The organism is Aliidiomarina sp. (assembly GCF_047920995.1).
Lineage (GTDB): Bacteria > Pseudomonadota > Gammaproteobacteria > Enterobacterales > Alteromonadaceae > Aliidiomarina.
This window is the reverse complement of the sequence record NZ_JBLRWZ010000020.1, coordinates 1-51,026: the sequence shown is the minus strand read 5'-3', so window position 1 is coordinate 51,026 and position 51,026 is coordinate 1. Positions and strand designations below refer to the sequence as shown.

46 protein-coding genes and 4 tRNA genes are annotated in these 51,026 nt (G+C 46.4%); 15 read left to right on the top strand and 35 right to left on the bottom strand.

Annotation, left to right across the window (positions count from 1 at the left end):
* The 7 genes from infB to ACNA7P_RS07095 all read left to right on the top strand — a co-directional run.
* Positions 1–2,095: translation initiation factor IF-2 (gene infB, locus ACNA7P_RS07125; protein ID WP_416257931.1), on the top strand; the 2,095-nt coding region annotated here is incomplete at its 5' end.
* A 50-nt stretch (positions 2,096–2,145) separates the two neighbouring features.
* On the top strand, positions 2,146–2,526 hold the full coding sequence (gene rbfA / locus ACNA7P_RS07120) for a 30S ribosome-binding factor RbfA (protein ID WP_416257930.1): 381 nt from the start codon (positions 2,146–2,148) through the stop codon (positions 2,524–2,526).
* 17 nt (positions 2,527–2,543) lie between these two features.
* On the top strand, positions 2,544–3,515 hold the full coding sequence (gene truB, locus ACNA7P_RS07115; RefSeq protein ID WP_416257929.1) for a tRNA pseudouridine(55) synthase TruB: 972 nt from the start codon (positions 2,544–2,546) through the stop codon (positions 3,513–3,515).
* A 98-nt stretch (positions 3,516–3,613) separates the two neighbouring features.
* Positions 3,614–3,883 (top strand): 30S ribosomal protein S15, encoded by a 270-nt coding sequence (gene rpsO, locus ACNA7P_RS07110; RefSeq protein ID WP_416257928.1) that lies wholly within the window; start codon positions 3,614–3,616, stop codon positions 3,881–3,883.
* Positions 3,884–4,031: 148 nt separating this feature from the next.
* Positions 4,032–6,149, top strand: coding sequence for a polyribonucleotide nucleotidyltransferase (gene pnp, locus ACNA7P_RS07105; RefSeq protein ID WP_416257927.1), 2,118 nt, complete (start codon positions 4,032–4,034; stop codon positions 6,147–6,149).
* Between the two features lie 167 nt (positions 6,150–6,316).
* Complete coding sequence (nlpI, locus tag ACNA7P_RS07100) at positions 6,317–7,231, top strand: lipoprotein NlpI (protein WP_416257926.1); 915 nt, start codon at positions 6,317–6,319, stop codon at positions 7,229–7,231.
* A gap of 42 nt (positions 7,232–7,273) precedes the next feature.
* The gene (locus ACNA7P_RS07095) at positions 7,274–8,194 is read left to right on the top strand and encodes a hypothetical protein (RefSeq protein ID WP_416257925.1); all 921 of its coding nucleotides are present in this window, start codon (positions 7,274–7,276) and stop codon (positions 8,192–8,194) included.
* Between the two features lie 71 nt (positions 8,195–8,265).
* On the opposite strand, the gene ACNA7P_RS07090 is transcribed toward ACNA7P_RS07095, so the two are convergent.
* The 23 genes from ACNA7P_RS07090 to ACNA7P_RS06980 form a co-directional block, all read right to left on the bottom strand.
* The gene (locus tag ACNA7P_RS07090; RefSeq protein WP_416257924.1) at positions 8,266–10,689 is read right to left on the bottom strand and encodes a S9 family peptidase; all 2,424 of its coding nucleotides are present in this window, start codon (positions 10,687–10,689) and stop codon (positions 8,266–8,268) included.
* Between the two features lie 159 nt (positions 10,690–10,848).
* Entirely contained in the window at positions 10,849–11,832 is a 984-nt protein-coding gene (gene lipA, locus ACNA7P_RS07085; protein WP_416257923.1) for a lipoyl synthase, read from the bottom strand.
* The gene (gene lipB, locus ACNA7P_RS07080; RefSeq protein ID WP_416257922.1) at positions 11,825–12,478 is read right to left on the bottom strand and encodes a lipoyl(octanoyl) transferase LipB; all 654 of its coding nucleotides are present in this window, start codon (positions 12,476–12,478) and stop codon (positions 11,825–11,827) included. Before lipB ends, lipA begins: the two co-directional genes overlap by 8 nt.
* Positions 12,479–12,509: 31 nt before the next feature.
* Positions 12,510–12,773 (bottom strand): DUF493 family protein YbeD, encoded by a 264-nt coding sequence (ybeD, locus tag ACNA7P_RS07075; protein ID WP_416257921.1) that lies wholly within the window; start codon positions 12,771–12,773, stop codon positions 12,510–12,512.
* An 11-nt stretch (positions 12,774–12,784) separates the two neighbouring features.
* On the bottom strand, positions 12,785–13,627 hold the full coding sequence (locus tag ACNA7P_RS07070; protein WP_416257920.1) for a D-amino acid aminotransferase: 843 nt from the start codon (positions 13,625–13,627) through the stop codon (positions 12,785–12,787).
* Positions 13,624–14,790 (bottom strand): serine hydrolase, encoded by a 1,167-nt coding sequence (locus ACNA7P_RS07065; protein ID WP_416257919.1) that lies wholly within the window; start codon positions 14,788–14,790, stop codon positions 13,624–13,626. Before ACNA7P_RS07065 ends, ACNA7P_RS07070 begins: the two co-directional genes overlap by 4 nt.
* Positions 14,791–14,903: 113 nt before the next feature.
* Complete coding sequence (locus ACNA7P_RS07060; protein ID WP_416257918.1) at positions 14,904–15,755, bottom strand: septal ring lytic transglycosylase RlpA family protein; 852 nt, start codon at positions 15,753–15,755, stop codon at positions 14,904–14,906.
* A 77-nt stretch (positions 15,756–15,832) separates the two neighbouring features.
* Complete coding sequence (mltB, locus tag ACNA7P_RS07055) at positions 15,833–16,822, bottom strand: lytic murein transglycosylase B (protein ID WP_416257917.1); 990 nt, start codon at positions 16,820–16,822, stop codon at positions 15,833–15,835.
* Positions 16,823–16,859: 37 nt separating this feature from the next.
* On the bottom strand, positions 16,860–17,981 hold the full coding sequence (rodA, locus tag ACNA7P_RS07050) for a rod shape-determining protein RodA (RefSeq protein WP_416257916.1): 1,122 nt from the start codon (positions 17,979–17,981) through the stop codon (positions 16,860–16,862).
* Complete coding sequence (mrdA, locus tag ACNA7P_RS07045; protein ID WP_416257915.1) at positions 17,968–19,881, bottom strand: penicillin-binding protein 2; 1,914 nt, start codon at positions 19,879–19,881, stop codon at positions 17,968–17,970. The genes rodA and mrdA overlap by 14 nt, the downstream gene beginning before the upstream one ends.
* Before the next feature lie 5 nt (positions 19,882–19,886).
* Positions 19,887–20,357 carry a 23S rRNA (pseudouridine(1915)-N(3))-methyltransferase RlmH gene (rlmH, locus tag ACNA7P_RS07040; RefSeq protein ID WP_416257914.1) on the bottom strand — a complete coding sequence of 157 codons (471 nt, stop codon included), beginning with the start codon at positions 20,355–20,357 and terminating at the stop codon, positions 19,887–19,889.
* Positions 20,358–20,366: 9 nt separating this feature from the next.
* Positions 20,367–20,684 (bottom strand): ribosome silencing factor, encoded by a 318-nt coding sequence (rsfS, locus tag ACNA7P_RS07035; protein ID WP_416257913.1) that lies wholly within the window; start codon positions 20,682–20,684, stop codon positions 20,367–20,369.
* 72 nt (positions 20,685–20,756) lie between these two features.
* A complete protein-coding gene (nadD, locus tag ACNA7P_RS07030; RefSeq protein ID WP_416257912.1) occupies positions 20,757–21,398 on the bottom strand; it encodes a nicotinate-nucleotide adenylyltransferase in 642 nt (213 codons plus the stop codon).
* Between the two features lie 3 nt (positions 21,399–21,401).
* A complete protein-coding gene (gene holA / locus ACNA7P_RS07025; RefSeq protein ID WP_416257911.1) occupies positions 21,402–22,520 on the bottom strand; it encodes a DNA polymerase III subunit delta in 1,119 nt (372 codons plus the stop codon).
* A gap of 9 nt (positions 22,521–22,529) precedes the next feature.
* Entirely contained in the window at positions 22,530–23,072 is a 543-nt protein-coding gene (gene lptE, locus ACNA7P_RS07020; RefSeq protein WP_416257910.1) for an LPS assembly lipoprotein LptE, read from the bottom strand.
* The gene (leuS, locus tag ACNA7P_RS07015; protein WP_416257932.1) at positions 23,035–25,614 is read right to left on the bottom strand and encodes a leucine--tRNA ligase; all 2,580 of its coding nucleotides are present in this window, start codon (positions 25,612–25,614) and stop codon (positions 23,035–23,037) included. The genes lptE and leuS overlap by 38 nt, the downstream gene beginning before the upstream one ends.
* Positions 25,615–25,708: 94 nt before the next feature.
* Positions 25,709–25,918 (bottom strand): hypothetical protein, encoded by a 210-nt coding sequence (locus tag ACNA7P_RS07010; protein WP_416257909.1) that lies wholly within the window; start codon positions 25,916–25,918, stop codon positions 25,709–25,711.
* A gap of 78 nt (positions 25,919–25,996) precedes the next feature.
* Positions 25,997–27,577: an apolipoprotein N-acyltransferase gene (gene lnt, locus ACNA7P_RS07005; protein ID WP_416257908.1), complete on the bottom strand. Its 1,581-nt coding sequence runs from the start codon at positions 27,575–27,577 to the stop codon at positions 25,997–25,999.
* Between the two features lie 44 nt (positions 27,578–27,621).
* Positions 27,622–28,482 carry a CNNM family magnesium/cobalt transport protein CorC gene (gene corC / locus ACNA7P_RS07000; RefSeq protein ID WP_416257907.1) on the bottom strand — a complete coding sequence of 287 codons (861 nt, stop codon included), beginning with the start codon at positions 28,480–28,482 and terminating at the stop codon, positions 27,622–27,624.
* 6 nt (positions 28,483–28,488) lie between these two features.
* Positions 28,489–29,022 carry an rRNA maturation RNase YbeY gene (gene ybeY, locus ACNA7P_RS06995; protein ID WP_416257906.1) on the bottom strand — a complete coding sequence of 178 codons (534 nt, stop codon included), beginning with the start codon at positions 29,020–29,022 and terminating at the stop codon, positions 28,489–28,491.
* A 1-nt stretch (position 29,023) separates the two neighbouring features.
* A complete protein-coding gene (locus ACNA7P_RS06990) occupies positions 29,024–30,100 on the bottom strand; it encodes a PhoH family protein (protein ID WP_416257905.1) in 1,077 nt (358 codons plus the stop codon).
* A gap of 123 nt (positions 30,101–30,223) precedes the next feature.
* Positions 30,224–31,663, bottom strand: coding sequence for a tRNA (N6-isopentenyl adenosine(37)-C2)-methylthiotransferase MiaB (gene miaB / locus ACNA7P_RS06985; RefSeq protein WP_416257904.1), 1,440 nt, complete (start codon positions 31,661–31,663; stop codon positions 30,224–30,226).
* 123 nt (positions 31,664–31,786) lie between these two features.
* Complete coding sequence (locus tag ACNA7P_RS06980) at positions 31,787–32,626, bottom strand: DMT family transporter (RefSeq protein ID WP_416257903.1); 840 nt, start codon at positions 32,624–32,626, stop codon at positions 31,787–31,789.
* Positions 32,627–32,835: 209 nt separating this feature from the next.
* Between ACNA7P_RS06980 and ACNA7P_RS06975 the strand changes: the two genes are divergently transcribed.
* Positions 32,836–34,032 carry an FAD-dependent oxidoreductase gene (locus ACNA7P_RS06975; RefSeq protein ID WP_416257902.1) on the top strand — a complete coding sequence of 399 codons (1,197 nt, stop codon included), beginning with the start codon at positions 32,836–32,838 and terminating at the stop codon, positions 34,030–34,032.
* 96 nt (positions 34,033–34,128) lie between these two features.
* Here ACNA7P_RS06975 and ACNA7P_RS06970 read toward each other — a convergent pair.
* From ACNA7P_RS06970 to ACNA7P_RS06915, 12 genes are all read right to left on the bottom strand, one after another.
* Positions 34,129–34,215 (bottom strand) — tRNA-Leu (locus ACNA7P_RS06970).
* A gap of 25 nt (positions 34,216–34,240) precedes the next feature.
* Positions 34,241–34,315: transfer RNA gene (locus tag ACNA7P_RS06965), tRNA-Gln, on the bottom strand.
* A gap of 32 nt (positions 34,316–34,347) precedes the next feature.
* Positions 34,348–34,432 (bottom strand) — tRNA-Leu (locus ACNA7P_RS06960).
* 15 nt (positions 34,433–34,447) lie between these two features.
* A tRNA-Met gene (locus ACNA7P_RS06955) sits at positions 34,448–34,524 on the bottom strand.
* A gap of 200 nt (positions 34,525–34,724) precedes the next feature.
* Complete coding sequence (locus ACNA7P_RS06950; protein WP_416257901.1) at positions 34,725–35,393, bottom strand: SDR family oxidoreductase; 669 nt, start codon at positions 35,391–35,393, stop codon at positions 34,725–34,727.
* Positions 35,390–36,775, bottom strand: a complete 1,386-nt coding sequence (locus ACNA7P_RS06945; protein ID WP_416257900.1) for a class II fumarate hydratase — start codon at positions 36,773–36,775, stop codon at positions 35,390–35,392. Before ACNA7P_RS06945 ends, ACNA7P_RS06950 begins: the two co-directional genes overlap by 4 nt.
* 190 nt (positions 36,776–36,965) lie before the next feature.
* Complete coding sequence (gene ychF / locus ACNA7P_RS06940) at positions 36,966–38,057, bottom strand: redox-regulated ATPase YchF (protein ID WP_416257899.1); 1,092 nt, start codon at positions 38,055–38,057, stop codon at positions 36,966–36,968.
* A 15-nt stretch (positions 38,058–38,072) separates the two neighbouring features.
* Positions 38,073–38,663 (bottom strand): aminoacyl-tRNA hydrolase, encoded by a 591-nt coding sequence (pth, locus tag ACNA7P_RS06935; RefSeq protein WP_416257898.1) that lies wholly within the window; start codon positions 38,661–38,663, stop codon positions 38,073–38,075.
* Positions 38,664–38,681: 18 nt separating this feature from the next.
* Positions 38,682–39,332 carry a 50S ribosomal protein L25/general stress protein Ctc gene (locus ACNA7P_RS06930; protein ID WP_416257897.1) on the bottom strand — a complete coding sequence of 217 codons (651 nt, stop codon included), beginning with the start codon at positions 39,330–39,332 and terminating at the stop codon, positions 38,682–38,684.
* Between the two features lie 173 nt (positions 39,333–39,505).
* Positions 39,506–40,453, bottom strand: a complete 948-nt coding sequence (locus tag ACNA7P_RS06925) for a ribose-phosphate pyrophosphokinase (protein WP_416257896.1) — start codon at positions 40,451–40,453, stop codon at positions 39,506–39,508.
* A gap of 71 nt (positions 40,454–40,524) precedes the next feature.
* Entirely contained in the window at positions 40,525–41,475 is a 951-nt protein-coding gene (ispE, locus tag ACNA7P_RS06920) for a 4-(cytidine 5'-diphospho)-2-C-methyl-D-erythritol kinase (protein WP_416257895.1), read from the bottom strand.
* A 1-nt stretch (position 41,476) separates the two neighbouring features.
* A complete protein-coding gene (locus tag ACNA7P_RS06915; protein WP_416257894.1) occupies positions 41,477–42,172 on the bottom strand; it encodes a lipoprotein insertase outer membrane protein LolB in 696 nt (231 codons plus the stop codon).
* Between the two features lie 257 nt (positions 42,173–42,429).
* Between ACNA7P_RS06915 and hemA the strand changes: the two genes are divergently transcribed.
* From hemA to ACNA7P_RS06880, 7 genes are all read left to right on the top strand, one after another.
* The gene (gene hemA / locus ACNA7P_RS06910) at positions 42,430–43,689 is read left to right on the top strand and encodes a glutamyl-tRNA reductase (RefSeq protein WP_416257893.1); all 1,260 of its coding nucleotides are present in this window, start codon (positions 42,430–42,432) and stop codon (positions 43,687–43,689) included.
* A gap of 3 nt (positions 43,690–43,692) precedes the next feature.
* Positions 43,693–44,787: a peptide chain release factor 1 gene (prfA, locus tag ACNA7P_RS06905; protein ID WP_416257892.1), complete on the top strand. Its 1,095-nt coding sequence runs from the start codon at positions 43,693–43,695 to the stop codon at positions 44,785–44,787.
* The gene (gene prmC / locus ACNA7P_RS06900) at positions 44,784–45,626 is read left to right on the top strand and encodes a peptide chain release factor N(5)-glutamine methyltransferase (protein WP_416257891.1); all 843 of its coding nucleotides are present in this window, start codon (positions 44,784–44,786) and stop codon (positions 45,624–45,626) included. Before prfA ends, prmC begins: the two co-directional genes overlap by 4 nt.
* Before the next feature lie 87 nt (positions 45,627–45,713).
* Positions 45,714–47,216 (top strand): DUF3369 domain-containing protein, encoded by a 1,503-nt coding sequence (locus ACNA7P_RS06895; protein ID WP_416257890.1) that lies wholly within the window; start codon positions 45,714–45,716, stop codon positions 47,214–47,216.
* Positions 47,217–47,268: 52 nt separating this feature from the next.
* Complete coding sequence (gene kdsA / locus ACNA7P_RS06890; RefSeq protein WP_416257889.1) at positions 47,269–48,135, top strand: 3-deoxy-8-phosphooctulonate synthase; 867 nt, start codon at positions 47,269–47,271, stop codon at positions 48,133–48,135.
* Between the two features lie 34 nt (positions 48,136–48,169).
* On the top strand, positions 48,170–48,814 hold the full coding sequence (locus tag ACNA7P_RS06885) for a TetR/AcrR family transcriptional regulator (protein WP_416257888.1): 645 nt from the start codon (positions 48,170–48,172) through the stop codon (positions 48,812–48,814).
* Between the two features lie 65 nt (positions 48,815–48,879).
* Positions 48,880–51,026: acyl-CoA dehydrogenase (locus ACNA7P_RS06880; RefSeq protein WP_416257887.1), on the top strand; the 2,147-nt coding region annotated here is incomplete at its 3' end.

Here is a 51,026-nt window from a genome sequence, read left to right as displayed (position 1 = left end):
AGCGGAAACTGCGAAGAAGGTTGAAGAAGAAGCGAAGTTGCAGGCTGCGGAAGCTCGCCGTTTAGCGGAAGAGAACCAAGCGCGTTGGGAAGAAGAAGAAGCCCGCCGCAAGAAAGCTGAACTGGAAGATGTTCACTTTACTACCTCTACCACAGCGAAGTTTGCTGAAGAACAGCAAGACACTGAAGAAGAACGCCGTGGCCGCCGTACAGCGAAGAAAACTAAGCGTCGTGGCAAAGACGATGATAAAGATGATTCATCTCGTCGTGAACGCCGCCGTAAGGGCAGCAAGAAAGGCCCATCGAGCATGCAGCATGGCTTTAACAAGCCAGCAGCGCCTGTTGAGCGTATCGTGCGGATACCAGAAACGATTACCGTTGCTGAGCTATCAAGCCGGATGGCTGTAAAAGCTTCTGAAGTTATCAAAACCATGATGAAAATGGGTGAAATGGTAACCATCAACCAGGTACTTGACCAGGAAACTGCATCATTAGTGGTTGAAGAAATGGGCCATAAATTCACGATGGTTTCGGATAACGAACTTGAACAATCCGTATTAGGCGATCGTAGCGATGATGGTGAATTACAACCACGCGCACCGGTAGTTACTGTTATGGGTCACGTTGACCACGGTAAAACGTCGCTGCTTGATTATATTCGCAAAGCGAAAGTTGCTGATGGCGAAGCAGGTGGTATTACTCAGCATATTGGTGCGTATCACGTAGATACTGGCCATGGCATGATTACTTTCTTAGATACGCCAGGCCACGCTGCGTTTACCTCAATGCGGGCACGTGGTGCTAGCGCAACTGATGTGGTTATCTTAGTAGTAGCTGCAGATGATGGTGTAATGCCACAAACAATTGAAGCCGTTCAGCATGCGAAAGCAGCAAACGTGCCGATGATTGTTGCAGTGAATAAAATTGATAAGCCGGAAGCGGATCCTGATCGAGTTAAATCTGAACTTTCTCAACACGATGTTCTTTCTGAAGAATGGGGTGGTGATACACAGTTTGTACATGTATCAGCGAAAAGCGGTGAAAACATTGATTCGCTGCTAGAAGCAATCCTATTGCAAGCTGAATTACTTGATTTAAAAGCGCATGTTGATGGGATGGCCGCAGGCCTCGTAATTGAATCACGCCTAGATAAAGGCCGTGGCCCAGTTGCAACCGTTTTGGTACAAAGCGGTACCTTGAATCGTGGTGATATCGTGTTGTGTGGCTTAGAGTACGGACGTATTCGGGCGATGCGCAATGAATTAGGCCAAGAAGTTGATCAAGCAGGCCCTTCAATCCCAGTGGAAATACTTGGTTTATCCGGTGTTCCGCAGGCGGGTGATGAAGTTGCTGTAGTAAAAGATGAGCGTAAGGCCCGTGAAGTATCGAACTACCGCCAGGGCAAATATCGTGATGTGAAGCTGGCACGCCAGCAGAAAGCGAAGCTAGAAAACATGTTTAACAGCATGGAAGAAGGCGACGTATCGGATATGAACCTAGTGATTAAAGCTGATGTTCAGGGTTCTCTTGAAGCCATTAGTGAATCACTAAATAAACTATCTACCGATGAAGTAAAAGTGAATATTATTGGTAGCGGTGTTGGTGGTATTACAGAAACAGATATCAGCTTAGCTGGCGCATCGAACGCCATTGTAATTGGTTTTAATGTTCGAGCCGACGCCACAGCACGAAGAATTTCTGAGAACGAAAACATTGAGCTACGTTATTACAGCGTTATCTATGATGTAATCGATGAAGTTCGCCAAGCAATGACCGGTATGCTGGCTCCAGAGTTTAAGCAGCAGATTATTGGTTTAGCCGAAGTTCGTGATGTATTTAAATCACCGAAAATTGGCGCAATTGCAGGGTGTATGGTTACAGAGGGTATCGTGAAACGATCAGCGCCTATTCGTGTATTACGCGATAATGTTGTAATTTACGAAGGTGAGCTTGAATCTCTGCGTCGCTTTAAAGACGACGTGCAAGAAGTTCGCAATGGCATGGAATGTGGTATCGGTGTGAAAAACTACAACGATGTGCGTCCAGGAGACCAAATCGAAGTATTTGAAACCATTCAAGTTGAGCGTACTCTTTAAGTTAAATGTGAATCTCCCCAGCGCAAGCTGGGGAGTTTTCAGGAGTTTCAATGAAGAAAGAATATAATCGTACGGATCGCTTTTCGCAGCAAATGCAGCGTGAAATCGCCATGATTTTGCAACGCGAAATCAAAGACCCACGCGTGGTTATGCCAACCGTGAACGATGTGGAAGTATCCCGCGATCTTGCTTATGCAAAAGTGTTTGTTACCTTTTTGCAAGACGAAGAAGAGCAAGTGAAGGTAGCAGTACAAGTGTTGAACGATGCTTCAGGCTATATTCGCTCCTTATTGGGTAAGCGTATTAAATCGCGTATTACGCCCAACCTACGATTTGTTCACGATTACAGTTTATCGGAAGGTATTCGCATGGCGAAGCTAGTTCGAGAAGCGCGTGAGCAAGATGATAAGAAAAATAATCAAGACGATTAAATTTTTTAGGTGATTACGTGGCGCGGAAAACACGCGGCAGAGCAATTGATGGTGTAATTCTCGTTGATAAGCCTAGTGGTGAATCATCAAACCGCGTTCTGCAACAAGTGAAACGAATTTTTTATGCCCAGAAAGCCGGCCATACCGGCGCTCTGGACCCTCTTGCTACTGGCATGCTTCCTGTATGTTTAGGCGAATCAACTAAGTTTGCGCAGTTTTTGCTCGATGCGGATAAATCGTATCGTGTTGTTGCCGAGCTTGGTATTCGCACCAATACCAGCGACGCCGATGGCGAGGTAGTGGAAGAAAAACCAGTAACGATAAGTGCAGATGATGTAAATGCAGCTCTGAGTCAGTTTCGCGGTGCTATCAAGCAAGTTCCCTCTATGTTTTCAGCATTAAAGCATGCCGGGAAACCCTTGTATGATTACGCGCGCCGCGGCATTACCATTGAGCGAGAAGCACGGCCGGTTACTATTTATGAACTTACCGTAGTAGCTATCGATTTGCCGTTGGTTACACTAGATGTGCATTGTAGTAAAGGTACCTACATTCGCTCATTAGTAGATGACCTTGGCCAAGTATTGGGCTGTGGAGCCTACGTAAAGAGTTTGCATCGCACCGCGGTTGGCGAATATCCAGCAACAGAAATGCACAGCTTAGAATCGTTACAGGAATTGGTAACATCGCGAGTTACCCCAGAAGATTTCTCTTATCAAGAGCTTGATGCGCTATTGTTACCTATTGATGCGCCCGTTACTCAATTACCGCAAATTCTTGTTAGCCAAGCTATTGGCCATGGCTTTCTGCATGGTCAGCCGATACCGGCAGGCGCAACACCTGTGCATGCAGATAACCGTGAAGATTCGCAAGCCCCACTAGCGCGAATCCGTATTGCGGATAGCCAACAATTTGTTGGTGTAGGTGAACGCCGAGAGAATGGCGAATATTGGCCGAAAAGGGTGCTTACGCTCCCTAACGCGCAGTAATTAATCTTGTTTTTAAGAAGTTAAGTGCGTATAATCCGCGCTTCCCGTTGGGGCTGAATTAGTGATCGGCTCCGGCATCATTAAATTGGAGATATACAATGTCACTAAGTGCAGATGTAAAAGCTCAGATCGTAAAAGATTTCGCACGTGCAGAAGGCGATACAGGTTCACCTGAAGTTCAGGTAGCTTTATTAACCGCGCAAATTAACCATTTGCAAGGTCACTTCAAAAAGCACATTCACGACCATCACTCGCGTCGTGGTTTGTTGCGTATGGTAAGCCAACGTCGTAAATTGTTGGATTACCTTAAGCGTAAAAATGATGAGCGTTATTTAGAGCTTATCAAGCGTTTAGAATTGCGTCGTTAATAACACGCAAGCAAAGGGGCCACTAGGCCCCTTTGTTGTTTCTCAGAAGTGAAAAAATTCGGTATAATCAATCTCGAAAATTAGTAAGTAAGAGCAGGGCCCAGAAAAAGACAGGGCGAATTTAAGTAAGTTAAAGGAAAAACAAAACGTGAATCCAATTATTAAGCAATTTCAGTATGGCCAACACACCGTTACTTTAGAAACTGGTGCAATTGCACGCCAAGCAACCGGCGCAGTAATGGCTACTATGGATGACACAACAGTACTCGTGACCGTAGTGGGCAAAAGAGAAGCCCGTCCAGATGTTGATTTCTTCCCATTGACCGTAAATTACCAAGAGCGTACATACGCTGCGGGTAAAATTCCTGGTGGCTTCTTCAAACGTGAAGGCCGCCCATCAGAAGGCGAAACATTAATCTGCCGCTTAATCGATCGGCCGATTCGCCCGCTATTCCCAGAAGGGTTCTACAACGAAGTACAAATCATTGCTACCGTTGTATCGTTAAACCCAGATGTAAACCCGGATATCGTTGCCTTAATTGGTACCTCTGCAGCACTAGCTGTTTCAGGTATTCCGTTTAATGGCCCTATCGGTGCAGCACGCGTGGGTGTGATTAACAACGAATATGTATTGAACCCAACTAAAACCGAACTCGAAAGTTCAGATTTGGATTTGGTTGTTGCTGGTACTGAAGCTGCTGTATTAATGGTGGAATCAGAAGCTAACCTACTCAGTGAAGATGTAATGCTTGGTGCCGTGATGTATGGTCATGAGCAAATGCAGTCAGTGATTGGTGCGGTTAACGAATTCGCAGCGGAAGTGAATACGCCGAAATGGGATTGGGTGCCTGCACCTAAGAACGAACCGCTTATTGCTGAAATCAAAGAATTAGCCGAAGCAAAAATTGGTGAAGCCTACCGCATTACCGATAAAGCTGAACGTAAGGGTGCATTAAATCTAGCGCTAAGTGAAGTGGTTGCTGCATTACAAGAAAAACATGATGCGGTGAACGAAAAAGAAGTGCGTGATATTTTTCATGATTTAGAATCACATGTTGTGCGCAGTCGCATCACCGCCGGTGAGCCACGTATTGATGGCCGTGAACCGGATATGATTCGTGCTATTAGTGTTGGTACGGGCATTTTACCGCGTGTACATGGTTCTTCATTGTTTACTCGTGGTGAAACCCAAGCCATTGTAGCGGCAACTTTAGGTACTGAGCGCGATGCTCAGAACATTGATGAAATCATGGGTGCTCGCACCGATCGTTTCATGTTGCACTACAACTTTCCTCCGTACTGCGTAGGTGAAACTGGGTTTGTTGGTACGCCGAAGCGTCGTGAGATTGGCCACGGCCGTTTAGCGAAACGGGGTGTAATGGCAGTAATGCCAAATGCTGATGAATTCCCGTATACCGTGCGTGTGGTATCAGAAATTACTGAATCAAATGGCTCAAGCTCAATGGCTTCGGTTTGTGGTACTTCATTAGCCTTGATGGATGCTGGTGTACCGATTAAAGCCTCTGTTGCTGGTATTGCTATGGGATTGGTGAAAGAGGGCGATAAATTCGTAGTTCTTTCGGATATTTTAGGTGATGAAGATCACCTTGGTGATATGGATTTCAAAGTAGCAGGTAGCAAAGATGGCGTTACCGCATTACAAATGGATATCAAGATTGAAGGTATCACCAAAGACATTATGGAGCAGGCGTTGGCACAAGCTCGCGCGGCTCGCTTACACATTTTGTCGGTAATGGATGAAGCGATTAGCTCAGCACGTGATGACGTATCTGATTTTGCGCCACGCTTCCATATCATGAAGATTAATACTGATAAAATTCGTGATGTAATCGGTAAAGGCGGCGCCGTTATCCGTGAGCTTACTGAATCTACTGGTACTACTATTGAAATTGATGATGATGGCACAATTCGAATCGCTGCAACCGACGATGCTTCGGCACAAGCTGCTGTAAAACGTATTGAAGCCTTAACTGCAGAAGTTGAAGTAGGCCGTATTTACGAAGGTAAAGTAGCGCGTATCGTAGATTTCGGTGCGTTCGTTACCATTCTTCCTGGTAAAGATGGCTTGGTACACATTTCACAAATCAGCGACAAGCGCGTTGAAGATGTGAATGAGTACTTAACTGTTGGCCAATCAGTGCCAGTGAAAGTATTGGAAATCGATCGCCAAGGCCGTGTGCGTTTAAGTATGAAAGAAGCACAACCGGCTGAAGAAGCTGCAAGCAATGAAAGTAATGGCGAGTAATTTTACCTAAACTTTTCATTGTTGCATTTTAAAAGCCGCGGAATTCAAGTTCCGCGGCTTTTTTGTAACGAATATCTGTGGTGTAATGAATACCAGATAAATTATTGATTTTTTAATGGCATATGGCTGAGGTAAACACTGTGAATCGATTCTTGTTCGGTATAGTTATGAGTATAGGGCTAGTTACCGGGTGTAGCTCTTTACCAAGTGAAACCGGAAGCGACGAACCCGGTGTTACTCAACCTCGTGATCAACAAATGCTTGGAGCCAACGAAACGAATGATCCGCAACTGTTTTTAGTTGAACCTTTGCCCGCAGACCCAAATTTAGAAATTGAATTATTGCAGCTTACCGAAATTCTTTTCAGTACAGATTTAGATGATGATCAAAAGGCGCAGGTATTGCAGCGCCGCTCAGTGGTATACGATTTTCTTGGCTTAAAAACCTTAGCGTTGGTAGATGTAAATCAGGCATTAGAGTTAAAGCCAGATCTAGTAGAGGGCTACCATTCACAGGGTATTTATTATGCTGAGCGTGGTGAGTATGCTGGCGCATTTGAAGCTTTCGATAGCGTGATCGAGCTAAAGCCAAATCACGATTATGTATATTTAAATCGCGGGTTAGCAGCATATTACAATGGCCAATACAGCCTAGCGATGAGTGATTTTGCCGACCACTACTTTCAAGATACCAGCGATCCCTTTCGGGTGATGTGGTATTACTTTGCCGCCAAAGAAGTAGATTCAGGGCGGGCAGAAGAGCAAATTCGTGAGCAGTGGCAGGATGCTGATGGTGATCATTGGGGACAAGCGATTTTGGCGTTTTTGGTGGGTGAAAAATCGAGTGAAGATTTAATTCACACCGCATTTGCAGGAAGCGAAGATCAGCAGCAATTAAATTATCGATTATGTGAAGCCTACTTCTATATGGGTAAAGTAGCAGCAATGAACAGCCAAAATTACGCTGCATTGAATTACTTTAAACTTACCTTATCAACCAATGTGTATGCATACCTTGAACACCGCTATGCGCGCTCAGAGATTTTGCGCTTGCGCGAAGCAATTCGTGCCGAAGAAGGTTAATGCGCGCTAGATTAGTGTGCGTATAAGGCTACTTGCATCGTTATGAAGAGAGTAAATCGTTCACTAACGTTTGTGTTGCTATTGGCGGTAGGGTGTATCGCGAGTGCCGGTAGATATGGTTATCTGCAAGCAGAAAGGCAAGCCTCGGTTAAGCAACAGATCAGGGTAGTTGCCAATGCTATACAAACCTCTAGCTATACGCCAATAATTTCCCTTTCCCCAGCAACGCAGTTACCTCAGTGCGTTGTAAAACTTCGTTTTCACGGCACCCAGGCGAGCTTGGAGCGTGCGCAATACTGGCTGCAGTTTATTGAACAGGATTTGCAGCTGGTAGACATGAGTACAGCATTGGTTTGTGGAGAGTTCACTACGCAATTCATTGGGATGGATGGGTGCAGTGAAGATAACGGCCGTGCATGGTGCCCACTTGCCCCTGTGTATGCGCAGCGAGATGCAGCAGGTTCAGCAATAGTGGATATTGTGATTACCCCAAGTGGCTTAGCTAACACTCGCAATGGTGTGGTGTTTTTACATGAGCAGGCAAGTGCATTGGTGCTTCGGCATGAGTTGGGGCACGCACTAGGATTTGCCGATGAATATAGCATGCTCCCAGAGTTAGCCACTCAGTTTTGTGCTGGTGAGTTTGATTTTCGGCCCTTGAATATGGTGATTACGCAGAATGATTGGGTTACCAATGCGGAATATAAAAAGCTTACCCGCCAATTACCTTGGCAACGCTACATTGAGCAAGAACTAGGAGTGTTGGAGCCAAGTGGTATTTGGCGGCTTGGTTCGCAGAATAAAGAAAAAGTAGGTTTATTTGCCGCAGAAACCTGCGCAGGTACGGGATATTATGCGTGGAAGCCGCTAGCGCAAAAAACCTTTATGCAACAGCATGAAATAGGTGAAGTACCTGAGCTGTATTTACAGCTTATTCAGCAGAGCTTAGCAGGAAGTTTATAGCAGGCTTATAGAAAATATGTAGCGCCCATACAACAGTAATGCTGCACGGGCGGCTACAGAATAGGCATCAGTTACTCAGCACTGGTATCCGCATTCTTTACGAACTCATCTAACCATTCCACAGTTTCGTGGAGCATGTGTAACACAGATTCACGGGCACGGTAGCCGTGTGATTCCAGTGGCAACATAACCAAGCGAATAACACCACCATTGCCTTTCACTGCTTGATATAACCGTTCACTTTGCATTGGGAAAGTGCCCGAGTTGTTATCGTCTGTGCCGTGAATGAGCAGTAACGGTGTTTTTATTTGGTGAGCTGAAAAGAACGGCGACATGCGCTGATACAATTCTGGATCATCCCAAATAGTGCGCTCTTCCCGTTGGAAGCCAAACGGGGTTAACGAACGGTTATATGCGCCGCTGCGCGCGATACCAGCTTTAAATAGATCAGAATGCGCCAACACATTAGCCGTCATGAATGCGCCGTAAGAGTGGCCACCAAGAGCAAAGCGCTCACGATCACTCACACCAAGCTCAACGCCGAAATTAATTACCGCTTCACTGTTCAGCACTAGCTGCTCAATAAAGGTATCGTTTGGCAGCTGATCTCCTTCACCAACGATAGGCATAGTGGCACTATCGAATACTGCATAACCTTGAGTGGCTAAGAATTGCGGGTTCCAATAACTAATCCGGTTAAAGCGGTACGGTGAGCCACTTACTTGCGCTGCAGCCGCTGCACTGCGGTATTCACGCGGGTATGCCCATACGATGGTAGGTAGCGGGCCATCGCGCTCACTATCGTAGCCTGCAGGTAAAAATAGCGTTGCCGACATGGGTAAGCCATCCGCACGTTCATAGTTTACGAGCTCACGGCTAATATCCAAGGTTTGTGGCATTGGGTGCGGCGTATCGGTAAGTGCAGTTAAAGAATCATTGCCGATATCACGAATGTAAAAATCTGGTGGTGAATCTACACTTTCACGCTGAGTTAAAAATACTAACCCGGCACTATCGATCACACTGCGAGGTTGTTCGTAGTAAGGTGATTCAGAGCGCCATAGCCGCTCAGTTTCACCAGTATAGAGATTGAAACGATCAATAAATGGGCGATCGCCATCATCAGAAGCACCGCGGCCACTGAGTAAAACATTCTGACCATCTAAAATAAGTACACGGCGGCCATTCTCTAGCTGTGTAGTGAAGGGTGTGCCCGGATCGTTGTAGCTATCTTCATATGAACGATCCCATACTAATTGTGGTTCAGCATCACTATCTGGGCTGATACGCCATAAACGTTCGTTACGGTCTGCCCAAAAACGTTCCCACACCAGGGCGGTTTCGCCATCGGCTGCTAGTAAACGGCTAAAACGGAAGCTTAGATCTAACAGTTTCTTTGGCTCAGCGGTAAATGGTGCTGCTAATTGGAACACTTGATCGCGAACTTCAGTTTCAACCCGAGGATCGCCGCCATCAGCTGCTAATGCCCATATTAAAGTAGCATCAGCATCATTTCGCCAGTTAATGCTGCGGCGGTTTGGTACGGTTGCATCAAAGCCAATTGGCAGGTTATCCGCAAGCTCTTGTTCAACCACGGTGTAAACACGTTCGCCACGCTTGTTCCAAACAGCTGTAGTGCGTGCGAAACGGAACTGTGGCACTGCATATGAGTATGGCTTATCTAGGTTAGTAACCAGCAGATACTCACTACTTGGAGAAAGGCTGATGTTATTGATTACTGCTGGGCTACCAAGGTTTTCAACGCGCCCACGAGCATTTACGCGGGCTACTTGGCTAGTGAAGTAATAATCAAACAGCGCCTCATCGTGGCTATCAGACAATAGATCTTGATAGGTACGAGCAGGCGCCGAGCGGCCACGTGATTCGGTAACAACTGGCCCAGCTGGAACACGGCTGCGCGTTGGCGCTTCGCCGCGTTTGCTATCTACCGTTAGGGTATACAACGATTGGCTATCATGTGCCCATTCTAATTGTGCGCCCCAAACTGCATTTAGGCTACTGCGGCCCCAGCGTTCAGCACGGCCACGTTCAACATCAATACGCCATAATTGTGTTTCATTCGCCTGCATTTGGGCGAAGGCGATGTAGCGGCTATTCGGCGACCAAGAAACGCTAATGGCGCGCAAATCGCGGGGTAGGCCACGAATATTACGCTCTTCACCGGTATCTACATCCAATAAGCGGAAGCCGGAAATATAACGGGCTTGAGCCGTTGTTTGGTTGTCTGGGTTAATACGCATGCCTGCTAAACGATATTCTGCGGCAGCTAAATCGGTAAGGGTTGGTAGCGCAGGATAATCTAGCGCTAATAGTAAAGAGCCATTTGGGCTCATGCTGGCACCAGGCGCCGGTGCTGCATCAACAATATCTATAATATCTTGAGTAGGCTCAAGATATCCTGTTTTTACTGGGTTTGCCCACGCGTTGCTACTAACTAGTACGCAAAGCGAAAGCACGATGAGTAAAAAGCGCATGCTATTCTCCGTAAGATGCTTGGCAGCCAAGCTGCCAATGATAAAAATATAAAAAACGCGATGTTATGATGTATACCACACACCATAACACCGCGTTTTTAAATAGAATGCTAGCCAAATGCGATTAAGTGCGTGCTAGCATCGATTGCAGGGCAGTTGTTACTTCACTTCAATCCCTGCAGCCTGTAAATCAGCATGATAAGAAGAGCGCACTAATGGCCCTGATGCCGCTTGAGTAAAGCCCATTTTATCGGCTTCACGCTTAAACATGGCGAACTCATCGGGAGTTACGTAGCGAGCAACAGGAATGTGGTGCCGGCTCGGTTGCAGATATTGGCCAATCGTAAGCATATCTACATCGTGGCGGCGCAAATCTTCCATTACCTGTAATATTTCTTCATTTGTTTCGCCTAAACCTACCATCAAACCTGATTTCGTTCGTACATCCGGCCGGCGCTCTTTATAACGTTTTAGCAAATCTAAAGACCACTGATAGCTTGCGCCAGGGCGAGCGGCTTTGTACATGCGCGGAACGGTTTCGAGGTTATGGTTAAACACATCCGGTGCTTCGTTTTCAAGAATATCGAGAGCGATGTTCATGCGGCCACGGAAATCCGGTACTAGAACTTCCACTTTGATATTTGGGGTATGGGCACGAATTTCGCGAATACAATCGGCAAAATGTTGCGCGCCGCCATCGCGGAGATCATCGCGATCTACCGAGGTTACCACTACATAACTCACGCCCATATCATGAATGGTAATACCTAATTTTTTTGCTTCTTCAGGATCTGGTGGTAATGGCCGACCATGGGCAACATCACAGAATGGGCAGCGGCGGGTGCAAATTGCACCTAAAATCATAAAGGTAGCGGTACCATGATTAAAACACTCGGGTAGGTTAGGGCAGGAGGCCTCTTCACATACAGAGTGCAAACCATGTTTGCGCATTGCGGCTTTAATTTTATCAATCTTATCTGTAGTGCGCGGGAGTTTTACCTTCAACCATTCAGGCTTGCGCAACATTTGCTCGCGCTCGGTAGGTAACACCTGCACGGGAATAAGTGACATTTTGTCGGCGTCGCGAAGCTTTTCGCCTGCTGCGAGTTTTGCGGTTTTAATTGGCGTTGCTTGTTTAGACATCAGATTCTGGCAGCCCCGTAATTTCATGTAATTGAGTGTAGCTAAGTTCTTGAGCAAAATGGCTTACAACTAACTTAGCAGCTTCTTCAACGTTCTGTGGCCCATTATGCGCGCTAGTTTGGGTCATTACCATTCCGGCATAGCCGCACGGGTTGATGCGTAAAAACGGTGATAAATCCATGTTCACATTCAACGCCAGGCCATGAAATGAACAGCCTCGGCGAATGCGTAAGCCGAGTGAACATACTTTTTCTGCACCAATATACACACCTGGTGCATCGGCGCGTGGTGCCGCACTTACACCATATTCGGCAAGTACGTTTACAATAGTGTTTTCGATCGCTGTAACGAGCTGACGAACGCCTATTTTTCGGCGGCGGATATCAATTAGAAAATACACCACGAGTTGGCCAGGACCATGGTAGGTAACTTGGCCGCCTCGATCAACCGGAACCACGGGAATATCGCCAGGTGCTAGTAAATGCTCTGCTTTACCCGCTTGGCCTTGGGTGAAAACAGGCGGGTGCTCTACTACCCAGAGTTCATCGATTGCTTGCTCATCACGGTGATCCGTAAATGATTGCATCGCTTTCCACACCGGCTCATAAGCCATGTTATGAAGTTGGCGAATGTTCAGTTTTTCCATGCCCTAATTGGTTCCGTTGTGAGTGCTAGCGTTACAACACGTAACGCACATCATCAATAGCCGATAAACTACGATATAAGGTTTCTACGTGTTGTTTACTGGTAACAACCACGGAAACCGAAACTGAGTGGTAATTGCCTTTGCTTGAGGGGCGAACTTCAGGGCTATAATCGCCCGGCGCGTGTTGCTGCACCACAGCAATAATTTCGTCTGCTAAAGAGTTGCTAGCCACGCCCATCACACGAAAGGTAAAATCGCATGGGAAATCTAATAACTCATCAAACTTAGTGTTCATTGTACAACTCCTCAAGCGCAGTTTGGTCTACTTTGCCTGAATAAATCAATTAACATTTGTGTGATTGGGCCTACCTGGCCATTACCAATTTGGTGCTCATCTACATAAGCAACTGGCATGATTTCACGGGTTGAGCTACATAAAAAACATTCGTTTGCAGTATACAGCTCGGCAACCGAGAATGCTTTTTCATGCACCTCAATACCATGTTCACGCGCTAGCTTCAGCACATGCTCACGCGTAATGCCGGGCAAGATTAAGGCATCGTTTGGCGCGGTATAGAGTGCACCATCGCGTACCACAAAATAATTGCTTGAAGCCCCTTCAGTGATTCGCCCTGCGCGATGCAATATCGGTTCAACAGCCCCGAGTGCCTGGGCTTGTTGCTTCAACATGATATTGCCAAGTAAGCTCACACTTTTAATATCGCAACGTAGCCAACGAATATCTTCGAGCAAAGCAACTTTTACCGCATCTGCAACACCTACAGGTGGTGTAAATGGGCTTAACGTTGCCATTACTGTTGGCGCCAGGTTAGCACTGGGTAGGTGATTACGTGGAAACTCACTACCTCTGGTTATTTGGATGTACAACACCGAGTTTTCAAGAGGCTCGGTACTATTTAATTGTTCAATTATAGCACGCCAATCTGCGTGATTCAGCGTTTGTGGTATACCTACTTCTCGTAAACTTCGATCAAGCCGCTGCATATGCGCGGTAAATAAGAATGGCATACCGTTATAAATGGGTACTACTTCGTAAATGCCATCAGCAAATAAAAATCCCCGATCGAAAGCGGAGATTTTTGCTTGGCTATGGGGAATAATTTCCCCATTCAAATATACACTACTCATTCGTCACTGAAGCTCTGCTTAATGCTATCAATTATACGCTTGAAGAATCCACCTTGCGCTACCTCTTGTAGGGTAACCAATGGGAAGCTGGCGATATCTTCACCATCAAGGGTTAGATTTACTGTGCCCACAACCTGGCCGACAGAGAGAGGCGCTTCAAGGGTTTGATCAAGCTCAAAGTTGGCGCGTAGGTTTTGGCGTTGCCCACGTGGTAAAGTAACCACAACATCCGCCCCAGCCCCCAAAGAAATTTCGTCTACACTACCACCCCAAATGCGCTGGCTAGCAAGCGCTTCGCCTTCGGTGTAAGCGGTAATGGTTTCAAAGAAACGAAAGCCATAGTTGAGTAGCTTTTTTGTTTCTGCAGCGCGGGCTGCTTCACTTGCCGTACCCATCACAACAGTAATGAGGCGTGTATCACCTTCTGTGGCAGAGGTAACCAAGCTATAGCCTGATTCAGTGGTGAAACCAGTTTTCATGCCATCTACGTTTAGGCTGCGATCCCACAATAAAGAGTTACGGTTGTACTGGCGAATACCATTAAAAGTGAATTCGCGCTCTTGGTAAATTTCATACTCTGCCGGTACATCACGAATAAGCGCTTGTGCTAATACAGCCATATCGCGAGCTGTAGTGCGTTGATTATCCGCTGGTAAACCATGTGAGTTGGCAAATGTAGTATTGCTAAGGCCTAATTGATCGGCATATGCATTCATTAAATCTGCGAATGCTTCTTCGGTGCCAGCGATGTGTTCTGCCATAGCTACGCAGGCATCATTACCTGAGGCAATAATAATTCCGTAATTCAAATCACGAACTGAAACTTCACGGCCAACTTCGATAAACATTAGCGATGAGCCTGGAAAGTTACGTGCCCATGCGTTACGGCTAATTGTTACCATGTCGGTGTCACTAATATTGCCATTTTGCAGCTCAGTACCAATGATGTAGCTGGTCATGATTTTGGTTAAACTAGCAGGCCCATGCAGTTCATCCGCGTTTTCACTTGCAATAATGCGGCCTGTTGCGTAATCCATCATTACATACGCTCGGGCATTTACATTTGGCACCGGCGGCACCACCGATTGAGCGGCAGCAACTGAACTAAACAGTAAGATACCCACACTGGAAACTATAGAAGCAATTCGGCGGTATTTTGTCATTACAACAGGTCTCTTTGGTTAAACGGCATTAAAAAATAATTGAGCATTGCGAAATAGGCTCTACTAGAAAGAGCGCAGATTATAGCAAAAACTCCTACATTAGGGTTAATTGATTAGTTTGTAGCGGTAACTGGAACTCTAAATATTCCGTTAAAGCCATCAGCTTGTAAGCGGTTTATCCATTGCATGGTTTGTTGCTCATTAAAAGGGCCCAGTAGTAATCGATTCAGACCATTTTCAGCTTTAGTAGTTGCACTTAAAGCGTAATTTTCTTCTAAACGTTGTTTCAATGGCTGCAAATTAGCAATGTTTTGCGTGGCAGCAACTTGAATATACTGCAGGTTTTCTTGCACTTCGCTCTCGGCAATATACGGATACATTGCATTTTGTGCTGGCGTAATGGCTTCAATATGCACTTGCGCAGTTCCGCTTTGATCAATTCCCAAGGCATATGCCGCCGCGTAAGATAAATCGATAACGCGATCCGGATGGAAAGGGCCACGATCATTTACTCGCACCACAATCTCTTTGTTGTTGCTAAGATTGGTAACCCGAACCCAGCTTGGTAAGGGCAGTGTTTTGTGTGCAGCGGTAAGTGAGTACATATCGAAAAACTCGCCCATCGAGGTGCGATGGCCGTGAAATTTTTGCCCATACCAAGAGGCAATACCAGTTTCGCTGTAACCTTCACTGCTATCTTTAATGAAATACTGTACGCCATTAATTTGGTAGGGGAGATTACCAATGCGGCTCGGCGGTTCGAAGCGCGGCTCTAATTGGTGTAATTCGGCCGGAATAGGGGTTCTTGCTGGGGCGATATCTTGGGCAATACGGTAACGTTCCACGGAACTTGGTGTCGAGCTGCACGCAGCCATGGTTAGGCCTATCAGAAGTAGCCCTACAAGGCGCGCAGCGCGCCCTAAAGTAGAGGTTAAACGCAGAGATATAATTTCGTTTACAACCATCGGAGCGCTGCCTTTATTATTCTAGTTCATCATTTTACACGTAACGTTTATTCAGCGAATCGTGAAGCGAAACTAGCTCAACGATGTTCCCGTAATTGTTTCGCTAACTGTAACACAGCCATGGCATACAGCGGGCTATGGTTATAGCGCGTAATGGCGTAAAAGTTGGGTAAACCCACCCAATATGAAAATTCGCCGTTTGCTTCTTCAAAAGCAAACAGGCGTGCGCGCGTGTCATCGGGAAGCGCAGTAATAAAGTTCACGCCCACCTTCTTCAGATCAGCCACAGTATGGGTGAGTGTTTGGCCACGGCCACTAGTGAGCTCGGCTACAGGTGTATCACTACTAACCCAAGCGGGTATCGCAATCGGTTGGCTATGCTGCCAGCGGTGCTTGGCGAAATAATTTGCCACACTGCCAATAGCATCTACTACATTACCCATTAAATCGCGTACGCCATCATTATCAAAATCTACAGCATAATAGCGATAGCTAGAGGATATAAATTGCCCATACCCCATAGCACCTGCATAGGAACCTTTAATTTCAGTTGCTGGAATATTTTCTTCTTCGCTTAACTGAATGAATTGGCGCAGCTCATCGCGGAAGAAAGCTTGCCTAGGAGGGTAATGGAAACCTAGGGTATATAAGGCATCCAGCACCCGGTGGCGGCCCATAATCGTGCCATACGATGTTTCTACACCCATTATTGCAACAATGATTTCTTCTGGAACACCGTAAGTTGCACTGGCACGTTGTAGTGTTTCTTCATGTGCCTGCCAGAATGCAACACCATCTTGTAAGCGTTTCTCAGTGAGAAAAATTTTGTAATATTCATGCCAAGGCCGCGCTTCCCAAGGTCGGCTAATCGCATCAATAATTTCTTGCTGTTTTTGGGCATTGTGAAGTAGGGCTTCGGTGCGCTCGCGCGGGATATTATGTTCAGTTTCGAGCATTTCAATAAAGGCTTGTTCTTCTTCAGGCCATGTATCTGCTTGCGCCGTGGTAAGCCCAAGAGTTGCTGCGAAGAAAAGATTAACAACGCTGATAGCACCTAACTTTGTCATGAATCGCTGCATAAAAAATTACTTCCTTAAGATGTTGTTAACTTGATTGGCTGATTACTAAACGCCTATGGGTTGCAATGCCCATTAATATACCAAAGCCCGCCATCATGGTTACCATCGAGGTGCCACCATAGCTAATTAACGGCAGCGGCACACCAACTACAGGTAAAATACCGGATACCATGCCAATATTTACCAGCACATAAATGAAGAACGTAAGAGTAATACTGCCGCCGAGCAAGCGTTTAAAGTTACTTTGGGCGCGCATAGAAATTAGCATGCCACGAAAAATAACAAACCCATAAAGTGCTAGTAGGGCAATAACTCCTACAAAACCAAATTCTTCACTAAATACTGAGAAAATAAAATCAGTATGGCGTTCGGGTAAAAACTCTAACTGAGATTGAGTGCCTTGTAACCAACCTTTACCTTCAACCCCACCAGAGCCAATGGCAATTTTTGATTGAATAATGTGATAACCAGAACCGAGAGGATCGGTTTCCGGATTTAAAAAGGTAAGTATTCGTTGCCGCTGGTAATCACGGAGTAAGAAAAACCAAAACAATGGTAACGATGCAGCAGCAGTAACACCGCCGGCAAGAATAAGGCGCCAACTAATACCCGCCAAAAACAGGACAAAGATTCCTGAGCTTGCCACTAAAACCGAAGTGCCTAAATCGGGTTGGCGCGCAATTAACAGAGTAGGTAAAAGTACTATAAGTAAGCCCATGAATACACTAGAGAAGCGAATTGGCAATGGAACTTTTGAACAATACCAGGCAACCATCATAGGTACCGCAAGCTTCATGATTTCAGAGGGTTGAATACGGGTAACGCCAATATCTAACCACCGTTGCGCGCCTTTCCCGCTAACACCAAAAAACATTACTGCTACCAGCATTAATACGCCAATAACATACAGCGGAAATGCATAGGTTCGAAAAATATCGGGTGCTAATTGGGCTACCACGAAGAGCACCACAAAGGATACGCCCATGCGAATGGCTTGTCGTTGTACCAAGCCAATATCTTGGCCTCCAGCACTATAAATTACCACTAAGCTAACGGCACATAAGGCAATAAGCCCGAGCATTAATGGGCCATCGAGATGTAGCTTGGCGAGCCAAGGGTTACGCTGACGTTCTTCAGTTGTCTGCATGTTCTCTCTCGCTTCTAATAGTGGCTAATATTTCCTGCTTTGTTTGTTCGCCTGCGAAGTAATAATCCATGATCGCCCGTGAAACTGGTGCTGCATTGCGGCCACCGCCACCCACGTTTTCGATGGCTAACGCTATTACGATTTCTGGGTTTTCAGCAGGGGCAAAACCAATATAGGTGGCGTTATCACGAAAACGCTCGGCAACGTCTTCGATATCAGGACGCTCGTCGGTTTCATCGCTTAATGCTACTACTTGTGCAGTACCGGTTTTGCCGGCTGATGTATAGGTACTATTCAAGAAAGCGGTGCGCGCGGTACCACGAATATTGGTAATAGTGCGTGCCATAGAATTCTTGATTGTTTGCCAATGTTGGGGATTACTCAGTTCTATTGGTAAATCTTCAATCGGTTCAACCAAGGTAAAGATACCTTGTTGTTCTGTGCCACGAATTAACCGAGGTGTTAAACGCCGCCCCTTAGTAGCAATAATATTGGTGGATGTTGCTAACTGTAAAGGGGTTACCGTCCAAAAGCTTTGGCCGATACCTACCGAGAGGGTTTCGCCCTGATACCAAGGTTCATTAAAGCGCGCGCGCTTCCAGCCGCGATCTGGCATTAACGCGGTGCTTTCTTCGTGGATATCGATACCTGTGCGCTTACCAAAGCCCATTTCACCCATAAAACTAGAAATCTTATCGATACCGAGTGTATGGGATAAATCGTAGAAGTAGGTATTACATGATTCGGCGATAGCCTCGTTAATGGTTACCCACCCATGCCCGTGTGGACGCCAATCGCGGAAACGACGCTCTACTCCATCAAGCTTGTACCAACCGGGATCCCAAATTCTACTCTCTGCGGTAATTTCACCCTCATGTAAACCAAGAATACCGAGGTGCGGCTTAATGGTAGATGCCGGTGGATAGCGCCCCTGAGTGGCGCGATTAATAAGAGGGTTGGCAGGATTGTTGAGTAGGGCGCGATATTCACCCGTAGATATTCCGCCCACAAAGAGATTGGGATCGTAACCAGGATTAGAATAGAGGGCCAAAACGCCACCAGTTTGGCTATCAAGTACTACAATCGCACCACGGCGGTTGCGTAGTTGGTGGCGCGCTACTTCTTGTAAGCCAACATCAAGCTCTAAGTGAATATCACTACCTGGTGTGGGCGGATTAAATTCTAACGTACGTACAACTCTACCGCGGTTATTTACTTCCACAGTTTGGTAGCCTACTTGGCCATGTAACATATCCTCGTAATAGCGTTCTATGCCCTGCTTACCAATGGTTCGGGTAGCTGCATATTGCGCATATCGTTCTTGCTCACGCAGCCGCACCACATCTTGTTGATTAATTCTGCCTACATAGCCAAGCGCATGAGTAAATAGATCGCGATGCGGATAAAAGCGTTGTAAACGGCCTTCGATGTTAATGCCTGGATATTGATGCTGTAACGATGCGAACCGTGCTACTTGGTTTTCATTCAAGTTATCGAAAAAGGTTATTTGTGGAAATCGGCGTGGCTGATACAAGCGTTGGTAAAATTGCTCAATTGCTTCTTCAGGTAGTTCGAGCAAAGCCACTAATTGTTCCAGAGTAAAGCGTAAATCCTGCACTTCTTGAGGGCTGATTTCTAAACTATAAACGGGTGTATTATCGGCGAGAAGAATGCCGTTACGATCATAAATTAAGCCGCGATTTGGTGGTACTGGCAGTACCATAATGCGATTGCTGTTGGAGCGAGTTTGAAATTCTTGAAAGCTAGTAACTTGGAGTTTGTAGAGATTACTAAGCAGTAATGTAAATACAACGCCCACTACCACTAAACTAACAATAGCACGGTGCCCAAACAACGCTGTTTCAGCTTGATGATTTCGAATAGGAACGCGCTTTCTCATAATTTTTATTCGCGATGGTAAGGGTGATTACTAAGTAAACTCCATGCCCTAAATAGGGCTTCTGCAATAACAACACGAACGAGCGGGTGTGGCAAGGTTAACGGTGATAAAGACCAGCGTTCATCTGCACGAGCTTGGCACTCGAGCGAGAGACCCTCGGGGCCACCCACTAGAAATGCAACATCACGGCCATCTAATTGCCATTGCTGCATGCGCTGCGCTAGTTTGTGGGTATCCCAAGGTTTACCATTTACTTCTAAGGTAACTACGTGAGTGGGGCCTTTTAAGGCGGCGAGCATTTTCTCGCCTTCTTGTTGCGTGAGCTTGCTAATGTCGGCTTTTTTACCGCGTTTACCTGCAGTAATTTCAACTAATTCGAGTGGTAGTTCGGGTGGCATGCGCTTCGCATACTCTTGATAGCCAGTAGCTACCCAACTGGGCATTTTGCTACCTACTGCAATCAATTGCATCCGCATAACGGCTGTTTAACCCCAGAGCTGTTCGAGTTGATAAAAATCGCGCGTGGAATCTTGCATCACATGTGCAACTACCGGGCCGAAATCTACCAAAACCCATTCGCCATCTAACTCGCCTTCAATACCTAATGGTACTTCGCCCGCATGCTTTCCTTCAATCGCCACGTGCTTGGCAATACTGCGAACATGGGTTTTTGAGTTGCCTGAGCAAATGACCAAAAAATCACTTACATCGGTTTTCTTACGGACATCAATTACTTGAATATCTCTACCCTTTAAATCTTCAATTTTAGCTACAACAAAATCACGTAATTGTTCAGTTTGCAACGCTCGGTTACTCCTATAGAAATCGTTAACGGCGGAAGTGTACCACGAGAAAGGCGTTTCGTGCAGTAGTGGCTAGCAGTAAAGGTTGTGTTTGCAAATGTAATGCCACACTGGCTCAGGCAATAATTCAGGTTTGCTTGTCCGATCGCGTAAGCGATCTCGTAATTCGCTGGCAGAAATATTAATCGGCTCAACATCGGCAATGAAGATTTTCCCCACCCCTGTTTGCATGTTCTTAGCTTCAGCTTGGCGGCTCTGCAATAGCGCTTTTACATCAGTACTGGCATCACTAAGTGAATAACCTGGGCGTGGCAGCACAATGAAATGGGCATAACTAAATAAACGTTCCCAATGTTCCCAACTAGGTAGGTTCAATAAACTATCCATACCAATAATAAAGTATAAGGTAGCGTTCGCGCAGCTGGCATGAAAGTGTTTTAGCGTAGGAAGTGTGCGGGAAGGTAATCCTTGGCGCAGCTCCCAATCATTTACCACAAACCGATCATCGAGAGTTGCAGCAGCCTCTAACATCGCCAAGCGATGGGTTTCTAAAGCCTCGGGTTGTTGCCTATGAGGAGGTAAACATGTGGGTAATAAGTGAATGCAATCGAAGTGGAAATGCTCAGCTACTTGCTGAACCGGTTTAATATGGCCCCAATGCACTGGATCAAAGGTTCCACCAAGAATTGCAATTTGTCGGGTGGTTACTGGCATCAGTTACACGCTCTCGTTTAATGGAATGTGCTGCAGTGGATTATTAACAGCGAAATTCACCGCTTCCAGCGCACCTAAACCGCTATGCTCAGGAAAAAATAACAAGCCAATATGGCAAGCTAGAGTTTTCGGGCATTCTTTACTATCTCGTTTTAACGCATATTCAAGGCGTTCTAACAAATGAATGCGTGCCGCGCTGCGTGGGGCACTATCTGTTTGTGCAAGCCGCAAATATGCATCTTGTTGAGATTGCCAAATATTCTCAGCCGACCAAATTGGTTGCAAGCTTTGCTGCTGGCGTTTGGCTTGGCGAATATTGGCGAGTGCGAAATGTAAGCGTTGTAGCACCCAATGAATTAATACAGGTTCGCTGCCGGTTTCAAACAAACGTTGTAAACAATGCATGAACTCTTGGGAGCGTTGCTGCACAATAGCTTCCCGTAACGAAAATACATCGAAACGGCTGCTATCATGGTTGGCATTGCGCACTTCCTCTAAGCTAATCGTTACCGCAGTGGGTTGTTTGGTTTCGTTGGCGGCACTAGGGCAATGCAACAAGCTAAGCTTTTGTAGAGCTTGGTTTAATGCCAGTAAATTACCTTCATACCAATCGCATAATTGTTGCACCGCATCGGGGGCTAGATGCAACCCCATAGCATTCGCACGTTGTACAACAAATTTTGGTAGGTGTTGGCGGTTCGGCCGATATATGGGTACAAACACGCCGTTTTTTACGAGTGCTTTAAACCATTTACTGTTTTGTTGATCTTTGCGCAGGTTAGGGCCAAACAATAACAGCAGCTGGTCGCTTGTTTGCGTATTGGCATATTCAGCTAAAGCTTGGCTACCATCACGGCCAGGCTTGGCATCCGGTAGCTCAAGCTCAATAACTTGTTGTTCGGTGAACAATGATAGGGTTTGGCTGGCAGTGAAGAGGGCATCCCAACTAAACTCCTTGTCTTGGGTAAATCGCTGGCGCTCACTAAACCCTTGTGCCCGAGCTGCTTGGCGAATCTGATCACAGCACTCAGCCACCAAAAAGGGCTCGTCACCAAATACTAAATATATCGGCGCGAGCTTCTCCTGCAGGTGCGAACTTAAACGTTCAGGATAGAGCTGCATGATTCACTCCTAGCCGTTATTGGCTTGGTCGAGGGTGAATTGATTCAGTAATAATAGTAATCGATGTGCAGCATCATTGCGCATTTCAGTTACCAAAAGCTCGAGTTCACGAGTTTTCGCAAGGGCAAAGTTTGGATCATCTTGGTAATCACGCAAAATTTGAATGGTGTGGTGAGAACTATCACCATTCGCTGCGGTAAATGTAACGGGTAGCACGTAAATGAGTTCGTATTCCGCAACCTGGCCTGAGGTAAGCATTGAAAGAATGCGCCGATCAAAGCGATCTGGATGCAGTTGAACATGAATAATATTAGCCCCTTGGCTTACCACATTTACGTTCCGTTGCGTAAGCACTTCATTTACTAAAGTAGCTATTTCACTGCGTGTTGGCGCTTCTAACGATACGGCATCAAGTTGCGGAGCTAACTGATAGTTACCGCGCAGCTGAAAACTACAGGCAGTTAACAACAATAAGGCCGCTGCAAGCAGCAGGCCTTGTTGCATGGCGCGCATATTAACTAACAACGATGTTAACCAATTTGCCAGGAACATAGATTACCTTACGCACAGTTGCTGCATCGGTGTACTTTTTAACGTGTTCATCGGCCAGCGCAATTTTCTCAATGCTTTCTTTGTTGATATCCGCTGGTACGGTAATTTTCGCCCGTACTTTGCCATTCACTTGCACGATAATCAATTTCTCATCTTCTACTAAAGCGGTGCTATCAACTGCTGGCCATTGGCTGAAATTGATATCTGTGCTGTGCCCCAGTGCATGCCACATACGCTCACAAATGTGTGGCGTGATAGGCGAAAGCATTAGCGTTACTGCAGTTAATGCTTCTTGCATGATGGCTTTATCTTCATCTGCCGTTAGCGGTGCTTTTTGCAAATGATTGGTAAGCTCCATAATGGCGGCAATAGCGGTATTAAAGTTTTGCCGGCGGCCCATATCATCACTTACTTTCGCGATGGTGCGATGCAGCTCACGGCGCAACGCTTTTTGCGCGCCAGAAAGATGAGTTGGGGTAGGGTAAGTGCCCGCAAAATCTTGGAAATCGTATACTAGTTTCCATACCCGCTTCAAGAATCGATGCGCGCCTTCCACACCGGAATCAGACCACTCTAGGGTTAACTCAGGCGGCGCTGCAAACATCATAAACAAGCGCACCGTATCGGCACCGTATTTATCCACCATAATCTGCGGATCAATACCGTTGTTCTTGGATTTCGACATTTTGCTGATGCCAGCATGCTGTACCGGTTGGCCATCATGCTTATAAATTGCCCGCACCACATCGCCTTTTTCGTTGCGGCTGATTTCTACATCTACTGGTGAGTACCAGGTTTTCGCGCCATTTTTGTCTTCACGATAATAGCTATCGGCTAACACCATACCTTGGCACAACAAGCGCTTAAATGGCTCATCTGAACTCACAAGGCCAGTATCGCGCATTAGTTTATGGAAAAAGCGCGAGTAAAGTAGATGTAGAATCGCGTGCTCAATACCCCCAATATACTGATCTACAGGTAGCCAGTAGTTTGCTTTCTCTGGGTCGAGCATGCCGGTGTCATGGCGCGGCGAACAATAGCGTGCGTAATACCAGCTCGATTCCATGAAGGTATCGAAAGTATCAGTTTCGTGCTCTGCCGGCATGCCATTGAAGGTAGTTTTTCGCCATTCTGGATCGTCTTTAATGGGCGAGGTAACGCCATCCATTACTACGTTTTCAGGCAGCCTTACTGGTAGCTCAGATTCCGGAACGGCAGCTGATTCACCATTTGCTAAATTCAGCATTGGAATTGGCGTGCCCCAGTAACGTTGGCGCGATACACCCCAATCGCGCAAGCGATAGTTCACTTGGCGTTCACCAATACCCATATTCTCTAGTTTGTTAGCAATGGCATCGAAGCCTTCTGCAAAACTCAAGCCGCTGAACGCACCTGAATTAACTAAGGAGCCTTTTTCAATTAACGCGCCTTGGCTATAATCATGCTCGCCTTCAGCTGCGGCAATTACTGGCTGAATTGGCAAGCCATAGGTGGTGGCAAATTCAAAATCACGTTGATCATGAGCAGGCACTGCCATTACCGCACCGGTGCCATAATCCATTAATACAAAGTTAGCTACCCACACTGGCACAGATTCGCCAGTTAGCGGGTGTTTGGCCGAAAAGCCGGTAGGAATACCACGTTTTTCCATAGTTGCTAATTCGGCTTCAGCAACTTTTTGTTGCTTACAGCTATCTACGAAAGCTGCCACTTGCGGATTTTGCGCAGCTGCTTTTTGCGCCAATGGATGCTGGGCAGCAACCGCCATATAAGTAACACCGTAAAAGGTATCTGGGCGCGTGGTGTATACACTGAGCGCCATTTCGAATTGTTCCACTTGGAAAGTGATTTGCACACCCTCAGAACGGCCAATCCAATTGCGCTGCATCGCTTTTACTTGTTCAGGCCAGCCATCGAGCTGATCGAGATCACTCAGCAACTCTTCTGCATAGGCGGTAATCTTCACAAACCATTGGGGAATTTCTTTTTGTTCTACTAAAGCACCAGAACGCCAGCCTCTGCCATCAATAACTTGTTCATTGGCTAACACGGTTTGATCAATAGGATCCCAGTTCACAGTCGAGTTTTTCTTATATACCAAGCCTTTTTCATACAGCTTGGTGAAGAACCACTGTTCCCAGCGATAGTACTCGGGGTGGCAGGTTGCTATTTCGCGGTTCCAATCATAGCCAAAGCCAAGCGCTTTCAGCTGATTGCGCATGTCACCGATATTTTCGTAGGTCCATTTTGCTGGCGCTGATTTATTCTGAATGGCTGCATTTTCAGCCGGTAATCCAAACGCATCCCAGCCAATTGGATGGAGCACATTTTTACCATGCAGGCGCTGATATCGAGAAACCACGTCACTCAAAGTATAATTGCGCACATGGCCCATGTGCAGCTTGCCGCTCGGATATGGAAACATAGAAAGGCAGTAAAACTTCTCTTTGCTTTCATCTTCCGTTACCGCGAATACCTGATCTTGATCCCAACGTTGTTGAACTTCTGTTTCAAGCACGGTGGGTTGATATTGTTCCTCAATTCTTTGCGTCATGTATCGTACTACCCGTTACCTAATGGCTGTTACTCATGATTATTTTAAAAATTGCACATACTAAGGATTGCGAAAGCCAAAATTAGGCATTAAAAATCATCGCCAACCACATCACTAATGCAATCACAATACCGGCTACGCCGAAGAAAATGGCTTCAATTCTGCCACGCAGTTTATCTTCGTTGTTACTATCTGTTACTGGTGGTAATAGCGCAACAATAATACTGGCGATGCCTAAGCCTGCAGAAGCAACGAGTACAGTAAATAAAATGGCGTCAAATAAATTGCCCATAAGAGTTTCCTTTTGCTAAATAACGAGAGGGCTGCGTTTAGCCCTCAAGTGTATAGTTTTTACATTAAATTGACTACGCTAAGCGCGGTTTTTTGCGCGGTTTTTCGCGGTTGGTAAGCGCAAGCTTACTAAGCTTGCAACGAATGCGATTAACCAAGCAAATAAATCACCAAAGCGCGCAAAGTACGTTGTGCCTGCAACTAGCATTACTCGCGTACTGGCAACCCCTGTGGTGAACTGGGGTAAGCGAACCAATGTGTTACCCATTTCGTCAAATACACCCGTAATGCCATTATTGGTGGCACGCAATATAGGCCTACCTAACTCCCGAGCTCGCATTTTTGCGATCTCAAGGTGTTGATGGGGGCCATGTGAATTACCAAACCAACTATCATTGCTAATAGTTAACAGCAACTGCGTATCGGTATTGAAGTTCGCTCTAATTTGCCGAGAAAAAGCCACTTCATAGCAAATGTTTGCCGCTATATTTACGCCGTTGGCATCCAAGTTTGGCTGCACTGCAGCCCCCCTAGTAAAAGACGACATCGGTAAGTTAAATAAAGGTGCTAATGGCCGTAACAGCGATTCAAACGGAACAAACTCACCAATGGGTAGTAATTGATGCTTTTGATAACGATTGTTGTGGCCATAAAACCATGAGCTACCAGATTGCTCACCAAGTACGATCATACTGTTATAAAAGGCATCTTCGCTGCGATCCAGATCAATAATTCCACTAATAAGCGTGCTACCAGCGGCAAGCAAACGCGCATCTAGATTTGCCAAATGATGCTGTGCTAGTGGCTCAATATAGGTAATGGCAGATTCCGGCCAAATAATTAAATCGTGATTATAATAGGGCTCGGTAAGCTCTAAGTAAGCTTGTAGGTTTGGCCATTGCTGTTCAGCGTTCCATTTTAAATCTTGCTTAATATTTCCCTGAACTAATGCCACCTGCAAAGTTTCGCCACTTGCTTGCATTGGGTTTAACCGCGGTGCATACCAAGCTAAAGCGAAAATAATTAAGGAAATAAACAGCCACTCGAAACGTTTTCGTAAGAACAGCATGGCGATACTGATGGCAATTAATAATAAGGCAACGCTAATACCGAGCTCGCCAATGTGCGGCGCCAAGTTGCCAAGTGTAAACGAGGTATGGGCATAGCCGATACTAAGCCATGGAAAACCAGTAAACAGCCAGCCCCGCAAAAATTCCGTAACCAACCAAATCACTGGTAATAAAAACAGGCTGTAGCCGTTGGTGTACCGGCGTAAACGAAACCATAGCCAACCGGCTAACGCAGGGAATAGGGCTAAATATGCGCACAGTAGTACCATCAATAATAAGGAAACAGGCAGCGGTACACCGCCGAATTGGTCAATACTTACGAACACCCAACTAATACCAGTGCCAAACCAGCCAAAGGCGAACCACCAACTGGTAAAAGCTGCCTCTTTACCGGTTTTGCTACGCACCAAAGCGAGCAGCCACAAAGCTAATAGAATAGGTACTAACCAAGCTTGTTGAAACGGTGCATAAGCAAATAGCATGGCTGCACCGCACAGCAGCATAAAGCCATGGCGCCACTTGGCAACGGTAAAGAAAGGTTTGGTTTTAAGCACCGCAACTACAGCAGCATTAAATTGCTGAATTATCATTAACTGCCTTCTCCATCGCCGTTAACGGCTGGGCTCTTATCCTGTTAGGTATCTTGGGTTGGTAACGATACTTGAACTTGTTGAATGCGTCGTCGATCTGCTGCGGTTACTTTAAAAGTAAAGTTGCCAATCATCACCGATTCTCCAATTTCTGGAACATGGCCAAAGCTATGGGCAACTAAGCCACCAATAGTGTCATATTCATCATCGGCAAATTCAGTATGAAAATAATCGTTGAAATCCTCGATTGGGGTAAGTGCTTTCACCATGAAGCGCGAATTATTGATGCGGCGAATATCGCTACTCGAATCATCATCATCAGTTTCATCTTCAATTTCACCAACAATTTCTTCAAGAATATCTTCAATGGTTACTAAGCCAGAAACACCACCATATTCATCCACCACAATCGCCATATGATAGCGCTTAGAGCGAAACTCTTTTAGCAGTGCATCTACACGCTTGCTTTCTGGAACAATTACCGCAGGGCGCATTACTTGATCAAGAGAGAAGGGTTCATCAACTAGGTTAAAACCGAAGCTTAGCAAATCTTTGGCGAGTAAAATGCCTTCGATATGGTCTTTATTGTCACTCACAACTGGGTAACGTGAGTGCTGCGTTTGAATAACCGTTGGCAGAAACTCTTCTACGCTTTGGTTTTTATCAATGGTTACCATTTGCGAGCGCGGAATCATGATGTCGCGAACTTTCAATTCCGCCACATCGAGCACACCCTCAATCATTTCCTTTGTGTCTAAATCAATCAAGTCGCGGTACTCCGCGTCTTGAATCATATCTACCAGCTCTTCTCTGCTGGTTGGCTCACCGTTAAATGCCTGTAGTAACTTTTGTGCCCAGGTTCTTCGTGGTGAACCGTTCCCTGGGTGGGGTTTGTCATCGTTCATCGATGTTTACTCGCTCCTCGAGTGATTCGTTATAGAACCCTCAGGTTCATTAAATGCATGGTTGTTAGCATACGGGCTTGGAATCGAGAATTCAGCTAGTAATTTAATTTCTAGTGCTTCCATCTCTTCAGCTTCCGCGTCATCTATATGATCATAGCCCAATAAGTGTAATGTACCGTGTATTACTAAGTGCGCAAAATGATGTTCAAGCGAGATATTTGCTGCTTGCGCTTCACTTTGCATCACTTCGTTGCAGATCACAATATCACCTAATAAGGGAATATCGAGTTCTACACCTTCGGGAAGTTCATCAGCGAACGGAAACGAAAGTACATTAGTGGGCTTATCATTGCCACGGTAATCGCGATTCAATGTTTGCACTTCATTTGCATCGGTAATGCGAATGGTAAGTTCCGCTGTAGTTAAACCGCAGGCGGTTAATGCTGCGCTTGCCCACGCGGTAATTTGTGCTGCAGTGGGGATTTCGTTAGCTACACCTTGTTCAGCAAGCGTGTTTTGGATATCAACATGAAAATCCATGCTATTCATTATCCTCAGGTTCGGAGGTGGTATTTTTCGTTGGTGCTGCTGCGCGAGCAGCTCGGTGTTCCGCTGCGCGTTTAGCATCTTTCGCGGCATTATCGCTATCAAACTGTTCATATGCTACTACAACGCGCTGAACTACTGGGTGGCGTACCACATCTTTGGCATTGAAAAAGGTGAAGCTAATGCCTTCAATATCATTTAATACTTCAATCGCTTGGCGTAATCCAGATTTCGCCCCACGTGGTAAATCGATTTGCGTAATATCACCGGTAATTACCGCTTTCGAATTAAAGCCAATGCGAGTTAAGAACATTTTCATTTGTTCGGCAGTGGTATTCTGGCTTTCATCCAAAATAATAAAGGCATCATTCAACGTGCGGCCGCGCATGTAAGCAAGAGGTGCAATTTCAATCACGCTGCGCTCAATCAGTTTCTCTACTTTCTCAAAGCCCAGCATTTCAAATAGGGCATCGTAGAGAGGGCGTAAGTAGGGATCTACTTTCTGGGCTAGATCGCCGGGGAGAAAACCGAGCTTTTCACCCGCCTCTACAGCTGGGCGAGTTAACAGAATGCGGCGAATTTCTTGTCGTTCAAGTGCATCAACAGCAGCTGCAACGGCAAGGTAGGTTTTTCCGGTACCGGCCGGGCCGATACCAAAATTAATATCATGATTAAGAATAGCGCGCACATAGCCCTGCTGATTTTTATTCCGCGGTTTGATTAACCCGCGTTTAGTTTTAATCAGGGTCATGGGATCATCGTCGGGGCCTTCTTCTTGCTCAAGGGCCGAACTTTCTTGAATGGCAAGGTGCACTTGGTTGGGATCAATTGGCTTTTGTTTGCCTCGCACGGGCGCTGTTTCAATGTATAGGTTTTTAAGAATCTCTTCTGTAGCGCGCAGTGCCGCCGGCTCACCAATAATTCGGAAGTGATGATTATTTTGAATTACTTCAACACCCATACGCCGTTCAATATGGCGAATGTTGTCGTTAAATGGGCCGCACAAACCCGCTAAACGCTGGCTATCAGCAGGTTCAAGATAGAGATCAACAGTGGCTACTGATTTACTCAAAAATTCCTCTCAATCTAATTCATAAGTTCTAAAGTGATGAATACTTCATTTTGCTCATTAAAGATTTCAGCAGCGCCCAGATGCGGTATAAATCTGCCGCGCTGCTGTTATCAAACTGGCAAACTAAGCGTTATTTGCCGGTGCTACATGCCCCACACCAAGCTCATCTATCGTTTCTGCGTTGCGCGCTAATATTGCCTGCGGCGCTATTTCTACCCGTAAACCCATCTCATGTTCTTCCCGAATAAGGTCGCCACGTAGTGAGTTTGGTAACGCTTCTGTAATTAATACATCAACAAACTTACCAATCATATCGGGGCGGCCAGAGAAGTTTACAACCCGGTTATTCTCGGTACGGCCACTAAGCTCCATCGGGTTCTTCTTCGATGGCCCAATAACTAGAATACGCTGTTCGGTATTTAGCATTTGCCGCGCGTGCCGTTGGGCTTGCTGGTTAATGCGCTGTTGCAGCAGTTGCAAACGTTGCTTCTTGGTGTCTTCTGTTACGTCATCAGGTAAATCTGCTGCTGGCGTTCCCGGCCGTGCGCTGTAAATAAAACTGAAGCTCAAATCAAAATCAATGGCTTGAATTAAATCCATCGTAGCTTCGAAATCCGCATCTGTTTCACCAGGAAAACCAATAATAAAATCAGACGACATAGCCATATTTGGGCGTACTTTTTTCAGTTTGCGAATCTGTGATTTGTATTCGATTGCCGTGTGCGCGCGTTTCATTAACGCTAGTATCCGATCAGAACCACTTTGCACTGGTAAATGTAAATGATTTACCAATTCAGGAATGGTTTCGTAGGCGGCAATAATATCATCGGTAAACTCCACCGGGTGGGAGGTGGTGTAACGAATGCGATCAATACCATCAATAGCGGCAATCAAGTGCAATAACTCAGCAAAGGTACAAATATCGCCATCATGATACTCACCGCGGAAGGCATTTACGTTTTGGCCAAGTAAATTTACTTCTCGCACGCCTTGTTCAGCAAGTTGCGCAATCTCGTACAATACATCATCTACTGGGCGGCTTACTTCTTCACCGCGAGTATAGGGCACCACGCAGAATGTACAGTATTTGCTACAGCCTTCCATAATGGAAACAAAGGCGGTTGGGCCATCAGCCTTTGGATCTGGCAAGCGATCAAATTTTTCAATTTCAGGAAACGAAATATCAATCACCGAACCTTTACCGTCGCTAAGCTCTTTTAACATAGCGGGTAAGCGGTGTAGCGTTTGTGGGCCAAATACAAGATCCACGAAGGGAGCACGTTGGCGAATAGCAGCGCCTTCCTGAGAAGCTACGCAGCCGCCTACGCCAATCACTAAATCGGGCTTATCGTGCTTGAGTAATTTCCAGCGTCCGAGTTGATGGAACACCTTCTCTTGCGCTTTTTCGCGAATTGAACAAGTGTTCAACAGAATTAAATCTGCATCTTCGGCTTCAGCCGTTGGTTCGTACCCGAGGTGTGCATGAAGTAGATCAGCCATTTTCGCTGAATCATACTCGTTCATTTGACAACCCCAGGTTTTGATATAGACCTTTTTACTCATAACCTTGTCTTCATTCCACCGCATATTCGAAAGGGAACGTATTCTACCTTGTTCGCTATTCGTACGCTACCTTCTCTGGCTATTGCTGGTGATTTCAAGCTAGCATTTTCGTTGCGCTTAGCGTTATGGTTGCGGCGTAACGATTTGTGGTGCGCGATTCTGCCGAATAGCTAAATAACCCGCTGCAATAATTACTACCGAGCCAAGGAACATGTGCCAGGTAAATGCTTCGCCCCAAACTAGGTAACCAATTAAGCCCGCAAATAACACTGAACTATAGGTAAATACGCCTACTTGGGAAGGAGGCGCGATACTAAATGCGCGGGTCATGGTGAGTTGGCCAATTACGGCAAACAACCCCATTAGTGCAACGCCCAACCATAACGAAAGGCTGATAGATTGCCAGTTTAGTAACACTGGGATTGCCGTAACAATAGTTGCGAAGAACGAAAAATAGAACACGATCTTACTCGGTGATTCGGTACTCGCCATTTGCCGAATAATGGTTTTGGTAGACGCCGCCAAAATTGCCGCTAATACGGCCAGCAACATTACCGCAGGAAGATTGCCAGCGAATGGGTTAAGAAATATTAGAACACCAAAGAAACCAAAACCAATAACGAACCACAAGCGTAAAGAAATACGCTCTTTTAACCAAAAAAAGCTAATCAATGGAATAAAGAAGGGCGCCATTAGCAACACTAGTGTGGCTTTTGCTAAAGACACTTGGGAGATTACTAGGAAAAATAGGTACATTGCACCAACTCCCGCAATGCCACGCAGTATATGCAGTTTTAGCTGGCTGGTACGAAATGCGGTATGGCGCTTTTTAATCAGCCATGGAATTAAAATCAGAAATGCGAAGAAGTTACGAAAGAACACTAAATGAAAAAAGGGCACGTCTGGAGTGAGGTATTTAACCATTGCACTGGTGGCTGCGAAACACAATTCGGCGAACAGCAAGAGTGCCGATGCAACAATGAGTGGGTTCAGTGCAATTCTCCTTTCCTGCAGCCGCCTGCAAATAGGCGTTGAATAGGGCTAGTAAGAGCCGATAAAGCGCGATTATTTTATCATACGCGCACGGATGTGCATCGAGAATTATTGCGAATCGCGGTAAACTAATCTGCAGCAGTTTGCGCAACAGAGCAAAACAAGCAACGAGGGTATGCATGAATACACAGCCACACTCTAAAACAGCACAAGAAACATCAGCTACAGCGGTTGATGAGAGCTTGCCATGGGTAATAGTGGGCGGCGGCATGGTTGGTGCCAGTATGGCGCTGGCGTTAGCCGAGGCTGGCCGGCATGTTGTAGTGTTAGAACCCTTTCCGGAACAACGTTATGTGGCAAGTGAACCCTATGATTTACGTATTTCGGCGATTACGGCAGATAATATTGTCTTACTCAAGCAGCTTGGCATTTGGCAGGCGTTACGTGATTTGCGTGTGCAGGCGTTTCATCAACTAGCCGTTCGCGAGGGTAACAATGATTGGTTAATCTTCGGTGATTTAGTAAAACCGCCACTTGGCTATATGATTGAGAATAGGGCGCTGCAGCAAGTACTCACGAGCGCGCTGCAAGTTCATGAGAGGGTGCGCTATGTTACCGATGGCTTTGCGGCACTTGGCGCAGATCAACAAGTAATTACTCGCTCTGGTGAGGCAATTTCCTATCAATACGTGATAGCAGCCGATGGCCTACATTCACAAGTGCGCCGTGCGGCAGGTATTGGTACGGCTGGTGCAAGTTACCCAGAACGATGTTTGTTAGCCATAGTAGCAGTGGCGCAGCCGATCCCTGCAGCTACTTGGCAAACGTTTGCCGGTAGTGAAGTGCATGCATTGTTACCGTTAACCGAACAGCAAGCCTGTTTAATAGTTTACGCCGAACCCAGTGTGTTAAACACATGGCAACAATCTGATCTAGAGAAGGAATTACAAGCGCGCTTCACAGCTCAGATTGGCGAGTTTAGCCTACAAAATTCAGCCAGTTTCCCGTTACGTCATCAGCACGCGTTGCGCTATTTTTCTGAGCAGCGCAATGTTGTGTTAATTGGTGATGCCGCTCATGGCATTCATCCATTGGCAGGGCAAGGAGTGAATTTAGGTTTGCGCGATGTAGCGGGTATACGCAAAGTACTATTGGAGCGCTCGGATAGCGATCAGCAATTCTTAACTAGCTTGCTTAGAGCGTTAAAAAAACGCCAAGCGGAGAACCTATTGATGGGGCAAGGGCTCGATCTAGTATCGCGAGTTTTTCGTTCGCAACATCCAGTGTTGCAAGTGGGCCGCAAAGTTGGCTTTTCAGTGCTAGCCCGAACCCACCAGTTGCGCAATTGGATCGGTAAAATCGCTGGCGGTTATTAACCCGATCCAGTGATGCCTGCGCAGTTATTACAGCGATGCAGTTATAGTAGGAACATTTCGGAACAATCAGAAGAGTTTCTTTCGTAAGTACTGAATTGGTGCGGAGAGAGGGACTCGAACCCTCACATCCTTTCGGATACTAGCACCTGAAGCTAGCGCGTCTACCAATTCCGCCACCACCGCAATTCAATACTTACAGAAGAAATAGTGGCTGGGGTACCAGGATTCGAACCTGGGAATGGCGGGATCAAAACCCGCTGCCTTACCACTTGGCTATACCCCAACTGAATCTTACAGCGAACTAAAAAAACTGATTGGTGCGGAAGGAGAGACTCGAACTCTCACGCCTCGCGGCACTGGAACCTAAATCCAGCGTGTCTACCAATTCCACCACTCCCGCAGTTAATCAGTTTTTTGGTGGCTACGGCGGGATTCGAACCTGCGACCCCATCATTATGAGTGATGTGCTCTAACCAACTGAGCTACGTAGCCTTACCTTTTTGTTCAACACCGAGCTTGTTGGTGCGGCGCGTATTATGCGAATCCACCCGTGTTCAGTCAACACCTTTTCGGAAAAAAACTCATATTTCTGTGCTGATCGCTCAAAAAAGCACTGAACTGGTGAAAAGTGCAGCAAAATATCGCGCCAATCGAACCAAAACGTTCATCTATTATGTTGGTAGGTTGCTAGCCTACCATGGCAACTCTTCGCCATTACTATGCCAAAATGTGCCACTGTTTTGTAGATTAAGCTCTTCAATACGTTGGCGCAAACGTGTAGCGGCTTCTGCGGCGGTAATATCACCGGTATTGTTCACCATGTCGGTTTGTACATAGCCGGGATGTAACAATGCTACGGCAATACCTTCGTTCTGCAAATCACGAGCTAACGATACTCCAGCGGCGTTTAATGCCGCTTTCGACATGCGGTAGCCATAGTAACCGCCACTACCGTTATCATTCATAGAGCCCATTCGGCTGGTGATCATAATTACTTTTGCGTTGCTGTTTAGCTGTGTACGCATGCCCAACGTAAGTTGTAATGGTGCTAATGCATTTACCGTGAATTGTTGCAAAATATCCTTTGCTGGAGCGCTTTCGAGATTTTCACGAGTAAGGATGCCGGCATTATTTATCAGGATATCGATTTTTCTGCCGCCGAGCTCATTACGAAGTTTTTCTGCGGCTTCCGGATCAGTAACGTCGATTCCGGAAATAATGGTTACCTTACTGTCGATCAGCTCTTCACTCGCTTTCCGGCATGCCGCAAACACATGTGCGCCTTGTTCAGCGTATTGTTTTGCCAGTTGTAAGCCAATGCCGCGATTAGCGCCGGTAATGAGAACATTTATTTGGGTCATTGATGTAATCCTCCTTTGCTGAGTTCTAGAGGCGACAACAGTGCCTCTAATTCGGCTTGCGATAGATCGGTCATTTCTAACGCAACATCAATAATCGGCCGATTTTGCTGGTATGCAGCCTTAGCAATTGCTGCTGCATTGTTATAGCCAATTACTGGATTTAATGCGGTTACTAAAATGGGGTTACGATCTAACCCTTGATTTAGTTTTTCTGTATTCACTTGAAAATCAGCGATGCAGTTATTCGCCATAGTTTCCGCACTCTTCCACATTAATTCAATGCTTTGCAGTAGGTTATAAGCAATAACTGGTAGCATTACATTGAGTTGAAAACTACCGCTTTGCCCAGCTACTGTAATAGTGGTTTGGTTACCCATCACTTGCGCGCAGGCCATAGCTACAGCCTCAGGAATAACAGGGTTTACCTTGCCAGGCATGATACTCGAGCCAGGTTGTAGAGGCTGCAAAGTAATCTCACCTAAACCTGTTAGCGGCCCGCTATTCATCCAACGCAAATCATTAGCGATTTTCATCATGATAGTGGCCACAGAAACCATAATTCCTGAGGTGGCCACAGCAATATCTTGGCCAGCGATGCCAGCAAACTTGTTAGTGGCCGGAGTAAAGGGCTGCTCCGTGAATTTGCTCATTGATTCGCAAAAGCGTTCCGCAAACTGGGCATGTGCATTAATACCGGTGCCAATAGCAGTGCCGCCTTGGGGTAGCGCACGCAATTGTGGGAGTAAATCAGATAGACGTTGTTCAGCTTGCTCTAGTTGTGCACTCCAAGTGCGCAGCTCTTGGCCAAACGTAAGTGGCATCGCGTCCATTAAATGAGTGCGGCCCGTTTTCACCACATGGTCTAGTTCTGCAGCTCGTTGCTCAATTACGGTTCGCAAGCTTGCTATCGCAGGCAATAACTTACGGTGAATGCGCCTTGCTGCACTTAACTGAATTGCCGTAGGAATCACATCATTGCTACTTTGGCCTAGGTTTACGTCATCGTTAGGATGAATTTCCAAGCCACTATGGCGCGCTGCTAACGTGGCAAGTACTTCGTTTACGTTCATATTAGTACTGGTGCCGGAACCGGTTTGGAACACGTCTACAGGAAACTGGTTGCTCCAACGCCCTTCAAACACTTCTAGGGCAGCTTGCATAATGGCATCGGCTTTGTTGTTATCGAGCAAGCCTAACTCTGCATTTGCTTCTGCGGCGCAGTATTTAATGAGTGCTACGGCGCGTACAAAGGCAAAGGGAAGGGTGAGGCGGCTGATATTGAAATTGTTAACGGCGCGCTGGGTTTGTGCACCATACAGTGCGTCGCTGGGTACCTCGATATCACCCATACTATCGGTTTCAGTGCGAAATCTCTGTGCCATTGGTTAGCCTCCATGTTCAGCTGCTGACACTGCATTTGGCGGTAAAGCCAAAATCTATTCTTCTCAGTAATGTGCAAATACCTTAAGAATCAGTTGCAGTTCGGGTTAATTTTCATTTAGCTTAACACATGTTACTCGCACTCAGGCATTGAACGGTGGGGCGGGGAATGATAGGCAGTTAACGATGCGCCTATACGTTAAAGCGGAAATGAATAACATCGCCATCTTTCACAATGTATTCTTTCCCTTCTAAGCGCCACTTGCCTGCATCTTTCGCGCCTTGTTCGCCATTATTAGCAATAAAATCATCGAAACCAACGATCTCTGCACGAATAAAGCCTTTCTCGAAATCCGTGTGAATACGGCCAGCCGCTTGTGGAGCTGTAGAATTCTTTTTCACTGTCCACGCACGTACTTCTTTAACGCCAGCCGTGAAATAGGTATGCAAGTTAAGCAGCTCATAACCTGCGCGAATTACCCGGTTTAAGCCTGGTTCTTCAAGGCCCATTGAACTTAAGAATTCTTCTTTATCTTCGTCGTCTAGCTCAGCAATTTCGCTCTCAATTGCGGCACATACAGGCACCACAATAGCGTTTTCATTTTCTGCTAGCTTGTGCACCGCAGCAAGGTGCGGGTTATTTTCAAAGCCATCTTCTGCCACGTTACAAATGTACATAGTGGGCTTTAACGTAAGCAGGTTAAATGAACGAATGGTTTTGCGCTCATCATCGGTAAGCGCCACTGTTCTTGCCATATCACCTTCAGATAGGGCAGGTAATAATTTTTCTAGCACTTCCATTTCAGCTTTTGCTTGTTTATCGCCACCTTTAGCTTTTTTACCAAGGCGGTAAATGGCTTTCTCTACTGAATCGAGATCGGCAAGCGCTAATTCAGTGTTGATGGTATCCACGTCTTCAATCGGGTTTACTCGTCCGGCAACATGCACGATATTCTCATCATCAAAGCAGCGCACTACATGGCCAATCGCATCGGTTTCACGAATGTTCGCCAAGAATTGGTTGCCTAGGCCTTCGCCTTTTGAAGCACCTTTAACTAACCCAGCAATATCTACGAACTCCATCGTGGTTGGAATTACTTTTTGCGGCTTCACAATCGCAGCAAGCTGATTTAAACGGGTATCAGGAACTGAAACCACACCGGTGTTCGGTTCTATTGTGCAAAACGGAAAATTGGCGGCATCGATGCCAGCCTTCGTTAAAGCGTTAAATAGTGTTGATTTACCAACGTTGGGCAAGCCAACGATTCCGCATTTAAATCCCATGATCGGTATCCGCGTTTATTCAGGTTTAATTGAATGTAAGTATTGTTTGGCGGCTGTAAAGCCATCGTTCATTGCGATTTCAACTGCTTTTTGTGCAGCATGAATCGCGTCATCTATTAGGTTTTGCTCGTTACTCGGCGCTTTGCCAAGTACATAGCCGGTTACCTTCGAGCTATGGCCTGGATGGCCTATGCCAATTCGTAACCGGTGAAAATTTGTTTGATTCGCCAGTGCTCGGGCAATATCTTTCAAGCCATTATGGCCGCCATGGCCGCCACCTTGTTTAAACTTCGCTACGCCAGGTGGTAAATCAAGCTCATCATGAGCTACTAAAATTTGCTCTGGAGCAATTTTATAAAAAGTAGCTAAGGCACCAACAGCCTGGCCACTGCGATTCATGAACGTAGTGGGTATTAATAAACGGGTGTCGGAATATGGGTGGCTTAAGCGTGCAGTAAGCCCAAAGAATTTATTTTCAGGCGTTAGGGTAGTGTTGAACTGCCTTGCTATGGCTTCAACAAACCAGAACCCGGCATTGTGCCGGGTTGCTGTATATTCGGGGCCTGGATTTCCCAGGCCCACGATAAGCTTAATGTCTGCTGACATCAATATGATTCCGCAGAATTACTCTTTGTCTTCGTCGCCAGATTCTGCTTCTGGAGCTTCAGGAGCTTCAGGCGCATCATCAGAAACAGTTTCAGCTTTAGGCTTGCTCACTGTTACTAATACTGGGTCATGATCTTCGCCACGAGTTAACTCAATGAAAGTTACACCTTTAGGAGCAGTGATTTGGCTTAGGTGAATGTTGTCACCGATTTCTAGGCCAGACACATCAATTTCGATAAACTCTGGTAAATCTTTTGGTAAACAAGCGATTTCGACATCGTTCAGTTGGTGAACAACTACACCGCCAGCTTTCTTCACAGCTTCTTCGCCGAGGAAGTGAATTGGTAAGTTTGTGTGCAGTTCTTCTTTGGCGCTTACACGTTGGAAGTCTAAGTGAGTGATCTTAGGCTTGAACGGGTGACGCTGAAGATCTTTCAAAATTGCTTGGTGCTTTTTGCCATCAATGTGCAGCGTTAATATGTGGCTGTAAAAGCCTTCATGGTCTGCAGCGTTAATGATTTTGTCGTGATCTAACGTTAACGACACAGCTTCATCTTTCCCGCCGTATAAAATGGCTGGAACGCTTCCTTGACGACGTAGGCGGCGGCTCGCACCTTTACCCATATCGCTACGGATTTCAGCTTTGAATTCGTAATTTGGTTGGCTCATTTCGTTTCTCCGAAAATTAATGGGCTGTTTCCCGCGACCAGAAAACAGCAGAATCCCTGATTTCAGGGGCCGCGTATTCTACCATCGTTACAATAATAAAGGCAATGAACAAGCGACCAAAAGCAACAAAAAACGGGAGCCGAAGCTCCCGTTTTGTATTCAGCGAATGAGTTTTAATACTCAAACATGGCTGAAATAGATTCTTCGTTACTAACTCTGCGCAATGCTTCAGAGAGCATCCCGCTGAGGGTTAACTGGGTAACCATACCAAGCGATTTCATTTCATCTGATAATGGAATGGAATCAGTAACAATAACTTGATCGATAGCAGAGTTGCGGAGGTTTTCTGCAGCATTACCGGAGAAAATGGGGTGGGTAGCGTAAGCAAACACGCGTTTTGCGCCACTTTTCTTCAGAGCTTCAGCTGCTTTACATAACGTACCGCCGGTATCAATCATATCGTCTACCATAATACAATCACGGCCATTTACATCACCGATAATATGCATTACTTGTGATTCGTTTGCTTTCGGGCGGCGTTTATCAATGATAGCTAGGTCAGCATCATTCATTAACTTGGCCATGGCTCGAGCGCGCACTACACCACCGATATCTGGCGATACCATTACGGGTGAATCCCATTCTTGTTGCTTCATGTGCTCAAGCAAAACAGGGCTACCAAAAACGTTATCTACTGGCACATCAAAGAAACCTTGAATTTGCTCTGCGTGTAAATCAACCGTAAGAACACGGTCTACACCAACACTAGAGAGAAAGTCGGCAACTACTTTGGCGGTAATAGGTACTCGGGCGGAGCGTACACGGCGATCCTGACGAGCGTAGCCAAAATACGGCAGCACGGCAGTGATACGGCCAGCTGAAGCGCGGCGGAGCGCATCAACCATTACGATCAGTTCCATTAAGTTATCGTTAGTAGGAGCGCAGGTAGATTGGATAATGAAAACATCTGAACCACGTACGTTTTCGTTGATAATTACGCTGATTTCGCCGTCACTGAAGCGGCCAACGTCGGCATCTCCCAGCTTTACGTATAGGCGATCAGCGATCTTGCGGGCTAGCTCGGGTGTTGCATTGCCAGCAAAGAGCTTCATGTCAGGCACAGTTAACCTCGACCAGTTGATTTGTTGTTGTGAGCGGAATTTGACAAGAGTTTAGCACACCAACCGTCGCTTCAGGGGAGTTGTGTCAATGCTGCATGAAGCGGCGATTGATTCACTCCGGTTGCGACAAACCCCCGAAATTCTGCTGGTAGCATTCGCAAAGCTTTCTGTGCTTCTACTGTAGTAGTAAAACAACCAAAAACACAAGCTCCGGTCCCTGTCATTCTGGACGGAGCATATTTTAACAACCACTGCAGGGCGCTGGCAACCTGTGGATATAGTGAACAGACCAATTTCTCACAATCATTGTGGCCGCTTTGCCAGTTTTCTAAAGGTTTATGTAATGCCGTTGTGTTCCTCGGCAGAGCAGGGTGGGTAAAGATTTGCGCCGTACTAACGGCTACTTGTGGATGCACCACTAGGTAGTGTTTTTCGGCTGGGAAAGTTGTTGAAAATATTTCTCCAACGCCCTCTGCGAAGGTGGCTTTACCATGCACAAAAACCGGAACATCAGCGCCAAGCCTTAAACCAATGTTAGCGAGTTGCTGTTCACTTAGTTGCAAACCCCATAAATAATTCAAGCCCAACAGGGTGGTTGCAGCATTGGAAGAGCCGCCGCCTACGCCACCCCCCATAGGTAAGCGTTTATATAAGGTGAGATGAACACCGAGTTGTTTGTTACGCCGATATGGGAGGAGTAGCTCAGCCGCACGGTAAATAAGGTTTTCCTGCACAGGTGTGGTTTGCAATGCGGCGAGATCAGCCGCAGGTAATAATGATTTGTTGGTATTTTCGCTATCTACATGCTTGGCAGGTTCTGTACTAGCGGCTACTTCATCGTAAGGCTTAACTGATAAGCTGATGGTACCACTATTATTTTCTTGAAAAGCGATGGTATCGCTGAAATCTAGAAACTGAAATACGGTTTCAAGTTGATGGTAGCCATCCGAGCGTTGCCCTACAATGTGCAAATATAGATTTAGTTTTGCTGGTGCTGGCAGGGTAAATTGCGAAACAGGCATATTAATTCGCTTCTTTTAATTCTGGGCGCCACCGGTTAATACGAATGTTCACGCGAAATTCATCCCGGGTTGCTTCAATACGATGGGGTAGTAATAAATTACCAGCACCGGCGGTTACTAATCGATAATCACCAAATTGCAGTTGCCATAACTCATTGCCAAAATGTACTTGGCTAGCAAAGCCAGCTAGGTGCCATTGGCTTAAATCGGCGTGATACATGGCAATTGTGCCATTCGGATACCAACGTTGTTGGCGCACCGGCAAATCAGGTTGCACGCCAGTAATCGCTTGATTCAATAAGGTGAATGGAATCGCCATACCAGTATGTTGATACAGCAACCAGTTCAAATCGGTACTTGCAAAGCGATCTCCATCACGATTAATGAACGTACTTACCGTAACGGGGTTGCCGGTTGTTGCTGCAACAATTTCTTGCTCGATTCGCGCTAACGTGCCGCCGAGCTGATGGTAAAGGCGAAAATTTATCAATTCTTCCGCACGCTGCCAGTTAAAACGGGCCGCATCTCGGCTGTTGTCAATATCATTAAAGAAGGCAACGCTACCTTGAATCGAAAATCCTTGCACTTGCGCTAAGCTGGCTTGGTGTTGCTGTACTAATGCTGACGAAACTTGCCGTTCACTGAATGTATCGCCATCGATTGCAGGGCGGCTGGCACAGGCACTAATGAATATCATGCTGCAGAACACTAAGAGTATGCATTTTGTATGAGCTTTTAGATTAAGCATATGGGTCGCCATGCAGTTGAGTGGGCGCAGAAAATCGAGTTTACTGCCATGCTAGTTAATTGCGGCTGTTGGAATTAACAGCAAGTAACCTAACATTAGTTGAGCACAGATACGCCTTTGCTTTCAATAACTGTGCTTCTCGCATACAATATTGGCCAAAATTTTACATCATTCAACGCTATAGCGGGAACCTTAATTACCTCAATATGACAATTCTTGCGATCGGTATAAATCATAAAACTGCAACGGTAGATATTCGCGAACGTGTTGCGTTTCAGCCTGAGCAGATAGAGCTAGCGTTACAAGCGTTAGTTCAACAAGGTAGGGTGAGTGAAACAGTAATTGTTTCTACCTGCAATCGTACCGAATTGTATTGCCATGCAGAGAGTAATGAGCTTGAAGAGATCCTAGCTTGGCTTGCCGCGTTCCACCAAATTCCGCTTGCAGATTTAGCGCAATATGTTTACCGCCATGAAGATCAAAATGCAGTAGCGCATTTAATGGCGGTAGCATCAGGTTTAGATTCACTTGTTTTAGGTGAACCGCAAATTCTTGGCCAAGTGAAACAAGCATTTCAGCAGGCTCGCGATGCAGGCACTGTGGGTTCCGTGTTTGAACGCTTATTTCAATCTACTTTTGCGGCTGCGAAAGTAATTCGCACGGAAACTGAAGTGGGCCAGAATGCAGTATCTGTTGCTTATGCAGCGGTTAATTTAGCGCGCCATATTTTTGCTGATTTAAAAACCGCAAACGTATTATTGGTAGGCGCGGGTGAAACTGCGGAGCTAGCTGCAAGGCATTTAAAAGAGCAGGGCGTGAAGAACCTTCGCGTAGCCAACCGCACCGTAGCACGAGCGGAAGAACTTACGAAAATCGTAGGTGGGGAAGCCTATGCGCTTAGCTCTCTAGAAGCGTTATTGCCAGATTCCGATATTATTATTAGTTCTACAGCTAGCCCAGTGCCGGTAATTGGTAAGGGCTTAGTGGAAAGTGCGCTCAGGCAACGTAAACATCGGCCGATGTTATTGATTGATTTAGCCGTACCGCGCGATATCGAAAAGCAAGTAAGCGAGTTGGATGATGCGTTTCTATACACAGTGGATGATTTGCAATCGATTGTGAACAAGAACTTAGAACATCGGCAGCAGGCGGCAACTGAAGCGCACGATATTATTACGCAATATGCTGCTGAGTTCGGCGGTTGGATGGAAAGTTTAAACAGCGTAGATTTATTACGCCGTTATCGTGCTGGCGCGGCAACTATCGCCGAACAGCAAAAAGAACGAGCACTCGCAGCCATAGCGGCGGGGAAAAGCGCTGATCAGGTGATTCAAGAACTCACTCAGCGGCTAACCAATACTTTAATACATACGCCAACCCGTGCTATTCAAGATGCCGGGAAACGCAAAGATATTTCAGCTTTGGCGGCTTATCAGAAACTAATTAACGATACACCTCAGGAATAATCGATGCTTAAAGCCTCATTGGTGCACAAGCTGGAAAGTTTGTTAGAACGACACGAAGAACTTGAAGTGTTGCTTGGTGAAGCACACATCATTACGAACCAAGATAAATTTCGCTCGGTGTCGAAAGAATATGCGCAACTTGAAGATGCGGTAAAGTGTTTCCGCCATTATCAGCAGGCCTTAGAAGATTTAGAAACTGCACAAGAAATGCAGAAAGAATCGGATGCGGAAATTCGCGAGATGGCGCAAGAAGAAGTGGAGTTAGCGCAGGCTACACTCGCGGAACTTGCCGCGGAACTGCAAATTTTGTTGCTGCCCAAAGATCCTAACGATGATCGTGCGAGCTACCTAGAAATTCGTGCTGGCGCGGGTGGTGATGAGGCGGCTATTTTTGCTGGCGATTTGTTCCGTATGTATAGCCGTTATGCTGAACGTAATGGCTGGCGTATGAATGTGGTAAGCGCCAACGAAGGTGAGCATGGTGGCTTTAAAGAAATCATCGCCCATGTTATGGGCGATGGCGCCTATGGAAAATTAAAGTTTGAATCAGGTGGCCACCGTGTACAACGGGTGCCAGAAACCGAATCGCAAGGCCGTATTCACACTTCTGCTTGTACCGTTGCGGTATTACCGGAAATACCCGAGGCGGAAGCGATTGATATTAACCCCGCAGATTTACGTATTGATACTTATCGTGCTTCTGGGGCAGGTGGCCAGCACGTGAACAGAACGGATTCAGCGGTACGATTAACGCATCTTCCAACGGGTGTAGTGGTTGAGTGCCAGGAAGAACGCTCGCAGCACAAAAATAAAGCAAAAGCGATGTCGGTATTGCAATCGCGCTTGCAGGCAGCGGAAGACCAACGCCGTGCGGCTGAAGAAGCTAGCACACGCCGCAGCCTCGTAGGCAGTGGCGATCGTTCTGAGCGAATTCGTACTTATAACTATCCGCAAGGTCGGGTAACGGATCATCGCATTAACCTAACGTTGCACCGCTTGAATGAAGTGTTGGAAGGGAGTTTAGATCTACTTCTCGAGGCTATTATTCAAGAGCATCAAGCCGATCAGTTGGCGTCTTTATCTGAACAGGGCGAATGAGTTTACTTTCCATTGCAGCAACATTACAAAGTGCTATTGCAGAATTGCGCTCTGCAGATAGTGAAAGCCCGGAGCTGGATGCTCAGGTATTGCTGCGCCATGTTTTGCAGTGCGATCGAAGTTACTTTTTTACTTGGCCAGAGCGGAATGTTCCCGCTGCCGAAGCAGCGCAGTTTCGGGCGCTACTAGCGCAACGGGTACAAGGTTTGCCTATCGCGCACTTGATTGGCACCCGAGAATTTTGGTCGTTATCGTTGCAGGTAAATAACAGTACGCTCATTCCAAGGCCAGACACTGAAATTCTTGTAGAGCGAGCGTTACAGCTTAATTTGCCGGCCAAGGCTCGCGTTTTAGAGCTTGGCACCGGTACTGGCGCGATTGCTTTAGCCTTGGCAAGTGAGCGGCCCGATTGGCAGATTACCGCTGTTGACTATGTTGCTGAAGCGGTAGCGCTGGCACGCACAAATCAGCAGCAACTTAGCATCCCCAATGTAGCTATTTTGCAAAGCGATTGGTATAGCGAAGTAACGGCGCAACAGTTTGATTTAGTGATTAGCAACCCGCCCTACATTGATCCTGAAGATCCGCATTTACAGCAGGGCGATGTGCGCTTTGAGCCGCTGTCAGCCTTAGTGGCTGATAACCTCGGGCTAGCTGATATCGAGTATATTATCGCCCATGCAAAACCATACTTAGCGGCAAACGGTTGGGTATTATTAGAGCATGGCGCAGAACAAGCGGCTGCCGTACAGCGAATATTCGCAAAACATCGCTATAATGAAATACATACAGTGCAGGATTATGCTAATTTAAATCGAGTAACCGGCGCGAAAGCCTAAACAAATTTTGCTGTTGTGGCTTGGTAACATGAGTAATGTTGTTTATCTCATTCGCTATAGCTAGCAAAAGAAAGGATAACAGTAGCTATGACAGACCACTATTTATTTGCAGATGAACCTGTAATAGCCCAGGAAGGGCTAAATGAACGGTGGAAAATTTTAATTGTTGATGATGAACCGGAAGTTCATGCAGTTACGCGGTTAGCCCTCAGTGATTTTAAATTTCTAGGCCGTGGATTAGAGTTTTATAGTGCTGAATCGGGAGAGGAAGGCTGTAAATTGATGCGCGAGCACCCAGATGCAGCGATCATCCTTCTCGATGTGGTAATGGAAACAGATGATGCGGGGTTAAAAGTAGCTCGCTACATTCGCGAAGATCTCGATAATCACTTCACTCGCATTATTTTGCGCACCGGCCAACCAGGGCAAGCCCCAGAGCGCACGGTGATCATTAATTATGATATCAACGATTACAAATCGAAAACGGAATTAACCGCCCAGAAATTATTCACGGCAGTGATGTCTAGCTTGCGTTCGTATCGCGATATTATGTCGATTGAACATAGCCGCCGTGGGTTAGAGAAAATACTGCAATCATCGGCTGATTTGTTCTCTGAACAATCTATGGATACCTTTCTTGGTGGCATCGTACAGCAGCTTAGTTGGTTAATTGGTGGCGTGCGGCAGGTTTTGTATGCAGAAATCGATCCTGAGCGAAATGCGGAAGAATTCACGGTGCGCGCAGCGTTTGGCGATGAGGCCGATAATTTATTTGGCCGCCCTGTAAAAGCAGCATTACCTATCGAAGCATTACGCGAGCTAAAATCCGTAGTGGCTACAGGCAATGGCTTTTATAGCGATACTACAGCACTGATATTTTGCCCGAGCCATACTCGCACAACCGGTGGCTTATTATGCTTAACTGGTATTGCGCGGCCATTATCTGATGCCGAGCGTGATTTGTTGCGGCTATTTTCAGAGCAAGTGCAGGTAGCACTCAGCAATGTGCTACGAGAGCACGATTGCCAGCAGTTTGTTGGTGAGCTGGTAGAACGAGTGTTAAACCTTGAACATCATCAGCTGCTCGAGGAAGGCAAGGCGCGGCATCCTGCGGGCCGTGCAGCGCTGATTTTAGCAGACGCGTTAGCGGTAGATGGTAAAGAACAAAGGCAATTGGCGTTAGCGGCTACCTTAATGGCGATTATCGGGCGTGTTGCTGAGCCTAGGTTGGCAACAGATAGCAATGCAGCGCGAGTTTATCACCAGCGGTTGATGCGTTTAACACATGGCTTAAAGAACCGCGATAACTATGCAGGTGTGATTCCGCTATTACAAGCGGCCTGCGCCGCGCGCTACGAGCGTTATGATGGTGCGGGTATTCCTGGAGAAGTAGCAGCGGAACAACTACCGATAGCGCAACAAATCCTTGCATTGCTAGCAATCGTGTATGCAGAGCTTGCAGGAGGTAAACAACCGGCAGCAACGTTGAAGCAGTTATCAGCGGAACCAGAAGGGCGTTTTTCCCCACAATTAATGGATGCATTACGCAATCATTTGGCAACCGTGTTGGCAACTTTGGAAAATGCGTAAATTCGCCTGTTGCTGATAGTTTAGCTAGTTTTAGAATTGAAGTGAGATGATCATGGTAAAGCAACTGAGTATAGATTCAGTATCAGTAGCCGGAATTGAAGTAGGTAATAAGCTGCCGTTCGTGTTATTTGGTGGCATGAATGTTTTGGAAAGCCGCGATTTGGCAATGCGTGTGGCGGAGCGATACGTAGAAGTAACCCAACGCTTAAATATACCTTATGTATTTAAAGCATCTTTTGATAAAGCTAATCGCTCATCCATTAACTCGTTCCGCGGCCCAGGGCTTGATAAAGGCCTAGAGATTTTGGCCGAAGTGAAGCAGCAGTTTAACGTGCCAATTATTAGTGATGTGCACGAACCTTATCAAGCGGCACCAGCTGCTGAGGTAATAGATGTATTGCAGTTACCTGCGTTTTTGGCACGGCAAACGGATCTGGTAGTGGCAATGGCTAAAACCGGGGCGGTAATTAACGTGAAGAAACCTCAGTTTTTAGCGCCTCATGAAATGCGCCATATTATGAACAAATTTGCTGAAGCCGGTAATGAGAAGATCATGCTGTGTGAACGCGGTAGTTCATTTGGCTATAACAATCTTGTAGTGGATATGCTGGGCATGGATGACATGAAGAGTATGGCGCCAGTTATATTTGATGCTACTCATGCGTTGCAGCGCCCAGGCGGGCGAACTGATTCTGCTGATGGCCGCCGCGCACAAGTTGCGCAACTCTCGCGTTCTGGCATGGCATTAGGGATAGCTGGCTTGTTCTTGGAAGCGCATCCGAACCCCAATGAAGCTTTGTGCGATGGCCCTTGTGCATTACCGTTAGATAAGCTGGAAGGGTACTTGCAGCAAATGAAAGCGGTAGATGAACTAGTGAAATCATTTCCCGCACTTGATACTTCCGCGAGCCACCTGTAACAAAAGCGGCCGTATTAACGAAGGGGCATTAGTTATGGCGAAAGCCTTGCGTACCAAAGATAAAATTATCATTGCTGCTGAGAAGCTTTTTTCAGAGCATGGCTTTGAGCAAACATCACTGCGGCAAATAACGAGTGAAGCAGAGGTTAATTTAGCCTCTGTGAACTACCACTTCGGCTCTAAAAAAGCACTTATTCAGGCCGTTATGGCGCGTTATCAAAGTGTGTTTATGCCAGCTCTTGCCGAGCAGTTGCACCAGTTGCAAAACTCTGGCGCTGCTCAGGTTCGCACTGAAGATGTATTAGCCTGTGTAATGCCTCCATTAATTGCTTTGCGCCAAGTTCGCGCCGATGGGCCGGTAATTTATTTACGTTTGCTAGGCTATGCTTACAGCGAAATTCAAGGGCACTTGCGCAAGTTCACCATGGCCAATTATGGTGAAATCATGCACGAGTTCTTTCAAATGATTCAACAAGCAAACCCTTCGGTTTGTCCAAATACGTTGTTTTGGCGGTTACACTTTAGCCTAGGCGCCATGTTATTTGCGCAAACATCAGGGCAAGCATTGCGGGAAATAGCCGCCGCCGATTTTGGCGAAGAAACACAAGCCGAAGAAAGTTTACTGAAACTGTTACCGTTCGTTGCTGCAGGGATATCGGCAGCAGAGCTAGAAGCATAGTTAAACATTTGCACTAAAATTAGCGTATATAGGTTTATGTGTTGCGGGCACTTAAGGAGTAAGCAATGTCCATTCTATTAATTTTACTGATTATCATCGCGATTGTATTGGGGGTTCCCGATATTCGCCGTAAGCTGATTTCCCAGCCGGTGTTTCGTGTATTTAAACGCATTTTACCCCCGCTATCCAACACTGAACGAGAAGCGATGGAAGCGGGCGATGTGTGGTGGGATGGGGAGTTATTCTCAGGCCAGCCCGATTGGTTCAAGCTGCTTGGCACAAAGCCACCGGCTTTTAGTGCCGAAGAACAAGCATTTATCGATGGCCCGTTAGAAGAACTATTAGGTGCTCTTGATGATTTCGATATCAACGTACAGCGCCGCGATTTGCCGCCTGAAGTGTGGGCTTTGATTAAAAAGCATCGTTTTTTCGCCATGATCATCGGCAAAGAATATGGTGGTTTAGATTTTTCTGCTGCCGCAAACTCTCACATTGTTTCCCGCATTGCCACGCGCTCACTAAGTGCGGCGGTTACCATTATGGTGCCGAATTCACTAGGCCCGGGTGAACTGTTAACTCACTACGGCACCATGGAGCAAAAGCAACGTTGGTTACCTGCGCTGGCGAAAGGTGATGAAATTCCCTGTTTTGCGCTTACCGGGCCAGAAGCTGGCTCAGATGCAGGTGGCATTCCAGACACTGGTATTGTGTGCAAGGGCACCTTTAACGGTGAAGAAGTGGTAGGTATTCGCGTGAGCTGGAGCAAGCGCTATATCACTCTAGCACCGGTAGCAACGGTGCTTGGCTTGGCATTCAAGTTATATGATCCGGAGCAGTTACTGGGTGATAAAGAAGATATTGGTATTACCTGCGCACTCATTCCAACTAGCCATGAAGGCGTTAAAATTGGTGATCGCCACTACCCACTTCATACGGCCTTTATGAATGGTACTACCTATGGTGAGGATGTATTTATTCCCATGGATTGGGTGATTGGTGGGGTGCAGTATGCGGGCAAAGGCTGGCGCATGCTGGTGGAGTGTTTATCTGCCGGCCGTGGCATTTCACTGCCAGCCCTCGCCACAGCTACGGGCCATAATTGCCAGCGCTTTACCGGTGCCTATGCATTTGTTCGGCAACAATTTGGCTTATCGATTGGTAAGTTCGAGGGTGTACAAGAAGCAATGGGCAGAATTGGTGGCCTAAACTACAGCGTTGAATCGATGCGCCGCCTCACTATTACTGCCCTATGTGAGGGGTATAGCCCTTCAGTGATTACCGCCATGAGTAAATACCACATGACCGAAATGGGCCGTGTGATCATGAATGATGCCTTCGATATTCATGCGGGCAAAGCGATTCAGATGGGGCCACTTAACTATTTGGCCGCGGGATATATGGGAACCCCCATTTCGATTACCGTTGAAGGCGCAAATATTCTTACCCGCAACCTAATGATTTTCGGCCAAGGTGCTACACGTTGCCACCCGTATGTATTGGCGGAAATGGAAGCTGCAGCAAATACCGATGAAGAAGCAGGGCTGCGCGCTTTTGATCATCTGCTTATTCGGCATATTGGTTTCGCTGCCGGCAATACCTTGAGTGCCTTGTGGCATGGCCTTACCGGTGCTCGCTTTGCCAATGCGCCAGTAAGTGGTGAAACGCTGAAGTATTATCAGCAGCTTTCACGAATGAGCCGCGGGCTGGCGCTCTGTGCTGATGTTTCTATGCTAACAATGGGCGGCGAGTTAAAGCGTAAAGAAATGATTTCAGCGCGCTTAGGCGATGTACTCAGCCATCTTTATATGGCGTCTGCAGTGTTGAAGCGCTTTGAAGATGATGGCCGGCAGGTGGCTGATTTACCATTTGTACATTATTGCTTGGCCTATCACCTGCATGCAATTGGCGTAGCCTTTGCTGGCTTCTTCCAAAACTTCCCGAAACGTTGGTTGGGCCGATTGTTAAAGCGGGTTGTATTCCCATTTGGTACTCATTATCAAAAACCCAATGATATCTACGCCCAAGCGATTGCAGAGGCCATGATGGAACCTGGTGTTACTCGTGAACGGCATACATTCTTGAGCTATTGGCGCGATGATGCCGAAGATGTAACTGGCCATATGGAACTAGCGTTCTTGAAGTTGCATGGTATGCAAGGTCTGTACAAGAAGCTGAAGAAAGCTCAGAAAGCTGGTGAGTTAAGCGATAACCT

Excerpts from the sequence above, each read along its gene's own strand:
- kdsA (WP_416257889.1), top strand. The coding sequence starts at position 47,269 with ATGGTAAAGCAACTGAGTATAGATTCAGTATCAGTAGCCGGAATTGAA.
- miaB (WP_416257904.1), bottom strand. The coding sequence starts at position 31,663 with ATGAGTAAAAAGGTCTATATCAAAACCTGGGGTTGTCAAATGAACGAG.
- lipB (WP_416257922.1), bottom strand. The coding sequence starts at position 12,478 with ATGGAAAAACTGAACATTCGCCAACTTCATAACATGGCTTATGAGCCG.
- ACNA7P_RS06895 (WP_416257890.1), top strand. The coding sequence starts at position 45,714 with ATGACAGACCACTATTTATTTGCAGATGAACCTGTAATAGCCCAGGAA.
- ACNA7P_RS06975 (WP_416257902.1), top strand. The coding sequence starts at position 32,836 with ATGAATACACAGCCACACTCTAAAACAGCACAAGAAACATCAGCTACA.
- ACNA7P_RS06915 (WP_416257894.1), bottom strand. The coding sequence starts at position 42,172 with ATGATATTCATTAGTGCCTGTGCCAGCCGCCCTGCAATCGATGGCGAT.
- prmC (WP_416257891.1), top strand. The coding sequence starts at position 44,784 with ATGAGTTTACTTTCCATTGCAGCAACATTACAAAGTGCTATTGCAGAA.
- nlpI (WP_416257926.1), top strand. The coding sequence starts at position 6,317 with ATGAGTATAGGGCTAGTTACCGGGTGTAGCTCTTTACCAAGTGAAACC.
- ACNA7P_RS06945 (WP_416257900.1), bottom strand. The coding sequence starts at position 36,775 with ATGGCACAGAGATTTCGCACTGAAACCGATAGTATGGGTGATATCGAG.
- ybeD (WP_416257921.1), bottom strand. The coding sequence starts at position 12,773 with ATGAACACTAAGTTTGATGAGTTATTAGATTTCCCATGCGATTTTACC.
- rbfA (WP_416257930.1), top strand. The coding sequence starts at position 2,146 with ATGAAGAAAGAATATAATCGTACGGATCGCTTTTCGCAGCAAATGCAG.
- ACNA7P_RS06885 (WP_416257888.1), top strand. The coding sequence starts at position 48,170 with ATGGCGAAAGCCTTGCGTACCAAAGATAAAATTATCATTGCTGCTGAG.
- lptE (WP_416257910.1), bottom strand. The coding sequence starts at position 23,072 with ATGTTCCTGGCAAATTGGTTAACATCGTTGTTAGTTAATATGCGCGCC.
- mltB (WP_416257917.1), bottom strand. The coding sequence starts at position 16,822 with ATGACAAAGTTAGGTGCTATCAGCGTTGTTAATCTTTTCTTCGCAGCA.
- corC (WP_416257907.1), bottom strand. The coding sequence starts at position 28,482 with ATGAACGATGACAAACCCCACCCAGGGAACGGTTCACCACGAAGAACC.
- lipA (WP_416257923.1), bottom strand. The coding sequence starts at position 11,832 with ATGTCTAAACAAGCAACGCCAATTAAAACCGCAAAACTCGCAGCAGGC.
- ACNA7P_RS07095 (WP_416257925.1), top strand. The coding sequence starts at position 7,274 with ATGAAGAGAGTAAATCGTTCACTAACGTTTGTGTTGCTATTGGCGGTA.
- rpsO (WP_416257928.1), top strand. The coding sequence starts at position 3,614 with ATGTCACTAAGTGCAGATGTAAAAGCTCAGATCGTAAAAGATTTCGCA.
- ACNA7P_RS07010 (WP_416257909.1), bottom strand. The coding sequence starts at position 25,918 with ATGGGCAATTTATTTGACGCCATTTTATTTACTGTACTCGTTGCTTCT.
- mrdA (WP_416257915.1), bottom strand. The coding sequence starts at position 19,881 with ATGAGAAAGCGCGTTCCTATTCGAAATCATCAAGCTGAAACAGCGTTG.
- ACNA7P_RS07070 (WP_416257920.1), bottom strand. The coding sequence starts at position 13,627 with ATGAGTAGTGTATATTTGAATGGGGAAATTATTCCCCATAGCCAAGCA.
- ACNA7P_RS07090 (WP_416257924.1), bottom strand. The coding sequence starts at position 10,689 with ATGCGCTTTTTACTCATCGTGCTTTCGCTTTGCGTACTAGTTAGTAGC.
- ACNA7P_RS06950 (WP_416257901.1), bottom strand. The coding sequence starts at position 35,393 with ATGACCCAAATAAATGTTCTCATTACCGGCGCTAATCGCGGCATTGGC.
- nadD (WP_416257912.1), bottom strand. The coding sequence starts at position 21,398 with ATGCCAGTAACCACCCGACAAATTGCAATTCTTGGTGGAACCTTTGAT.
- ybeY (WP_416257906.1), bottom strand. The coding sequence starts at position 29,022 with ATGGATTTTCATGTTGATATCCAAAACACGCTTGCTGAACAAGGTGTA.
- holA (WP_416257911.1), bottom strand. The coding sequence starts at position 22,520 with ATGCAGCTCTATCCTGAACGTTTAAGTTCGCACCTGCAGGAGAAGCTC.
- lnt (WP_416257908.1), bottom strand. The coding sequence starts at position 27,577 with ATGATAATTCAGCAATTTAATGCTGCTGTAGTTGCGGTGCTTAAAACC.
- rlmH (WP_416257914.1), bottom strand. The coding sequence starts at position 20,357 with ATGCGGATGCAATTGATTGCAGTAGGTAGCAAAATGCCCAGTTGGGTA.
- prfA (WP_416257892.1), top strand. The coding sequence starts at position 43,693 with ATGCTTAAAGCCTCATTGGTGCACAAGCTGGAAAGTTTGTTAGAACGA.
- hemA (WP_416257893.1), top strand. The coding sequence starts at position 42,430 with ATGACAATTCTTGCGATCGGTATAAATCATAAAACTGCAACGGTAGAT.
- pth (WP_416257898.1), bottom strand. The coding sequence starts at position 38,663 with ATGTCAGCAGACATTAAGCTTATCGTGGGCCTGGGAAATCCAGGCCCC.
- ACNA7P_RS07065 (WP_416257919.1), bottom strand. The coding sequence starts at position 14,790 with ATGACAAAATACCGCCGAATTGCTTCTATAGTTTCCAGTGTGGGTATC.
- rodA (WP_416257916.1), bottom strand. The coding sequence starts at position 17,981 with ATGCAGACAACTGAAGAACGTCAGCGTAACCCTTGGCTCGCCAAGCTA.
- ispE (WP_416257895.1), bottom strand. The coding sequence starts at position 41,475 with ATGCCTGTTTCGCAATTTACCCTGCCAGCACCAGCAAAACTAAATCTA.
- ACNA7P_RS06930 (WP_416257897.1), bottom strand. The coding sequence starts at position 39,332 with ATGAGCCAACCAAATTACGAATTCAAAGCTGAAATCCGTAGCGATATG.
- ACNA7P_RS07060 (WP_416257918.1), bottom strand. The coding sequence starts at position 15,755 with ATGGTTGTAAACGAAATTATATCTCTGCGTTTAACCTCTACTTTAGGG.
- ychF (WP_416257899.1), bottom strand. The coding sequence starts at position 38,057 with ATGGGATTTAAATGCGGAATCGTTGGCTTGCCCAACGTTGGTAAATCA.